Annotated in this window: 59 protein-coding genes (2 of these 59 only partly in view); 24 read left to right on the plus strand and 35 right to left on the minus strand. The window is 57.9% G+C overall.

Going from position 1 to position 57,154, the window contains the following annotated elements:
- The 8 genes from cysI to F6A13_RS00310 form a co-directional block, all read right to left on the minus strand.
- Positions 1 to 375, minus strand: the 5' portion of a protein-coding gene (gene cysI, locus F6A13_RS00275; RefSeq protein WP_113526438.1) for an assimilatory sulfite reductase (NADPH) hemoprotein subunit. Its footprint begins 1,317 nt before the window's first position; 375 of the gene's 1,692 nt are visible here — the first part of the coding sequence; its start codon is at positions 373 to 375; its stop codon lies off the left edge, out of view.
- Positions 365 to 2,131, minus strand: coding sequence for a sulfite reductase flavoprotein subunit alpha (locus F6A13_RS00280; RefSeq protein ID WP_151527945.1), 1,767 nt, complete (start codon positions 2,129 to 2,131; stop codon positions 365 to 367). The genes cysI and F6A13_RS00280 overlap by 11 nt, the downstream gene beginning before the upstream one ends.
- 351 nt (positions 2,132 to 2,482) lie before the next feature.
- On the minus strand, positions 2,483 to 2,797 hold the full coding sequence (locus tag F6A13_RS00285) for a DUF2818 family protein (protein ID WP_113526440.1): 315 nt from the start codon (positions 2,795 to 2,797) through the stop codon (positions 2,483 to 2,485).
- A gap of 293 nt (positions 2,798 to 3,090) precedes the next feature.
- Entirely contained in the window at positions 3,091 to 3,354 is a 264-nt protein-coding gene (locus F6A13_RS00290; RefSeq protein WP_225981880.1) for a hypothetical protein, read from the minus strand.
- A 141-nt stretch (positions 3,355 to 3,495) separates the two neighbouring features.
- On the minus strand, positions 3,496 to 3,942 hold the full coding sequence (locus F6A13_RS00295) for a hypothetical protein (RefSeq protein WP_151527946.1): 447 nt from the start codon (positions 3,940 to 3,942) through the stop codon (positions 3,496 to 3,498).
- A 12-nt stretch (positions 3,943 to 3,954) separates the two neighbouring features.
- Positions 3,955 to 5,094: an NAD(P)/FAD-dependent oxidoreductase gene (locus tag F6A13_RS00300; protein WP_151527947.1), complete on the minus strand. Its 1,140-nt coding sequence runs from the start codon at positions 5,092 to 5,094 to the stop codon at positions 3,955 to 3,957.
- 42 nt (positions 5,095 to 5,136) lie between these two features.
- Positions 5,137 to 5,367, minus strand: a complete 231-nt coding sequence (locus F6A13_RS00305; protein WP_113526101.1) for a sulfurtransferase TusA family protein — start codon at positions 5,365 to 5,367, stop codon at positions 5,137 to 5,139.
- Positions 5,368 to 5,380: 13 nt separating this feature from the next.
- Positions 5,381 to 5,767 carry a DsrE/DsrF/DrsH-like family protein gene (locus F6A13_RS00310; protein ID WP_126604328.1) on the minus strand — a complete coding sequence of 129 codons (387 nt, stop codon included), beginning with the start codon at positions 5,765 to 5,767 and terminating at the stop codon, positions 5,381 to 5,383.
- 543 nt (positions 5,768 to 6,310) lie between these two features.
- Here F6A13_RS00310 and F6A13_RS00315 point away from each other — a divergent pair.
- Positions 6,311 to 6,826 (plus strand): phosphate-starvation-inducible PsiE family protein, encoded by a 516-nt coding sequence (locus F6A13_RS00315; protein WP_225981881.1) that lies wholly within the window; start codon positions 6,311 to 6,313, stop codon positions 6,824 to 6,826.
- 461 nt (positions 6,827 to 7,287) lie between these two features.
- Here F6A13_RS00315 and F6A13_RS00320 read toward each other — a convergent pair whose 3' ends face one another.
- The 8 genes from F6A13_RS00320 to F6A13_RS00355 all read right to left on the minus strand — a co-directional run bounded on the left by F6A13_RS00320 (position 7,288) and on the right by F6A13_RS00355 (position 15,666).
- The gene (locus F6A13_RS00320; protein ID WP_225981882.1) at positions 7,288 to 7,641 is read right to left on the minus strand and encodes a hypothetical protein; all 354 of its coding nucleotides are present in this window, start codon (positions 7,639 to 7,641) and stop codon (positions 7,288 to 7,290) included.
- A gap of 191 nt (positions 7,642 to 7,832) precedes the next feature.
- The gene (ccsB, locus tag F6A13_RS00325; protein WP_151527948.1) at positions 7,833 to 9,020 is read right to left on the minus strand and encodes a c-type cytochrome biogenesis protein CcsB; all 1,188 of its coding nucleotides are present in this window, start codon (positions 9,018 to 9,020) and stop codon (positions 7,833 to 7,835) included.
- The gene (locus F6A13_RS00330) at positions 9,013 to 10,857 is read right to left on the minus strand and encodes a cytochrome c biogenesis protein ResB (RefSeq protein ID WP_126604682.1); all 1,845 of its coding nucleotides are present in this window, start codon (positions 10,855 to 10,857) and stop codon (positions 9,013 to 9,015) included. Before F6A13_RS00330 ends, ccsB begins: the two co-directional genes overlap by 8 nt.
- Before the next feature lie 562 nt (positions 10,858 to 11,419).
- On the minus strand, positions 11,420 to 12,148 hold the full coding sequence (locus F6A13_RS00335; protein WP_126604681.1) for a cytochrome c1: 729 nt from the start codon (positions 12,146 to 12,148) through the stop codon (positions 11,420 to 11,422).
- Positions 12,145 to 13,353, minus strand: a complete 1,209-nt coding sequence (locus F6A13_RS00340) for a cytochrome b (RefSeq protein WP_126604680.1) — start codon at positions 13,351 to 13,353, stop codon at positions 12,145 to 12,147. Before F6A13_RS00340 ends, F6A13_RS00335 begins: the two co-directional genes overlap by 4 nt.
- A 27-nt stretch (positions 13,354 to 13,380) precedes the next feature.
- Positions 13,381 to 14,001, minus strand: coding sequence for a ubiquinol-cytochrome c reductase iron-sulfur subunit (gene petA, locus F6A13_RS00345; RefSeq protein ID WP_113526107.1), 621 nt, complete (start codon positions 13,999 to 14,001; stop codon positions 13,381 to 13,383).
- A 101-nt stretch (positions 14,002 to 14,102) separates the two neighbouring features.
- Positions 14,103 to 14,891, minus strand: a complete 789-nt coding sequence (locus F6A13_RS00350) for a YciK family oxidoreductase (RefSeq protein ID WP_151527949.1) — start codon at positions 14,889 to 14,891, stop codon at positions 14,103 to 14,105.
- The gene (locus F6A13_RS00355; protein ID WP_151527950.1) at positions 14,884 to 15,666 is read right to left on the minus strand and encodes a c-type cytochrome; all 783 of its coding nucleotides are present in this window, start codon (positions 15,664 to 15,666) and stop codon (positions 14,884 to 14,886) included. Before F6A13_RS00355 ends, F6A13_RS00350 begins: the two co-directional genes overlap by 8 nt.
- A 608-nt stretch (positions 15,667 to 16,274) precedes the next feature.
- On the opposite strand from F6A13_RS00355, the gene F6A13_RS00360 reads away from it, so the two are divergent.
- From F6A13_RS00360 to F6A13_RS00375, 4 genes are all read left to right on the plus strand, one after another.
- Positions 16,275 to 17,627, plus strand: a complete 1,353-nt coding sequence (locus F6A13_RS00360; RefSeq protein WP_225982032.1) for an ATP-binding protein — start codon at positions 16,275 to 16,277, stop codon at positions 17,625 to 17,627.
- Positions 17,628 to 17,668: 41 nt separating this feature from the next.
- On the plus strand, positions 17,669 to 19,036 hold the full coding sequence (locus F6A13_RS00365) for a sigma-54-dependent transcriptional regulator (RefSeq protein WP_113526370.1): 1,368 nt from the start codon (positions 17,669 to 17,671) through the stop codon (positions 19,034 to 19,036).
- Between the two features lie 412 nt (positions 19,037 to 19,448).
- Positions 19,449 to 21,038, plus strand: a complete 1,590-nt coding sequence (locus F6A13_RS00370) for a PQQ-binding-like beta-propeller repeat protein (protein ID WP_225981883.1) — start codon at positions 19,449 to 19,451, stop codon at positions 21,036 to 21,038.
- 117 nt (positions 21,039 to 21,155) lie between these two features.
- A complete protein-coding gene (locus F6A13_RS00375) occupies positions 21,156 to 22,514 on the plus strand; it encodes a porin (RefSeq protein WP_151527951.1) in 1,359 nt (452 codons plus the stop codon).
- A gap of 48 nt (positions 22,515 to 22,562) precedes the next feature.
- Here the strand turns inward: F6A13_RS00375 and mnmE are convergent, their stop codons facing one another.
- The 10 genes from mnmE to F6A13_RS00425 form a co-directional block, all read right to left on the minus strand.
- Positions 22,563 to 23,918, minus strand: coding sequence for a tRNA uridine-5-carboxymethylaminomethyl(34) synthesis GTPase MnmE (gene mnmE, locus F6A13_RS00380; protein WP_151527952.1), 1,356 nt, complete (start codon positions 23,916 to 23,918; stop codon positions 22,563 to 22,565).
- A 37-nt stretch (positions 23,919 to 23,955) separates the two neighbouring features.
- The gene (gene yidC, locus F6A13_RS00385; RefSeq protein WP_151527953.1) at positions 23,956 to 25,542 is read right to left on the minus strand and encodes a membrane protein insertase YidC; all 1,587 of its coding nucleotides are present in this window, start codon (positions 25,540 to 25,542) and stop codon (positions 23,956 to 23,958) included.
- A 16-nt stretch (positions 25,543 to 25,558) separates the two neighbouring features.
- Positions 25,559 to 25,774, minus strand: a complete 216-nt coding sequence (gene yidD, locus F6A13_RS00390; RefSeq protein WP_113526114.1) for a membrane protein insertion efficiency factor YidD — start codon at positions 25,772 to 25,774, stop codon at positions 25,559 to 25,561.
- Positions 25,771 to 26,157, minus strand: coding sequence for a ribonuclease P protein component (gene rnpA / locus F6A13_RS00395; protein ID WP_225981884.1), 387 nt, complete (start codon positions 26,155 to 26,157; stop codon positions 25,771 to 25,773). Before rnpA ends, yidD begins: the two co-directional genes overlap by 4 nt.
- Positions 26,126 to 26,260 carry a 50S ribosomal protein L34 gene (gene rpmH, locus F6A13_RS00400; protein ID WP_009560916.1) on the minus strand — a complete coding sequence of 45 codons (135 nt, stop codon included), beginning with the start codon at positions 26,258 to 26,260 and terminating at the stop codon, positions 26,126 to 26,128. Before rpmH ends, rnpA begins: the two co-directional genes overlap by 32 nt.
- A 70-nt stretch (positions 26,261 to 26,330) precedes the next feature.
- Entirely contained in the window at positions 26,331 to 27,998 is a 1,668-nt protein-coding gene (ettA, locus tag F6A13_RS00405; RefSeq protein ID WP_113526116.1) for an energy-dependent translational throttle protein EttA, read from the minus strand.
- 97 nt (positions 27,999 to 28,095) lie between these two features.
- Entirely contained in the window at positions 28,096 to 28,998 is a 903-nt protein-coding gene (locus F6A13_RS00410) for a LysR family transcriptional regulator (RefSeq protein WP_113526117.1), read from the minus strand.
- A 61-nt stretch (positions 28,999 to 29,059) separates the two neighbouring features.
- Complete coding sequence (locus F6A13_RS00415) at positions 29,060 to 30,172, minus strand: HlyD family efflux transporter periplasmic adaptor subunit (RefSeq protein ID WP_151527955.1); 1,113 nt, start codon at positions 30,170 to 30,172, stop codon at positions 29,060 to 29,062.
- Positions 30,147 to 31,592: an efflux transporter outer membrane subunit gene (locus F6A13_RS00420; RefSeq protein ID WP_225981885.1), complete on the minus strand. Its 1,446-nt coding sequence runs from the start codon at positions 31,590 to 31,592 to the stop codon at positions 30,147 to 30,149. Before F6A13_RS00420 ends, F6A13_RS00415 begins: the two co-directional genes overlap by 26 nt.
- Complete coding sequence (locus tag F6A13_RS00425) at positions 31,582 to 33,204, minus strand: MFS transporter (RefSeq protein ID WP_151527957.1); 1,623 nt, start codon at positions 33,202 to 33,204, stop codon at positions 31,582 to 31,584. The genes F6A13_RS00420 and F6A13_RS00425 overlap by 11 nt, the downstream gene beginning before the upstream one ends.
- Before the next feature lie 464 nt (positions 33,205 to 33,668).
- On the opposite strand from F6A13_RS00425, the gene F6A13_RS00430 reads away from it, so the two are divergent.
- The 6 genes from F6A13_RS00430 (at position 33,669) to F6A13_RS00455 (ending at position 39,093) form a co-directional block, all read left to right on the plus strand.
- Positions 33,669 to 34,862: a TDT family transporter gene (locus F6A13_RS00430; protein WP_151527958.1), complete on the plus strand. Its 1,194-nt coding sequence runs from the start codon at positions 33,669 to 33,671 to the stop codon at positions 34,860 to 34,862.
- A 39-nt stretch (positions 34,863 to 34,901) separates the two neighbouring features.
- On the plus strand, positions 34,902 to 35,714 hold the full coding sequence (locus F6A13_RS00435) for a transcriptional initiation protein Tat (protein ID WP_113526122.1): 813 nt from the start codon (positions 34,902 to 34,904) through the stop codon (positions 35,712 to 35,714).
- A gap of 24 nt (positions 35,715 to 35,738) precedes the next feature.
- Positions 35,739 to 36,752 (plus strand): substrate-binding domain-containing protein, encoded by a 1,014-nt coding sequence (locus F6A13_RS00440; RefSeq protein ID WP_151527959.1) that lies wholly within the window; start codon positions 35,739 to 35,741, stop codon positions 36,750 to 36,752.
- Between the two features lie 52 nt (positions 36,753 to 36,804).
- Positions 36,805 to 37,887, plus strand: a complete 1,083-nt coding sequence (locus tag F6A13_RS00445) for a TQO small subunit DoxD (RefSeq protein ID WP_126604670.1) — start codon at positions 36,805 to 36,807, stop codon at positions 37,885 to 37,887.
- A 99-nt stretch (positions 37,888 to 37,986) separates the two neighbouring features.
- On the plus strand, positions 37,987 to 38,634 hold the full coding sequence (locus F6A13_RS00450; protein WP_113526125.1) for a rhodanese-like domain-containing protein: 648 nt from the start codon (positions 37,987 to 37,989) through the stop codon (positions 38,632 to 38,634).
- Positions 38,635 to 38,694: 60 nt separating this feature from the next.
- Positions 38,695 to 39,093, plus strand: a complete 399-nt coding sequence (locus F6A13_RS00455) for a rhodanese-like domain-containing protein (protein ID WP_113526126.1) — start codon at positions 38,695 to 38,697, stop codon at positions 39,091 to 39,093.
- Between the two features lie 30 nt (positions 39,094 to 39,123).
- On the opposite strand, the gene F6A13_RS00460 is transcribed toward F6A13_RS00455, so the two are convergent.
- The 8 genes from F6A13_RS00460 to F6A13_RS00495 form a co-directional block, all read right to left on the minus strand.
- Entirely contained in the window at positions 39,124 to 39,642 is a 519-nt protein-coding gene (locus F6A13_RS00460) for a TlpA disulfide reductase family protein (RefSeq protein ID WP_151527960.1), read from the minus strand.
- A gap of 73 nt (positions 39,643 to 39,715) precedes the next feature.
- A complete protein-coding gene (locus F6A13_RS00465; protein ID WP_151527961.1) occupies positions 39,716 to 40,798 on the minus strand; it encodes a TQO small subunit DoxD in 1,083 nt (360 codons plus the stop codon).
- A 52-nt stretch (positions 40,799 to 40,850) separates the two neighbouring features.
- Positions 40,851 to 41,864, minus strand: coding sequence for a substrate-binding domain-containing protein (locus tag F6A13_RS00470; RefSeq protein ID WP_151527962.1), 1,014 nt, complete (start codon positions 41,862 to 41,864; stop codon positions 40,851 to 40,853).
- Between the two features lie 21 nt (positions 41,865 to 41,885).
- Positions 41,886 to 42,698, minus strand: coding sequence for a transcriptional initiation protein Tat (locus tag F6A13_RS00475; RefSeq protein ID WP_151527963.1), 813 nt, complete (start codon positions 42,696 to 42,698; stop codon positions 41,886 to 41,888).
- 34 nt (positions 42,699 to 42,732) lie between these two features.
- Complete coding sequence (locus F6A13_RS00480; RefSeq protein WP_151527964.1) at positions 42,733 to 43,203, minus strand: hypothetical protein; 471 nt, start codon at positions 43,201 to 43,203, stop codon at positions 42,733 to 42,735.
- 44 nt (positions 43,204 to 43,247) lie between these two features.
- Positions 43,248 to 44,027 carry a hypothetical protein gene (locus F6A13_RS00485; protein ID WP_225981886.1) on the minus strand — a complete coding sequence of 260 codons (780 nt, stop codon included), beginning with the start codon at positions 44,025 to 44,027 and terminating at the stop codon, positions 43,248 to 43,250.
- Between the two features lie 3 nt (positions 44,028 to 44,030).
- Positions 44,031 to 45,089 (minus strand): YeeE/YedE thiosulfate transporter family protein, encoded by a 1,059-nt coding sequence (locus tag F6A13_RS00490; RefSeq protein WP_151527965.1) that lies wholly within the window; start codon positions 45,087 to 45,089, stop codon positions 44,031 to 44,033.
- A 193-nt stretch (positions 45,090 to 45,282) separates the two neighbouring features.
- Positions 45,283 to 45,939, minus strand: a complete 657-nt coding sequence (locus tag F6A13_RS00495) for a MarC family protein (protein WP_151527966.1) — start codon at positions 45,937 to 45,939, stop codon at positions 45,283 to 45,285.
- A 111-nt stretch (positions 45,940 to 46,050) separates the two neighbouring features.
- Between F6A13_RS00495 and F6A13_RS00500 the strand changes: the two genes are divergently transcribed.
- From F6A13_RS00500 to tolB, 13 genes are all read left to right on the plus strand, one after another.
- A complete protein-coding gene (locus tag F6A13_RS00500) occupies positions 46,051 to 46,311 on the plus strand; it encodes an FmdB family zinc ribbon protein (protein ID WP_113526133.1) in 261 nt (86 codons plus the stop codon).
- An 83-nt stretch (positions 46,312 to 46,394) separates the two neighbouring features.
- Positions 46,395 to 48,185: an aspartate--tRNA ligase gene (gene aspS / locus F6A13_RS00505; RefSeq protein WP_151527967.1), complete on the plus strand. Its 1,791-nt coding sequence runs from the start codon at positions 46,395 to 46,397 to the stop codon at positions 48,183 to 48,185.
- Between the two features lie 86 nt (positions 48,186 to 48,271).
- Positions 48,272 to 49,369: a quinolinate synthase NadA gene (gene nadA, locus F6A13_RS00510; RefSeq protein ID WP_151527968.1), complete on the plus strand. Its 1,098-nt coding sequence runs from the start codon at positions 48,272 to 48,274 to the stop codon at positions 49,367 to 49,369.
- Positions 49,370 to 49,377: 8 nt separating this feature from the next.
- Positions 49,378 to 49,989, plus strand: coding sequence for a lysophospholipid acyltransferase family protein (locus F6A13_RS00515; RefSeq protein ID WP_151527969.1), 612 nt, complete (start codon positions 49,378 to 49,380; stop codon positions 49,987 to 49,989).
- A 79-nt stretch (positions 49,990 to 50,068) separates the two neighbouring features.
- Positions 50,069 to 50,821: a YebC/PmpR family DNA-binding transcriptional regulator gene (locus F6A13_RS00520; protein WP_151527970.1), complete on the plus strand. Its 753-nt coding sequence runs from the start codon at positions 50,069 to 50,071 to the stop codon at positions 50,819 to 50,821.
- An 82-nt stretch (positions 50,822 to 50,903) separates the two neighbouring features.
- Positions 50,904 to 51,404 (plus strand): crossover junction endodeoxyribonuclease RuvC, encoded by a 501-nt coding sequence (gene ruvC, locus F6A13_RS00525; protein WP_151528407.1) that lies wholly within the window; start codon positions 50,904 to 50,906, stop codon positions 51,402 to 51,404.
- 28 nt (positions 51,405 to 51,432) lie between these two features.
- A complete protein-coding gene (gene ruvA, locus F6A13_RS00530; RefSeq protein ID WP_113526139.1) occupies positions 51,433 to 52,014 on the plus strand; it encodes a Holliday junction branch migration protein RuvA in 582 nt (193 codons plus the stop codon).
- A gap of 39 nt (positions 52,015 to 52,053) precedes the next feature.
- Positions 52,054 to 53,079, plus strand: coding sequence for a Holliday junction branch migration DNA helicase RuvB (ruvB, locus tag F6A13_RS00535; protein WP_192796475.1), 1,026 nt, complete (start codon positions 52,054 to 52,056; stop codon positions 53,077 to 53,079).
- Positions 53,069 to 53,491 (plus strand): tol-pal system-associated acyl-CoA thioesterase, encoded by a 423-nt coding sequence (ybgC, locus tag F6A13_RS00540; RefSeq protein ID WP_151527971.1) that lies wholly within the window; start codon positions 53,069 to 53,071, stop codon positions 53,489 to 53,491. The genes ruvB and ybgC overlap by 11 nt, the downstream gene beginning before the upstream one ends.
- Before the next feature lie 6 nt (positions 53,492 to 53,497).
- Entirely contained in the window at positions 53,498 to 54,199 is a 702-nt protein-coding gene (gene tolQ / locus F6A13_RS00545) for a protein TolQ (protein ID WP_151527972.1), read from the plus strand.
- Entirely contained in the window at positions 54,196 to 54,606 is a 411-nt protein-coding gene (gene tolR, locus F6A13_RS00550) for a protein TolR (protein WP_113526143.1), read from the plus strand. Before tolQ ends, tolR begins: the two co-directional genes overlap by 4 nt.
- A complete protein-coding gene (tolA, locus tag F6A13_RS00555) occupies positions 54,603 to 55,574 on the plus strand; it encodes a cell envelope integrity protein TolA (protein ID WP_151527973.1) in 972 nt (323 codons plus the stop codon). The genes tolR and tolA overlap by 4 nt, the downstream gene beginning before the upstream one ends.
- The gene (gene tolB / locus F6A13_RS00560) at positions 55,567 to 56,835 is read left to right on the plus strand and encodes a Tol-Pal system beta propeller repeat protein TolB (RefSeq protein WP_151527974.1); all 1,269 of its coding nucleotides are present in this window, start codon (positions 55,567 to 55,569) and stop codon (positions 56,833 to 56,835) included. The genes tolA and tolB overlap by 8 nt, the downstream gene beginning before the upstream one ends.
- Before the next feature lie 41 nt (positions 56,836 to 56,876).
- On the opposite strand, the gene queC is transcribed toward tolB, so the two are convergent.
- Positions 56,877 to 57,154, minus strand: partial view of a 7-cyano-7-deazaguanine synthase QueC gene (gene queC / locus F6A13_RS00565; RefSeq protein WP_151527975.1) — the 3' end only. Its footprint extends 412 nt past the window's final position; the window shows 278 of its 690 coding nt (coding positions 413–690); the start codon falls outside the window, past its right edge; it ends in the stop codon at positions 56,877 to 56,879.

Raw genomic sequence — 57,154 nt, forward strand, 5'->3', positions numbered from 1 at the left:
CACCGGCCTGAGATGCGGCTTGAGCAGTCCGTGAAATTGTATGCTCTGTCTGCTGGTGATACGCAGGCTGGCGTTGCCGTAGGTGCGGGCGATGTCGCCCAACGCCAGCCATTGTGCTCCGCTTAACACGCCGCCCGGCAGGCGCAGCCGGGCCATGAATTGATACAAGGGCTCCAGTTTCTGCTGGTGGCGTTCCGCCCGCAGGTCGCGATAGTCCTGCTGGTAAATGCCGTGGAACTTGATGACCTGAACGTCGTCTTCCGCCAGTGCACCGGTGACAGGATTGCGCAGACTCTCCCGCAACGTACCGCGCAGTCCCTGGCTCTCCGCCTTGATCCGTTCCACATCGGAAAGTGCTTTGTCATTAATAGACATCTCGGTGATATCTCCCCGTCTGTTTCAATTCCAGAATATATTCCTCGGCCTGAACCTGCGTGCGCCCGGCCGACTGAACGATATCCACCAGAGATTGATGTACCGCCCTGCCCATCGCTTCGGCCCCGCAGACATACACGGCGGCACCTTCTTCCAGCCATGCGAACACGTCACCGGCACGCTCCCGCAAACGGTCCTGGACATATATCTTGCGTTCCTGGTCACGGGAGAAAGCGACGTCGAGCCGGGTGAGGCGCCCATCCCTGAGCCAGCGCAGCCACTCCCGCTGGTATAGAAAATCGGTGCTGAAGTGACGGTCCCCAAAGAAAAGCCAGTTATTTCCGGCAGCGCCCAATGCCTCCCGTTCCTGCAGGAAGGAACGAAAGGGGGCCACCCCGGTCCCTGCTCCAATCATGATCATCGCCTGTCCGGAATCTTCGGGTAGTCGGAATTCGGCATTGGATTCGATAAATAGAGGTACAGGGCGGCCGATGGCGACACGATCCGCCAAAAATGTCGAGGCAACCCCCAGACGCTCCCGCCCGTGGCTGCTGTAGCGGACGGCGGCGACCGTCAGGTGGACTTCGCCCGGGGCGGCGAGGAGGCTGGAGGCGATGGAATACCGCCGCGGCGGCAAGGGCCGTAGGCAGTCGGCGAAGGATTGCGCACTAAGTCCCTTGACGGGGTATTGCCCGACGATGTCGACGACCTCCCGGCCGTCTATCCAGGTGTCGAGACTGTTGACATCCCGCCCGGCAATCGCACTTTGCAAGGCCTTCGCGTCACTCAGGCGCGCGTAACGCTCCAGAAAGGGCCATGTGATTCTGGTGATTTCATAGTGCGCGGCGAGAGCCTCCGCCAATGGCACTTCACCCCGTCTGGTCCGTACGGAGGCCTTGTGGTCCAGCTCAAGTCGATCGAGCAGCTCTTCTACGAGTTGGGGCGGATTGCTTGGAATAACAGAAACGATATCGCCTGGTGTGTAGTGAAGGCCAGATCCGTCGATATCCAGTTCGAGATGCCAGACTTCCCTGTCCGACCCGCGGCCAGAGAGATTCACCTTGCTCAGCAGGACAGCGGGGAAAGTGGCATGGCTCGAGTATCCCTGTTTCAGAATAGGGGCCGGAAGCGGTACTGCCGGAGAGGACTTGCCGGTGGTGAGGGCCCCCAGAACCTGCTCCATCCAAGACGTGGCATCCTCTTCGTAATCGACGTCACAATCGACCCGGGGGAGAAGGCGCTCGGCGCCGGCGGAAGCGAGGGCCATATCGAACGCCTTTCCGGCCTGGCAAAACCTGGGATAGCTGGCATCGCCCAATGCCAATATGGCAAAGCGGCTGCCGTGCAGATCCGGAGCCGGACCATCGGTCAGTGAAGCCAAAAGCGCGCGGGCACTGTCAGGTGGCTCACCATCCCCGTGTGTACTGACAATAAGCACGATGACGCGATCCCGGCGCAATTGCGCACGACCATACGTCAACATATCCTGAATGCTGCTTTGCACACCCATCGCCTGGGCTCTGGCCGCCAACAGTTCCGCCAACCGCTTGGCGTTACCGGTCTCCGTGCCAAACAATATAGTGATCTTTTCTCCGGTACCCCCTTGTATTTTTGAGGCAGGCGCACTTTCCCCAAAACCCGTCAAATAGCCGCTGGACCACAGCAATTGTTCGCGAGTCATGCCCTCCGCGAAACGTCGCAGGTCCTCCTGCTTTCGCGGGTCCAGCAGAAAGTCTGATTGTCGGATCAATTCCATTGCAGCACCATGATATTGTTTGTCGCCATGATTCATCGCACCGGCTCGGTGAACATCAGGGACAAAGCCTAATCGACGGCGTACAAAAGCTGAAAGACCGATATATTATATCGTTATGCTTATTGGTTTGGATGATCGACATCCGACGAACGGGCAAAGGCATCGTTGCGTCTGCGCTGCAGATGCGACAATGTACCCGCGCCCCAACAGCCCAGGCACTGCCGACAACCCTCTATACCTCACTATCCGGAATGCACAAACGGACGCAGTGGGTGAACCTCGAACGAAAGAATTTTCCCTGCGTGGGGATTTTCCGCAAAAACAGTGCTTCAGACACCAGCAGGAAACGATTCAGGATCTGCGCAATATTGGCAGGAGATTGAAGCGCCAGATAAACCCCGGAATGGCAAAAACAGCAAACATACATAAAGTAACTACATAAAACTCCCAACCCTGCGTATGGAGATGACCGTTCAGACCGTCCTCTATCCCCATGCCAATAACTCCGACAACAAGATACATTACCAGCCATTCGAACAGATACTGCCGTAATCCCTTATCGCCAGCCACCTTGCGAAAGAAGAACAGGCGATTGCTCAACCACGGCAGATTGGCGGCCACAAAAGCCAATGCAATGTACATCAACACCCAGTCCTGCACGGTCATCAGATCACTCTCCGTATAGCATGGAAACAAATGGCATCGGCAGCCTCGAAGTCATACCAGATGGCGGTATGGCCGATCCGGGACGCGAATGACCAAGTCGGCACGATGATCATATCCGATCGCCCCGCGCCAGGATCGTTGAAGATACACCACTTCGACCATATGCGGTCAACAAAATATCCTGCCATCGTCACCCCGGTCGGTCTTCAGGGTACGTCCGCACTGCTCCCTCAACAAGGGGGGGGGCGTCCGAAAAGGGCACCCCGCAGGCATCCTGCAAGGGTTATGAAGGGTTAATTACCCTTGCTGGGTTGCAGAATAGAAAGGGCATGGGAGTTTATCAGCGCGGGTTCAGTGGTGGTAAAAGGCTCCATGTTGCTACCGATCAGTTGAACGTCATACCAACCATCACCTTTGTAGGACAACACCTTGAATTTAAGCATGGCCATGGATACCGCAGCAGTATACGTTGTTCCAATCGTCAGCGGCTTTTCTCGCTGACTTACAGCACATCCGGATAACCACAGCATTGCGACCATCCACGTCGCAATGATCAAGTGATGCCTGCACATATCGCACCTCAGCTTGTAACCCCTGAAAACGAGACCACCCCATCGCCTCTGCCCAACGCCGGAAGGAAAATCCGGCCACCATCGGGCATGGTGTCCAGCGCTGCCAGCGCGGAAAACATCCGAGCCTCAGTGTTTGAGTCGGCAGGATCGGAAGTGTTTGCCGAGGAGCATGAGGAACTGGATGGTTTGTTGGGTTTCCGGTTGTTTTATCAGTTCCCAGAGTCCGGTGAGGCCGCCTTTGGGAAGAGGGGCATGGGCCGCTTCTTCCGTAGCCCCGGCCAGACAGCGGAGGAAATCGGTCAGGATATGCTCCTGATCCATCTTTTCCGCCACCGTCACCATCCGCTCCATGACGCCGGTGCGGGTGGCCCGGTCGAGCAGACACATGGCATTGCTGGCCATGCCCGCCAACCGCGTCACGATTTCATCGCTCATGGAATCCTGCGCGGCACCGACCAGCCGCGCCAGATGCACGATACGCTCCAGATCCCCGTTCTCCACCAGATGCGCCAGGGCTTCCCGGGCCTCGGCCAACTCCTCCTCGTGGGAGGTTTCCGCCATAACAGCCGTCATAGATCACCTCCCTTAGAGTAAGCCGCGGGCACTGGCCCAATAGAGCTGGTTGTAGGCCATCTTGAAGGCATGGACCGCACCGGTCGGGGCCTTGGGCTGCGGAGGATGCTGGTAATCAAACATGGCATACGTGGCGCGATCCTTGCCCGCCTCTATGAAACAGAAGACCTTGCCATCGTAACTGCGCACCGATCGCCCGATCTTGATCACCGCCGCGACATTCTCGGCGGCGACCTCAGCCTCGAAATGCGTGGTGGAGCCGGCCTTGCTGATCGGCAGGTTGGTGGTGTCCCCCAGGACGATGACATTCTTGCCGTATTCCCCCTCCATGTGCAAAGACGTGCGGTTGGTAGGAATCCAGCCATTCTGCCCGAGGCCATTCTGCTCAATGACTTCCTGACCCTTGTGCGGCGGCACCGCCACCAGCAGGTCATACTTGACGGCACCCCCCTCCTCACTGAGGACCTGGGCATTTTTGCCATCGACTTCCTTCATGTTGAACAGCGTCTCGTACTGGATGCCCATCCGGTCGAATTCCGGTGCCGCCCACTTCGCCACATTCTCCAGGCTGTGCACCCGACCGATGGGATACGTGTAGTAGAACTCGGTCTTGTCCAGCAGGCCACGATCCTGAATGAAATCGTGCATGGCGAAGGTGATTTCCAGCGGAATCATCGGACACTTGTGCGGCAGACCGACGGTGACGACGATGCGCCCCCCCTTGAAGTCCGAGAGTTGCCGGAAGAACTCCACCGCATTCTCCGCGGTGTAACAGTTGATGGAGTTCTCCTGGAGGCCGGGGATGTTTTCTGGCATGGGACGGGAGCCGGTGGAAATGACGATAACATCATACTCATGGACCTTGCCGCTCTTGCATTGGACGTGATTGTCGGCGAGATGAAATTCCTCCACGGGATCGACATGAAACTCGATACCGGGTTCCAGCAGGCTCTGCTGTTCGCGGACCAGTTCATCCGGGGTCGTCCGACCCATGGCCACATAAAGCCAACCGGGCTGATAGACGTGTTCGTGGCTGGCCGAGAGCATGGTAATGCGGGCCTTGCCGGTTTTCATTTCATGGTGGATACGGCGGGCCAGATGATTGGCGAAAATGGTGCCCCCCATACCCCCACCGACGACGAGAATTCTCATGATGTCACTCCTTGTAGGTCTGTGTACTGGTTGGACGTCGTGCTACTTGGCCTTGCGCACCCGGATGTGCCAGGTACCCGCATCATCCTGTCGGGTATCGAGCATTTCGTGACCGACCTTTTGGATCCACTCCGGTACATCCGCAGCGGAACCGGCATCGGTGGACAACAATTCCAGGGTGTCGCCGACACTCATCATCTTCATGCTGGAAATCAGTTCCATCAGCGGCCCGGGGCAAAAACTGCCGCGGGCATCTACGACTCTTTCACTCATCTACCACTCCTTTTTAAAAGGTCAGGATCTGCGCGCCTTCGGCGTCGCTGAGGAACTTGGTCAGACCCAAAGGTCCGGCGACGATGTCTTCCATCGCCTCCGCCTGGATCCCCATCACGTCCATGGCCATGGAGCAGGCCCAGATTTTGGCATCGCCCAATTCCACGGCCTGCTCAAAAATCTGGTAGAATGGCGGCACATTGCGCCCCGCCATCGAATGCCCCATCTCGCCTTCCGCCGGAGCCTCCTTGCCGTGTCCTTTCACAAAATAGGGAAAGGCATTCATGGACAGAAAAACATGCACCTCCGACCCCGAAACCGCCGCAACCGACGCCGCCATCGCCGCAAACTGCAACCGCTCTCTCACCCCACTTAAACAAATGATATATAATCCCGACATGAAAACCTCACTTTGCCAAATATATGGCGGGTCCTCGGCAAGAGATTGCCAATGTGGATTACTCAGATAAGATGATTATAGCGTATCGTTTGATGGTTACACCAATCGATAATCGCAATATTATTTTATAGAAAGATAATCATGTTGTAGTGTGTTGCCAATATCTCCGGGCCGCACGACACCGCCACGAGACAACCTATATAATAATTTATGCGACTAAATATAATGCAATATATCATATATAAACCAAAACTGAGGCATAATAATTAACTAACGAATATCACCTATGGAACACCAGCCATCCAGGTTGTCATAACCTTTTGCTTCTCCTGTTCATTAAATATATTTACGTCGTACGATGGGCTGTTCTTACAGAAACGTGGCGCGGCTGAATGTCAGCGCAATGGCAATAGTTGGTCTTCAGGCACGGTAATGACACCAATCTTGCTGGCTGATAACAATAGGTGCATACTTGAAACGGTATCGACACAACATGGTTTTTGGCAGCGCTTGGACCAACCTACCACGACTACGGACTAACCCATGCCAGAACAGCAGGAAAGGAATCGGATCGTGCCACCAGCGATAGGAACCGGGGCTCGGGGTAGAACCCTGAGTTTTTACGGCAAGCTTCTGGACCTCATTGTCATAGCGCTGATCTTTGTTATGCTGCTCACCCTGCTGGGCGCATTGGTTGGATTGGCTTATGATTTTGCAGTTGCAGTGAGCACTCTGCACGAGGCCGCTGCTGTCCAAGGCCTCACACATATCCATGGTCTCGTTGAGGACCTCGGGCAGGGGCTCGTCATTGATGTTCTCTCAACCTTCGTCCTAATTGAACTTTTCCGCACCTTCACAGATTATTTAGAGTTTCATCGCATTCGGCTGCGGGTACTGGCCGAAGTAGGCATCGTTTTTGTTTTGCGGGAGATATTTATCGGCCTTTACGCCCATCGCATGGATTCAACGGAGCTTCTGGCCATCGCAGCACTGTTAGCCGTCCTGGTGGCCGCACGTGTCGCCGCTGTCCAATTTCCTCCCCGTCGCAACGAAACATAGCTTTTGTAACGCCTGGTTGTGGTCCGCAGAAAAGACGGTAGATAAAGTTTGGAACGCTTATTGGATGCCCAATAAACACAAGTGACGAGCGCTACAGCACATAACGTTATGATAAACACTTCAATGCCCGGGCTGGCATGGAGGATGCGAGCTGCGTTACCATGAAGGGGGTAGCCTGACGGCCCATTGATAAACATCATTTTTTATAAAAGGACTATGAATTATGTCTTTAGCATCGCCAAAATATTCCACGCTCATTCGAGTATTGCTGATGGGCTGCATCATGTGTGTTTCATCGGCATGCGCCAGGAAAGATGCTCACACCAGCGCCGCACGAAAAACCACCTCAGACATCAGTTGCATTGGGTCACCCTCTTTTTGCGGGCACAAGACCATTAAAGTATACCCGACCACCTGATAACAATTAGATCAACCAGATATACTGTTTCACAATCCCAACCTCAGAGATAAGCAACATAGGTATTCGGTGCGGCTCGCTCAGTAATATATTGACTGCTGACTACGTCATCTATCTCCGGGATAAGCTCATCATTATTTAAACTGCACCACTCCATGGATCGTTCGCAAATACTAATTTTGACGCCGGCTGATTTTGCAGATCGCATAGAGTCATATAGTAGACGCATATATTCTTCATCGAAGCCACTTTTTACCGCTTGTATTGTTGCAATAACCCCAGATTCTCCGGTCAAAATAACTTCTACGTCGTACTCAGCCGTAGCTGCTTTGGCCCGGTTAAAAACAGCCACTATGGCTTCGCTCTTTTCCATATCCAGGGTTGTAACAACAATCATCAGATACCTCATACACATGCCTGCAATACAGATAATGACCGACATCTATCCATGTTTTGTCTACACCGAGGAATAAAGAGAGTGCCACCATGGCGGTCCAATTCCATTTCCATGCTTTCCGTCCTTCATTATCTGCCGGCGCCCAACAACTTTTCTCGCCCCGCACGAAAAATCCTTAACGCTAAAGGCAATCAGAGCTTTCCATAAGAATGCAATCCGGATAGAAAGAGGTTAACGCCCAGAAAGCAGAATGTCACAACCCACAGACTCATGAAGGACCACCATGCCATCTGCTTGCCTCGCCATCCTTTACTTGTACGGGCATGAAGGTATCCGGCATAATTCAACCAAACTATAAGTGCCCACGTCTCCTTGGGATCCCACGACCAGAACCCGCCCCACGCTTTGGCGGCCCATACGGCACCGAGGATAGTGGCGATCGTAAACAACAGAAATCCCAAGGCAATTGCCTTGGACATCATGTTATCCATAACCTCCCCGCTGGGAAGAGCCCGCGCGAGAATTCCGCCGCCACCGTTTCTACGCGAGCGGTCGCCGAGAATATAGGCGAGACCAACCAGACTGGCGATAGTAAAGTTGGCATATGCCACAAACATCATCGGTACATGCAATTTCATCCAGAAGCTTTGTAGCGCAGGAATTATCGGTGCTATACGGTCCATATGCTGGACAAAGGTCAGCCAGATAAGGAACCCTGCGGCCGCTGCAACCAGGGGCATGACAAAAGCCCCCAGTGCTCTGGATTTGAAGCGGGACTCATAATAAAGGTAAAAGAGGGCAGTGGCTGCGCAAAATACCACCATCACCTCCCAAAGATTGGTCACCGGAACATGTCCCCAATCAGGATGCCCGATATAGGTTTCGCGCCAACGGACACCAAGGCCGATGAAGCCCATAAGAACACCGGCCCATGTCAGCCCCGTTGCCAAGCGCCCCACTTTTTCCGAGAGGGTAACCAGGTAGATAATATAAGCACTGGTGGCGGCCAAAAGAAAACCGATCATCCACATAACACCGGCATAGCCCTGTAATACGTAACATAAAATGACATCGTTAGCAGGTGTTTGGCCGATGCTATACAACCAAACACCCAGAAGAGCGGCGCTGACCACCGTCAGGAATGCCACCTGGAAGGCGCGCCAGTGAATACCGACGGCAACCAACGTGACATACCAGGTAGCAAGAACCACATATTGCCAAAACCAAAACTGGCTATTAAAAACGTCCACCAAAACACCAGCAGCAACCGTGAGCCCCGCGAACCACAGCAGGTCCAGCTTGCTGATGCGATTAACCCAATGTCCCTCGGCTTCCATTTTCGTAAGCGCGAGCGACTCATCTGCTTGTGAGCTAGCCATCATTATTCTCCTTCCTGTCATCCTGACTCTGCAGGGCACTCTTGAGACGGGTAACAAATCCTTCAAACTCCTTGGTAAACTCATACGGATTTCGGCTGCTCGCGCCACCGATTATCACCTCTGTGCCATCCGTCAACGTGCGCAACGCAACCGACATCCGGCGCTGCGGCAGATAGAATAGTATAAATATGCCAAGAACCAGTACAGCACAACCCCAATAAATAACCACAGTGGCAGGCCACTTCGTAACCTCTAGCCCAGCCGCCCAGCGGTGATCAAATCCGGTAAGAGTAACCACGAAGGGTACTGGGTATGCTTTAAGCTGCAATATTGCGCTAATCGCGGACTGGAAATATAATCCCTCGGCCTCCGTCGTCATAGATGGCGCATATTTGTTAACCACCACCTTAAATGTATGTAGAATGTAGCGCTTGGTGCTTTCACCGTTACTCACGCTTGCCTGCTTTTGTAGTGCGGACAAGTATTTCATAAATAACCCAATGGAACCATTTGGTCCCGTTGGGATAAAAAGATATTGGTATGGAGTACCGAACGCTGTCCTAACGCCTTGCACAAAATAGGATTGTCCATCTCTCGTGATCGGCTGCATATAGGTCTTAAACTCGGCACTAGACGCAGATTTACTTTGCGCAATATATGTAAAACTCGGCCCGAGGTTGATGTGTTTATGTGCTGCGCCCGGCCGAGATTCTATGGCGTCTGCAGGGACAACATTATCCAAGGAGAATCCTTTTAATTTTAACTTATAGCTCGTACCGGATAAATTTATTGACTGCCCGACGCGCGCTTGCTCATCAACCGCATCTGCCCCCGGATCATTAAACATATAGCGTTTCATTTTCAGAAGGGATCCCCCGTCGACAAAGCTCGCCTGAAATACCTGAACGCCATGATAGGTAAGTGGGTGATTAACTCGGACATTAGCCTCTTTCAGTACCTTACCTTCCTTATTGTAAAGGACGATATTGGATATGAAATCCTTAGGCATGCCCGTAGAGTAGTAAGCGACATGAAACCGCTTCAACATGATCCGGAACGGAAGTGGTTGGACCAGATAACCATTCCCTACCAACTCATAGACGACTTGCGTTGACTGGCCTTCCGGAACGGTAACCGTGCCACGGTATGCAGGATTATTATCCGAGAGCCAAGCCTTTTTGTTGACTTCCGACAGCGGAATATGAAAGTTATTCTCCGGTCGTACTGCGCCCGTCAGCATATCCAGCTTCACCGGAATATCGGCGTTATAAAGCGCGGCCGCACAAAATACTATGATCGCCGCATGTGTTAGTATATACCCAAGTCGATTATAACGCCCTTTTCGAGCAGTAACTACCACCCCGTCTTTGCTTTCGTGCAGCTTCGGCCGATATCCACGCCCCCGCATGACAGCTACTACCATATTACTCGCGGACTGAACGGTTAACGGCGAGAACAGTTCCGTATTATTCACCATCCCTCGCGGATCGTACCCCGATCCAACCACCAAATCCGGCTCGCGCATTTCCCTCAGCATGCGCGGTGTATTACGAATCAAACATGTGCTAGTAGACAGCACGAGAAAACCGACTATCGCCAGGTACCAATTAGTGCGGTAAACATTGTACAAACCGACGTCACGAAAGACAGCGAACCAGAATGAGCCAAACTTTAAAACGTAATCTTCATATGGCTGTTGTTGGTTGAGAACTGTACCAATAACAGAGGCGATGGCGAGCAACACCAGCAGACTAACCGCTAATCGCATGGATCCCAAAAAGTTTATTGCTAAGCGCACTCTCGAATAACTTGCATCTCCAGAAATCTGCTTAGCCAAATCTGATCCCTCTGATAACTACATGATTAGTGGCAGGCTATTAATACACCTGTAAACAGTTCTATAATAAGATAGCAATGCATATTTATGCCCGGAACTGACTCATTGCATCTTACTCACCCGCAATGGCAAATAAAGTGAAGACCCCATATCCATGGGGCAAACCATGCACTATCGCGCTATCCTAAGCATAAACCATATAATTAGCTTGATACCATATGCGCACGGGGCAATCAAGCCCTACATCGCGATCTCCCCGGGGCGCCCACCCCCACCCCGTGGACCCATAAAATGGGACACTGCTAGGTGCTGGATAGTTCCACTTTGGTGAGAACGTTGCACCCTCAACATCGGCATCAGGGCTCATTATTATATCAATATGTTACCACATATTAATAAATGATGTCTCTGTTACAGCGTATCGTTGTTGGCGACGGAGCATAACGACCCCACACCGGGGCACACCAAACCGGTACACGCACATCGAAAAACCCGCCAGACCCGTAAACGTGCTGGTCAGGCGGGCCGTTTTCATGCCCGGCACACAACTGGCTTGGAACCGTTAACCGGTTGTATGGGCATTACTACGTTTTTTCTTCAGATCAATCCAATATGCCGTCTTGAGAAAATAGGCAAGGATGGTAAATAGTACCATGATACCAATGATATATGGGCCGATCGCCATTCGTGTAAAATACGAGGGATCCGAGGCGTATCGAAGGAACGCCACAACATCTGCGACATTTTTGTGATATTCGGCAGGAGAAAGTTTTCCGGGAAAAATTACTTGCCCCTTTGGCCCAACCGTACCGCCCCATGGAGCCAATACATTTGGCATGGCAACCATTGGGAACACATAATTGTTCCAACCTGATGGCCGCGCAGGATCCCAATAGAATGACAACAGGTACGTATAAATAAATTTTGAGCCGAGATACCGGTCCATATGACTCAAGTTTGGAGGAGGCTTTCCTAACCATTTGGCTGCCATGTCAGGGGGCATTGGGGAGACTATTTCTCCCTTCCAGGCCGCGCCGTTCGGAAGCATGATATCCTTCTCCACCTCTTTTTTCGTCATGCCAAGATCTGCACGGAGGTACTCGTAACGCAATGAACTAACTGAATGGCACGCCATACAGTGATCTGCGAAATAACGCGCTCCAGAGATTACAGTGGTCCGGTTGAACGTGTAATGCGGCGTCATCCAGTGCACCGTATTTTCCGCCCCCCATGCCATCCCGGGAATCAACATGGCCACCAACAACAACCATAGATATCTGTACGTGCTCATCCTGTAACCCTCTCCGGTACGGGCCGTGTAGGTTCTATCATGCTAACGAACGGCAGCAAGAGGTAAAACCCGAGGTATAAAGCTGTCGCCACCCGCTCGATCAAAAAATATTTAGGCAATGGCGGTTCCTGACCAATCCATGCCAAAATAATGAAGGACACCCCCGCAATAATAAGCATCATCCTGTACACTGGACGGTATCTGCTGGACCGAACTGGGTTACGATCGAGCCAAGGCAGCAGCAACGGCAGCAAGACGGATGTAATCATTATTGCGATGCCATAATATTTGTTAGGTACCGCACGGAGCATTGCGTAATAAGGCGATAGGTACCAAGGTGGGGTTACATCTGGTAAGCTGACCATCGGGTTTGCGGCAAGGAACGTTGTACGTTCCATGAATACCCCATGCATGGTTGGCGCATAAAATATAATAGTAACGAATATGGTCAGCCAAACCCCAACACCAAACAGATCTTTCACGGTATAATATGGGTGAAATGGTACACCATCCAACGGGTGTCCATCCGGGCCCTTATGTTTTTTGATGTCAATACCGTCGGGGTTGTTCGAACCTACCCGATGCAATGCTACGATATGGAGCGCGATGGCGGCGAGAATAATAAGGAAGAACAGAACCACGTGCAGCGCTAGAAAACGTTGCAGTGTCGCAGACCCGATCCCGGGACCGCCACGCGTTAGGGTAGTAAGCGATGGCCCCACCACCGGCAGTGCGTGCATAATAGAGGTAATAACCTCGCCCGCCCAATAAGATAAATTTCCAAATGGCAATACATATCCGACAAAGGCTTCTGCCATCATTAACAAATAAATAACATACCCGATAACCCAAACAAGCTCCCTAGGGGCGCGATGGGATCCATACAGTAGCCCGCGAAACATATGGGTATAGAGCAATATAAAGATTAAAGATACGCCATCAACATGCATATAGCGTATCAACCAGCCCCATTTTGTGTCGTACATGATGCCTTGTACTGAAGCAAAGGCATCTTGAGATGTAGGAACATAATGCGCCATCAGAAAAAACCCGCTAATCAACTGAAGCACGATCATCAACAACAGCAATGATCCTGCATAGTATAGAATATTGAAGTTTCTTGGCGCAAAATATTCTGTCATATGCTCCCTTATGGTTTCATCTACCGGGAGCCTCTTGTTAACCCATGCCGAAAATCTACTCATCGGATCCACTCCTCAATTATCAATCTGTCAACACAAGTGAGCTTTGGGATACATATGGGTTATCGTTGCACTCATCTTCTCTGTGGAGAGCTCATACTCCGGCACCGCCATATTATGCGGAGCTGGGGAACCCTGTATTACCCGTGCAGACAGATCGTACATTGAACCATGGCACGGGCAGTGAAATCCGCCAAGCCACCATGGCGCAACACTTCCTTTTTTCGGTCTATAATGTGGAATACAGCATAGATGATTACAGATACGTATCCCGACATACCACTCAGGAACTCTGGAACGATACATATTTGTACAGTAGGGGGGCTGCTGCGGCACTTTGCATAGCGGATCTTTTAAAATTCCTTTTGCCATCGTTTCTTTTAATGTAGCCAACATTTCCGGGGTCCGATTTATTATTATTACTGGTTTTTTCTGCCACGGCACCGTCACCTGCATACCTGGTTCAATGGGCGTCAGATCTACGGTGGTTGACGATGCCGCTTCGGCCGCAGCCGTCGGCTCCAATGAATCAACGAGGGGCACAGCTACCATCCCGGCTACCACCGCGCCAACTGCCGATGTAGCCGCCGCCAAAAATCGCCGGCGTGTAATATTTTTGTGGCCATGTTCCGAATCTGTAACTATTGTCATTTCTATAACCTCGCTCGTGCTTTGATACAAACCGCGTAACTACCAGAGTTTGTTTTATTCCGTAGGGCTGTTTGCGGCACCATCCAACGTCTGTCAGGTTATTACTCAAGAACCGCAACAACCTGGCGATCATCGTGTTCCGTATCCAGCCAATCTCTGGCATTCATTATTTGCCCACGTGTATTTTTGCTATCAGGCCCTAACAAATATTCATAAAGGGGCATTATCGCTATCGGTGGCGGAACGGACATTATTGATGCTCCCGGATGTGTCCTCACCCGCATTCCCGTACGGCACGGCCCAGGATTTATCACGTTCACGCGAACGTTGGTGTTTTGCAATTCAATTGCAAGCGTAAGTCCAAAATGTTGTACTGCCGCTTTACTTACAGCATACGCTCCCCAATAACCTTTTGCCTCAAGGGCGCAGTCATCAGTAATAAAAACAATGGATGCATCCTCGGATGCAAGCAGCAGTGGCAAACAGGCTTGTGTCAATAAGTATGGCGCGGTCATATTCACTTTCATCGCGCTTTCCCACAACTCCTCGTCGTAATACTGGATCGGTGTCAATATATCGAGTTCCGCAGCATTATGCAGGACCCCATCCAGGCGACCTAAATTGTCCTTCAGGCGCTGCGCAAAATCCTGGTAATCGCGTCCCTTGGCAGTCAGCAAATCCATTGGATGTATAACCGGCTCCTTATAACCTGAATCCACAATTTCGTCGTATACACCCTCTAGCTTCCGCTGAGTTCGGCCCAATAACACTACTTCAGCACCCAAACGGGCAAATTCTACGGCAGCACAGCGACCAATCCCTTCTCCGGCTCCTGTAACAATGATTACACGCCCGTTCAGCAAGCCATCAACTGGTACATAATTATTCATCAGCACCTCCAGGCAAACTGCGTACATAGGTTGCCAACTCCGTAATCTGCGGCGCCGTTAGCCGCGAGGCGACGTATCGCATGATGGCATGCGGATCATTGGTTCTGAGGCCTTTTTTGAAATAATGCAGTTGCAATTCTACGTAGGCTCGCCGTTGACCTGCCAAGCGAGGAAAGTAAGGCGGGTCACCTAGACCGGTTGGACCGTGGCATGCCATACATGCAGGCACATGAAGGTTAGATATTCCACCTTCATATATCTTCTTTCCTTCTGCCGCTAGTTTAGCGTTTGCCATTTTTGCTTTCGGTGGAGTCTGAGTAGAGAAGTAATTTGCTACCTGTTGCACCTGTGCCGGCGTTAGCGACGCGGCCATGCCCCACATGATAGCCTTTGCCATGGGATCCGCACGGGTATGACTTCTAAAGTTATTGAGTTGTTTGACCAAATAAGGAGACCACTGACCAGCCAAGTCTGGAAACATTGATCCACTGGGAGATATTCCAGTCATTCCGTGACACGCCATACAGGTAGTGCTTACCGGTTGCGGAACGCCGGTCGCGTTGGTACCCGTCGTATTCTGTGCATTCGCCACGGACTGCGTTGGAACCGTAACGGCCGTGGTCGAAGACGCGGTGGCAGCAACAACCTCGCTATTCGGTGCACTTGCCGCTCCATAAGCAATTGTGTCGAAAAGCATCGCGCCCATACCGGTAAATACGACAGATACCATGGCCACCATCTTGCCGGCTGTTTTTGTGTAGCTAAGTTGGACCATCTATCTCCACCCCCGCGTTAGCATATACTTATCATCTAATTAATCTATAACCCCATAATGGCCCTATATGACTATAAAAACGGATTATGGTCAACCCCCTCCTTGATTATTGAAGATACTGCCCAAACTGCGCATCAAAGCCTGCGTTGAAGGCGGGTAAAAAAGGCCCTGCAGGGATGGCGATCAGGGTCATCATCCCACACGGCCACGCCGCCCGGGCGGGCGTCGATTGAAGCTATTTATCCAAAATTACGTATTCCGGCCGCATTCGGCCACTGACTTCCACTGCGATCCGGCCACCGATTCCATGTTCTGGATCGCCTGATCCACAACGCCTACAGGCTAACTAACGACGGAGAATTCATGCGGAAGAAGCGGCGGTTGACCCCGTCGCCCCAGTCGGCGTAACGTCCTTTTACCACGGTCATTACACTCCGCCCGCCCCGGCCGAATGGCATGGAATACGCATGGTATGCGCTGGATTTTGGGTGCTACTGACATGACTGAAACATGAGGATTCACTATTGACAGCACACCTCAGTCACTCCTTTGCCATTCATTTATGGCGCCATCTGAGCGTGCGTTCCAAAAGTATCATCTTTGTGCTCATGCTCATCGCCGGCATCTATGGAATGATCGTGCTGTTTCTCTACACCGCGGTCGAACAAAGTATGGAAAAACAGATTCATAGTAGGGTCATCCATCTCAGCCGAGGACTTGCCCGCGATGCCGCTGATCCCCTGTTATCAGGAAACAGCAGCACGCTGCTTAAACTGGTTGAACAGGTCGAGAACAACCCGCTTATCCGCCGCGCAATCATAACCGATCCGCAGGGTCTGACAGTCGCAAGCACACAGTCAACGGCGATCGGTCGGCAAGACCTGGTGCCGATAAACCCGGGGCACGAGGAGTTTACGGCTCCTATCCGTGCTGGATCGCATATCCTCGGCTATGTCAGCCTGCGGGCCAATAATGACGTGATCCAAAGCGTAGTGGATACCCGAATGGACCTTGCGATCAGGCGTCTTTCCTTTCTTGGCATGATAACGGCTTTCATGGGTCTCATCGGTGCCTCTCTCATTAGCAACACGTTTACTCGCCCCATTCGGCGTCTCTCGCAGCAGATGGCGGATGTGGAGTCGCGGCTCCATGTGGACGGTTTCCCGCAATATTCTCCCATTCCGGCGGATGGCGACGAGATAACCCGCCTGGAGGAAGGTTTCAAGAGGCTGGAACAGCGGTTGCAGCAATATCTGTTGGAACTCGAACAGTTACACCGGAGACAACAGGCGATGCAATGCATGGCGACGATTGGAGAGATGTCAGCCCAGGTGGCGCACGAGATCCGCAACGCGCTTTCCTCCTTACGCGGTGCGGCGCGATACCTGGTCCGCTACGAGCAGCCGGTGAACCGGCAAGAATTTATCAATATCATAGAAGAGGAGGTTCAGCGACTGTATGATATGACCCAGGGATTTCTCGATTTCGGGCGTCCTTATCATATAGAGCTCACAGAAGTGCCCGCGCTGGACTTGCTCTTACGCAGCAGCAAAAGGCACGCGACGGATCTGGAGACCAAACAAATTACTCTTACTATAAATTGCCCGCCGTCTCTGCAGGTCGTCGCCGATCCGCAGTTGTTTGAACAGGCTATCAGCAACTTGTTGCTCAACGCCGTCGAAGCCCTGCCGAACCACGGTGGCTGCATTACGTTATACGGTCGGCGCGAAGAAAACGGGCAGTTTGTGGCCGGGGTCGTGGACAATGGCCCAGGGGTGCCGCCGGAGCGGGCCAATGACATTTTCAAGCCTTACGTGACAGGGAAGGCGAAGGGCGGCGGCCTTGGTCTGGCGGTGGTCACGAAAATCATGATGGTCCACGACGGGCAAGTGGAATTGCGCCATCGGGAAGTCGGAGCCGAGTTCGCGCTTTGTTTACCTCCGCAGGGTCCCGGCCGATGATCCACCCATCATCCTTTAAGGGTATCGAAAAGATTATTGGCATGCGATCCCAGAAAATTCTCATCGTCGAGGACGAAAAAAATCTGCGTAGCGTACTCGCCGCCATCCTGGAGGCTGAGGGCTTCTCGACTACACAAACAGAAAGCGCGGAGGACGCCCTGGCCGTCATGGCCAGGGAACTCCCTGTCCTGGTCCTCACAGACCAGCGCCTGCCAGGGATGAGCGGTACCGAATTGCTGGCACGCATCAAGGAGCGCTGGCCCAGAGTACCTGTGCTGATTGCCACGGCCTACGGTGAAATCGAACAGGCTGTGCAGGCGATCAAGGCGGGGGCGGAGCATTACCTGACCAAACCGGTGGATGAAGGGGAGCTCGTCGCCATCATTCGCCAGGCATTGAGTTGCCGGGGTCACACCATACCCCCACGCAGCCAGGACTTGCCGCGCCACGGCATTATCGGGGAGAGTCCAGGCACACGCGAGATTCTGGAGATGATCCATCTCGTCGCGCCCGCCCCTTCCAATGTGCTGATTACCGGAGAGTCAGGAACCGGCAAAGAGCTGGTTGCCAGGGGGTTGCATGTGGCGTCCCCCCGTGCCCATGCGCCTTTTCTTGCTTTCAACTGTGGTGCCGTTCCCCTGGATCTGGTGGAAAGCGAAATTTTCGGTCACGAGAAAGGCGCCTTCACCGGTGCGGTGCGGTCTCAGGCAGGGAAATTGGAAATGGCGGGCTCTGGAACCCTCTTTCTGGACGAAGTGGGTGACATGCCCCTGGCTATGCAGGTCAAGTTGTTACGCACCTTGCAGGAGCGGGAATATACCCGCCTCGGCGGGAATCAACCTCTGCGCCTCGCGGCCCGTATCATCGCTGCAACCCATGTGGACCTCGCCAAGGCGGTGGAGGCAGGCAGTTTTCGGGAAGACCTGTATTATCGGTTGAATGTCATCCCGTTGCACATCCCGCCGCTGCGGGAACGGCGGGAGGATATCGCGCCCCTCGTCCATCATTTTTTGCGGCGTGTGTGCACAGAGCTGGGGCGGCCTGAAGTAGACATCGCGGCTGCAGCGTTAGCTGCCATGGAGGCCTATTCGTGGCCCGGCAACATTCGCCAGCTCGAGAATATCGTCGAGCGTTTGGTGGTGCTGAATCGGGGGGGCACCATACTGGCCGCCGGTCTCCCGAACGAGATGCGCACCACGGAAACAGAGAGAATAGGCTCCTTTGGGGGGACTTATGATCTCCACGCCGTAGAGCGCGAGGCAGTCGTGTCGGCCCTGAACAAAGCGCAGTCCAACAAGAGTCAGGCCGCGCGGTTGCTTGGCATCAGCCGTAAGCAACTGCGGACCCGCATGAAAAATCTTGGGCTGGTCGCCGACCGTGAAGATGTGCCGGGCGGCGAGAAGCTATAATTTCGAGAGAGGCGCTAGCCTGGTCCGTTACTTGGCCAGGTCAAATGGGGCCGAAATACGCGCTCGTTGGCCCTTTCTGGCCAACTTCACGGTCGACCTGTGCCGTTTGGCCCTTCCCCACGCCTTCCGGATAACTCACGCTGCAAGAATAACAAGATAATACAGCATCCTGCGATCGTTATGCGATTGGCACAATACATGCAGTATGTAGGCCGCGGCCGCATGCTTGGGATGGCAATGGACTATTTATCGGGAAAAATACTCTGTAGGTTGCCAAGTGCATGGAACATCTCATGCTGCCGCGTGATTCCAATTTTCATTTATTCATTGAATATCATAAGCGGACTGTATCCAGAAATATAACGCTGATTGTGTCATAGAAGCGAGCATTCTGAATCTGTGAATATCGTTTATGGGAATGACTAAAGTGGAAACACATGTTGAAAAAGCGAAGCGGATGACCGAGTACGTTGTATCTCACCAAATGGATTGGAGACCTGATATGCCAAGTATTGTACGTAACCATGGTCCACATAACAAAATTCTTTTATCGTCATTGTTGCTGGCCCTCTTTGGCTGGGTGCCATTGGCGCCCGCCTCTGTTGCTGTTCCAATGGATTCAACCGGGCCTTATCGAACGGTATCTCACCCGGAAAACGCACCATCTGGCGTGGATGCCGGTGTCGGCCCATCCGAATGGACACACGCATACGCGAATCCCGCCCACAATGCTGCATTTCCGGTCCCTGACGATGCGCCGGAATGGATAAAGAACGGCGTATCCTGGTTGTTCCCGGAGGCCCGCGCATGGCCTCTGGCAAACCCGCCGTTCGGGAGTAAGACCTATGGCGCGGCGGAAGCATCCGTAACACAAACCCAGTTCTATGGAAACGCACTGGGGCCATCGGTGGTTGATGGCGTGGTCTATGCGGAAAGCGATGATATGTTTGCATATGCGGTTAACGCAAAAACCGGGAAACTCATCTGGCGCGCGAGTCCTGTCGGTAATAATTTGATGGGCAACCCATTGGTTATTGGAAATACGGTATACCTATCCGCCGGCAGCGTAGCCTTCAACTTCGCCAATGTCCTGCGCTATGCCCACAATCCATCGGCTTCAGCGCGAGGCCTAAATGTGAGTTTCAACGGCATTTATGCCCTTAACCGCAACAACGGCAAGCTACTTTGGTACTTCGCGACACCTGGCGAAACCATGGCGACACCAGCCTATGACAACAACACCCTGTTTATTGCTGATGGCGCAGGAAATGCGTTTGGGATTAATGCCACTACCGGAAAGCAGGTATGGAAAACTCATGTGGGGGGCATGGACAACATGTCCAGCGTGACCGCGTATCGGCATAATATTTATTTTGCTATGGCGATCAAGCCATATCTTTATTGTCTGAATGAATCCAACGGGCATATCGTATGGAAAGGGACGATACCGGGCGCCAGTAATACGGGTATTGGCGACGTATCTCCGGCGGCGGCCGATGGTGTTGTCGTACTCGATGCGACAACGAAACCGCAAGCCAATAAAAAGGCCATGTTCAGCAACGTCATTCGCGCATTTGATGCCAAGACCGGCGCGGTTCTATGGACCAGAAACATGGGAAGCGGAGGAAAAATACCCGCGTTTAAAGGGGGCGTTCCCATGATCCACAACAATATCGTATATGTAGGCAATCCCGTTGCATCCACCTATCAGGCGTATGAACTTAAAACGGGCAAGCTACTCTGGACATGGCATGTCCCCACCAAAGTTGCGGCAGGCGCGGGGCGTTCGGCTCCAACCTATTACAACGGATTGCTGTACATCACTACTGGGCAATACCTATTTGTTGTGAATCCTGTCACCGGAAAGGAACTTCACCAACATCATATCGGTGGCCAGTTCGGGATCGAAAGCCCGGTAATAGTGGGAGGTACCGTCTACCTGACCAACTCCTGGGACTGGATCATGGCGATTCCGCTAAAAACGATAAGTCATAGCAGTTAGTATTTATGGTGTGCTTTCGGCCCGCCCGAGAACACGTAACCAGCCGGCCATCTGCCTCGTTATGTTTCTGGACAATGAAACCAGCATGCCCCGGGGCGATGGCTGAAGGAGATAGATATGGGGAAGAGGAAGAAACATAAAAAATATGCAATATATGCTCTTGCGGTTGTCGGTCTGGCTGCGGGTTCAATAGACGTTGCCGCTGCTGCAAATTGGTTCAAGCTGGAAGGTATTTCTCCAGCACACGCCCCACTGTTAAACTTTAGTGGATTCTTTATTCCGCTTTACAAATACATGAATGGAACCATGGCAGAAAATGGGCAGATTCCGAGGTTTAACCTGGTAGCACCGCAAGACACATCCAGCAAGTCGTTTAATATTCTCTTTGCGCACATCATGCTGCGAGGAAACATCAATAAGCATATTTCATACATGTTGGCCGGCGAGTTCGGAAACAATCAGTTCACTCACGTTGCCGGTAACTACACACCACAGCTCATGGACGCTCATGCTACATTTAGTTACGTTCCCGGCGCACGCTTTGAAGTGGGTATCATTCGCGCACCCGGTCCGGAAGAAGATATGCAGGGATACCCAAACTTTGCATTTGGATTTAATTATAGTACGGTCGTACAACAACTAATGTTGCAGCCATTTTATTCAACAAATACCGATTATCGGTCAGGGCCATACGAAAGTTATTCTGTTCCCGGTAAAAATATAATGGGAAACAACGCGTTCCGATATCCCGGTGCGGAAGTAATGGACTGGTTTCGTGCGGGGAATATGGAGTACGCCTATGGCGTGATGGTCGGCAACTTTGGACCTCTGGTGGCGACAAACACCTCCAGCGGAGCGCTCGTCGCAGCGCGCCTGCAGGCGTCCTATATTTTAAGAGGGTTTGGGCCAATTCATGGACCATTTCGCAGTGACGTGACGGGATTCCTCTGGTATCAGCATGCGAACCCCATTTTTAATGGACAATCCTACTCCATGACACGCGATGGACTTGGCCTGACGTATACGCAGGGATATATGCAACGTTGGGGAAGATGGCTCAAGTTTGAATATATCCGTGGTTCCGGAATGATTGATGCCCCTGCGGTGTTTAATGCATACGCAGGTGCGGCGCCGACGCTTACGGACGCCCAGGTTTATCCTGGAAGTCAAAATAGGGCTAAAGGGTATTATGTTTCTGGAGGATTTTTTGTAACCAGGCGGTTAGAGTTTGATCTGCGCTATGACTTCTATGATCGATTACCCAATGTTGCAACGCAGGAGAGAATATTCAAAACCTGGGCGATCGGTGGCCAATACCATATTACCAAGTCCACCAGGGTAATGGTTGATTATTTCGTGAGAAGCGTAAACATACCTGATTTGTCCGGTATTCCGCCAGCACAAAGAGCATTACCCCAAAGTGTTGCGAATGCCGCTGACAACGAATTTGCGGTTACCGCGTTTATTGCATTCTGAGTAGCCGGGCGCCTTGCCAGCGCATTTCACCTCTACGCGAACTCGACGTTATTTACCGATGCAAAAGCGCGAAAAAATCTCGCCGAGAATGTCTTCCACATCCATGTGGCCGGTGATGCCGGCCAGCGCTGCCGCGGCTTCACGCAGGGACTGGGCGACCAGTTCCGGGGCATCTCCCAGGCGGTGCATGTCACGTGCGGTGCCGAGCCGGCGCAAACAGCTTTCCAGGGCTTCGACATGGCGGCGGCGGGCGCTGAAGGGGCAACTATCGCCCTGCACACCCAATGCTTCGATCAGGCTGCGGTGTAACGCATCGAGACCTGCGCCGGTTTGCGCGGAGAGTGCTATGGCTTCCTCACCCGTCGGGGTGGCAGGTACTGCGGAAACCAGATCCATTTTGTTCCAGATGATGCGGCGCGGTCCGTCCGGCAGGGCGCGCAGGATAACTTCGTCCTCTGTTTGCCATCCCGTGCTCGCATCGACCACCAGCAGGATCAGTTGTGCACTGTGTAATATGTTGCGCGCGCGGGCGACGCCCTCCGCCTCCACGGCATCCGCCGCCTCGCGCAGTCCCGCGGTGTCGACGAGTTCCACCGGTAGTCCGCCGAGGACGATCTCTTCCCGAAGCAGGTCGCGGGTGGTGCCGGGGATGGCGGTGACAATCGCCGACTCGCGCTGGGCGAGGGCGTTCATCAGGCTGGACTTGCCGACGTTGGGGCGTCCGGCGAGCACCACGCGACCGCCGCGGGCGAGTCGGGCGCCTTGCTGCGCCTGCTTGAGCAGATGGGCGACCTGGGCATCCAGCCGTACCAGACTGTCGCCGATCGTCTGGTCATGGGCATCGCCAAGGTCTTCTTCACTGAAATCCAGTCCGGCTTCGGCGAGGGCGAGGAGGCGCAGAAGCTGGCCGTGAATATCATCGACGGCTTGTGAAAAGGTGCCCTCCAGGCTCGCCGCCGCGGCTCGTGCCTGAGCATCGCTGCGGGCGTGGATGAGGTCGGCCACCGCTTCGGCCTGGGCAAGATCAAGCTGGCCGTTGAGAAAGGCCCGTTCACTGAACTCCCCGGCACGCGCCGCCCGTGCGCCAAGAGCGATAGCCTCGGTGAGCAGGCTGGCGAGGGCCAGCGGGCTGCCATGGCCCTGCAATTCCACGACGGTTTCGCCGGTGTAGCTGTTAGGGGCTGGAAAATAGAGGGCAATGCCGTGATCGATCAGGCTGCCGTCGCGGGCGTAAAAGCGGCGAAAATGAGCATGGCGGGGCGTCAGCGGTTTGACTGTCGGTCCGCCGCAGAGCTCCATCGCGATGGACAGCGCCTGTGGTCCGGAGCAGCGCAAAATGCCGACACCGCCTTCTCCCGGCGGAGTGGCAATCGCGACAATCGTGTCTCCCTGCTGATAATCCATGCCCTTAACTCAGCACGGACAAATCCTCACCCACACCCTAGTCCTTGGCCGCCATGATGTGGCGGGTGATCAGATACTGCTGGCCGATGGAAACCACGTTGTTGGTCAGCCAGTAGAGCACCAGGCCTGCGGGGAAGAAGGAGAAGAACACGGCGAAGACCACCGGCAGCGCGGACATGATGCGCTTCTGCATGGGGTCTACCGGCGCGGGATTGAGGCGCTGCTGGAAGAACATGGACACGCCCATGAGCAGGGGCAGGATGAAATAAGGGTCGGGTATGGCCAGATCATGAATCCAGAGGATGAAGGGTGCCTGCCGCAGGGAGACGCTCTCCACCAGTACCCAGTACAGGGCGATAAAGAAAGGCATCTGTAGTATGATGGGCAGACAACCTGCCATGGGGTTGACCTTCTCGCTGCGATACAACTCCATCATGGCTACGCCCAGCTTCTGGCGATCGTCGCCGATTTCCTGCTTCAGTTTCTCCAGCTTGGGCTGGAGCTTCCGCATGTTGGCCATGGAACGGTAGCTGATGGCCGAGGGGTAGAAGAAGATGGACTTGACCACTATGACGAGCAGGATGATCGCCAGTCCCCAGTTGCCGACCAGCCCGTGGAACCAGGTCAGGACTACATGCATGGGCTCGGCGATGATGGCGAACCAGCCGTAGTCCACGGTCTGTTCCAGACCGCGTCCCATGGCGGCCAGCGTTTGTTGCCGCTTCGGCCCGAGGAAGAGCTGTTGGGTGACGGTGGTGCTCTGTCCCGGCGCCAGGGTAGGTAGTGGGGTGCTCACCCCGGCCACATAGTTGGTACCCGAAGGACGCGCATAAACCTGAACTTGCGCATGAGCAGAGGGCAGGATGGCGGTGAGAAAGTAATGGTCCATCATCCCCGCCCATCCGGGGCCGGATTTCAGTACCGGATGATCGTGGATGTCGCTGAAACTCACCTCGCTGAAGTTGCCTTGGTGCATGAGCACCGCGCCGGTGAAAATCGACATGAACATGTGCGTTTCGGTGCGGTCGTTACGCAGGATCTGATCGAAATAGCTGCCGTTCCAGGGCGCGGACCCGCTATTGGTGATGGTGATGTGTTCTTCTGCCACATAGCTATCGGGCTGGAATGTCCAGGTTTTTTGTACGGTCAGGGGGCCGGCCTTGCCGGTGAGGACGATGGGCTGGCCTGCGGCCGTCTGACCGGCGGGAGCGGCAAACCGGGCGGTCAGGGTTTGCCCGTCGCTGCTGACGAAGCCGCTTTGTTGTATGGTGAGCCTGGCCGCTGCCCCGTCGAGGAGAGGATAAGGGGCAGGATTGTCCACCGCCCGTGGATAGTGGCGCAGGCCCAGGTTCTGAATATCTCCGCCGTTCAGACTGATCCGACCGGTGAGCACCTGCGTCTGGAAAGATACCGCGGCCCCGGTCGCCGGTGGGAGACCGCTGGCGCTAGCAGGAACCACATCCACTGGCGTCGGCGAGGTGGCCGAGGCGCCGGGCGCCGTTACACTCCGGCTGACAGCGGGTCCGACCGCAGGTTTCGGCGTATTCTGCTCCTGCCAGGCCTGAAACAGCAGGAAGACGACTACGGCAAGTGCAACGGCGAGGATGGTCTTCTGATTATCCATGGGGCCCCAGGGCGTTTTAAGGAACGGGATCAACACCACCGGGGTGCCAGGGATGGCAGCGGCTGATGCGTTTTATGCCTAGCCAGGAACCTTTGGCGATGCCGTAGCGTTCGATGGCCTGACAGGTATATTCGGAGCAGGTCGGAAAAAAGCGGCAGTTGTGTCCGAGCATGGGGCTGATGACGTACTGGTAGCCGCGCACCACGACCACTGCCGCGCGCCGCGGACTCATGTCCTCTCCAGGGTTTGCTGAAGGTAGGCAGCCATGGCGCGCATGCCGAGTTGCCGCGCACCCGGCCGCGCCACGACCAGCACATCGCGCCCCCGTGTGCGCGCCGGCTGCTGCCGGAAGGCTTCGCGCAGGCGCCGCTTGATGCGGTTGCGGACCACGGCATTGCCCACCTTGCGACTCACCGCCAGGCCCAGTCTTGGATGTGGCAGCTCGTTACCCAGGGCGTAAATCACCAATTCCGGAAAAACCTTCTTGCGCCCCTGCTTGAGGGTACGCTGGATGGCCACCTTCTGGCGGAGACGATCCTCGCGGGTAAAACGATGAGGATGCGCCAGCGCCGGGTTCATCGGCTTACGGACAAAGACGCTGACGGCCCTTGGCACGACGGCGCTTGAGCACGAGGCGGCCGGATTTGGTGGCCATGCGGGCACGGAACCCGTGGGTCCGCTTACGGTGAACGACGCTGGGCTGAAAAGTACGCTTCATGAGACACTTCCTGCGGGTAATTCTTAAGGGCTGAGAAGATAAGGAGATGCTGCGTGAAAGTCAAGGCGCCTCAGCGCACGATGGGCTTGTAACGCAGGCGGTGGGGCCGGGCACCCTCTTCACCCAGGCGACGCTTTTTGTCGGCCTCATACTCGTGGTAGTTGCCCGCAAAAAACTCGACATGGGCATCGCCTTCGAAAGCGATGATGTGAGTGGCGATGCGGTCGAGGAACCAGCGGTCATGGGAGATGACCATAATACTGCCGGCGAACTCCAGCAGGGCATCTTCCAGCGCGCGCAGGGTTTCCACGTCGAGGTCGTTGGAAGGTTCATCGAGGAGGAGGACGTTGCCGCCGGCGATGAGGGTCTTGGCCAGATGCAGGCGGCCGCGCTCACCGCCCGACAATTGTCCCACCAGCTTTTGTTGGTCGGCACCCTTGAAGTTGAAGCGGCCGCAATAAGCACGGGATTGGATTTCAAACTTGCCGACGGTGAGGATGTCCAACCCACCGGAGATTTCTTCCCAGACGTTGTTTTTGGCGGCAAGCGCATCGCGGGACTGATCCACATAGGCGAGTTTGACCGTGGAGCCCAGGACGACTGCCCCGCTATCCGGGCTTTCCTGGCCCACGATCATGCGGAAAAAAGTCGATTTACCGGCACCGTTGGGGCCGATGACACCGACGATGGCACCCGGCGGCACCTGAAAGCTGAGATGCTCAAAAAGCAATTTGTCGCCAAAGCCCTTGGTCACGTCACGAAATTCAATCACTTCGTTGCCGAGGCGTTCCGCCACCGGAATGAAAATCTCCTGGGTTTCATTGCGGGTCTGGTATTCGTAGGAGCTCAGTTCTTCAAAGCGGGCCATGCGGGCCTTACTTTTGCTCTGGCGGCCTTTGGCGTTTTGTCGCACCCATTCCAGCTCGTGCTGCATCGCCTTGAGGCGCGAAGCCTCGGTTCTGGCCTCTTGCTCCAGGCGTTTTTCTTTCTGCTCCAGCCAGGCGGAATAGTTGCCCTTGTAAGGGAAGCCGTGACCACGATCCAGCTCCAGAATCCACTCGGCGGCATTGTCGAGAAAATAACGATCATGGGTGACGGCGACCACGGTGCCGGGGAAACGCTGTAGATACTGCTCCAGCCAGTCTACCGATTCGGCGTCCAGGTGGTTGGTGGGCTCGTCCAGGAGGAGCATGTCCGGGCGGCTGATGAGCAGGCGACAGAGGGCGACGCGGCGCTTTTCACCGCCGGACAAAGGGCCGACCAGGGCGTCCCAGGGCGCGAGACGCAGGGCGTCGGCGGCGACCTCCATCTGTTGCGCGGCCTGATGCCCATCACTGGCGGCGACAATGGCCTCCAGGCGCGCCTGCTCGGCGGCGAGGGCGTCAAAGTCCGCATCGGGCTCGGCGTAGGCGGCATAAACCGCCTCCAGTTCCTGTTGCGCGCCGAGGATGTCGCTGAGACCCTCCTCTACCACCTGGCGCACCGTCTTGTTCGGATCGACCTGCGGTTCCTGCGACAGATAACCAATCTTGAGACCGGGCATGGGCAGCGCCTCGCCTTCGAACTCCTTGTCGATACCCGCCATGATCTTGATCAGGGTGGACTTGCCGGCACCATTCATGCCGAGCACGCCGATTTTGGCGCCGGGGAAGAAGGACAGAGAGATGTCCTTGAGCAGGGCGCGCTTGGGCGGCACGGTCTTGCTGAGGTGATTCATCGAAAAAACGTATTGCGCCATGCCGTGTTCCATCCAAAAAGTGGGTTCAGACCGCCGGAGGGCGGAGTTGGCCTAGTGTAGCGCAAATCAGGGTTCGATGTGGACTATGCGGCTGGCCTCAGGGTTCGGCCTGCAACGCATATTGCTGCTGCGCCATGGTTACAAACGCCAGCGCTGCCGGATTTCCGTCCTCCTGTCGTCCGCGCCAGGCGAGACTTACCTCACTGTCCCCCAAGGCATCCGCCAGTGGTCGGAAGACGATGCCCGGACGTTGAATTTCGGCAAAGGCCGAGAACAGGAAACCCAGTCCGAGGCCCGCTAGGACCGCACTGAACACGGCATTGGAATCGGCGAGTTCCATCAGGATATGTGGCTTCAGGGCATGGATGTGGCAGTGGGCAAGGATGCGGTCATAGGACGCTGGCGCCACCTCGCGGCGCAGGAGAATCAACGACTCCTGGTGCAGACGATGGAGCGCTATGGCGCCCTCTGCGGCAAAGGGATGATCTTCCGGGAGCACCAGCATCAGCGCCTCCCGTTGCAGCAGATGCTGGCGGATATCCGGCAGGATGCCGATATCGCGGATGAAGCCGATATCGATCTGATCATCGCGCAGCGCCTGCAACTGCGCATCGCTGCTCATCTCCCGCAACTCCAGGTGCACCTGCGGAAAGTGCTGACGAAAACCGCGCAGCAGCCCAGGCAGGAGGGCGATGGCGGTGGAAGCAAGAAAGCCGATCCGCAAAGTGCCGGCCTGACCGTTTTGCAGATCGCCGAGCAGGGCCTCCGTGCGCCGCGCCTGCGCCAGCAATTGTCGGGCTTCGGGCAGGAGCACCCGACCGGCGGCCGTGAGGGAGACTTCCCGCTGGTTACGCAAAAAAAGCGGCAGACCGATCTCGTCTTCCAGAGCGCGGATGCTGCGGCTCAGGGAGGGCTGGGCGAGATGCAGGCGAATCGCCGCCCGATGAAAGTTCAGGGCCTCGGCGAGCACGACAAAATGGCGCAGATGACGCAGGTCCACTCCGGTATCACTCCTGAATTCGGGACTGGGAGTGTAGCCCAGCGCCGGCGCGCGCGGCCAGTCAGGGAGCCGGGCGTGAAGCAGCTGCGGAACGCAGGAACCAGTCCGGTACCGGCCGCCGTATCCACGGGCCATGCAGTGCGATCCGTGCCGTCATGGTCAGACCGGGACGCAGCGGGTGCCGGGCCAGGTCCCCAGGATCGACGGCGATGCGCACCGGTACCCGCTGGGTGAACTTGATCCAGTTGCCGCTGGCGTTCTCCGGCGGCAACACCGCGAAGACGGCGCCGGAGCCCCCTCCCAGTCCCACCACCCAGCCGTGATAGGTGACGGCGTTACCATAAAGATCAGAATGCAGTGTCACCGCCGCACCGGGGCGTACGCCCGCCAGGCGGGTTTCCTTGATGTTGGCGGTGACCCACATCTGCTGCAATGGCACCACGGTAAACAGGCGCTGGCCCGCGCTCACCCACTGTCCGGGCTGCACCGCCTGCTGCGCGACGATGCCGGTGACCGGGGCGCGGATGATGCGTCGTGTCCAGTTCAGGTGGGCCAGGGCCAGGGCCTGCGTCGCCGCACGCACGGCGGGGTTTCCCGCCGGGCCGGCGGACCCGAGCTGCGCGGCGAGGGCTGCGCTATGCGCCGATTCGGCGCCGATTTCGGCTTGCAGGCGCCGCACCGCGTCGGCCGCCGCGATGGCGGCCATATCCTTGCTCGCACCGGCGCTGGCCGACGCCCGTAGGCGCCAGGCCTTCTGCTGCGCACTGTTCAGGTTGGCCCGCAAGGCCGCTTCCTTGCTGCGACTGGCCTGAATTTCGTGGACCAGCGCCAGCGCATTTTGCCGGGCCTGCGCCAGTTGCGCTTCCGCCTGTTGCAGCTTGCGACCAGCCCGGTCACCGCGGAGCATCACCAGGGTGGAGCCTGCTTCCACGCGCATGGTGTCGTAGGCGGGGATCGCGGCGACGGTTCCGCTCGTGCGCGCATCCACCGCGTAAAGGTTGCCCTCGACGTAGGCATCGTCTACCTCCAGCCGCTCTTGTCCGATCAGCAACCACCAGAGGCCGTAGACCAGCAGACCGAGCAGGACGACGCCTGCGAGTATCCAGAGGTTGCGCCGCCTCTGGTCTGCCCCGACCTTGCCGGCGTTGTCAGGGGTGCTGTCTGGACTGATCATAGCCGCCTCCCAATGCGGTTTCCAACTGGGTCCAGGCCTGTAGTGCCGCATAATGGGCAAGGCGCTGGGTCATTTGCTGATGGATGAGGGTGATCTGCCGCTGCAGCACCGCCGCGCGGTCGCTGAGGCCCAACCCCTGGGCAGTGGCGGTGAGTTTTTCCTGCTCCCGGGTGGCGCCGGTACCGGCCGCCTCGGCTTGCCACACCTGTCGGCTGTGCTGGTATCCCGACAGCGCCGTCAGCACCTGCTGGACCGATTGCAGGATGCTTTCCTGGTAAACGGCCACCGCCTTGGCCTGTTGCGCCTCGGCACCATGGAAGCGGCCAGTCAGGGCGCCGCTGGTGAAAATCGGTAACCGCAAGGCCGGTCCAAAGCTGTAGGCAAAACTCGCCGGGTTCAGGAGCGTGGCGAGGTGGGCGCTGTTCATGTCCAGCAAGGCCGCGAAGGAAATATCTGGATAAAAAGCGGCGCGGGCGGCTTTGGTCTGCTGGACGCTGGCCAGCGCCAGCGCGCGTGCCGCCTGTACGTCGGGACGGTGGGCAAGGAGGTCCAGACTCAGGTGTGGGGGCAGGGTGGGGATTACTGCGGACGCGGGCGCCACCGGCCGTGGCGGGAGAGCATCCGGTGCAATCGCCGCAAGCTCTGCCACGGCGAAGCGTGCGGCAGCCGCCCGTTGCTGCCAGCGGGCCAGGCGGGCGGTATTTTGCTGGAGCTGCAAAGACAGATCGGCAATGGACAGGTCGGTCCCGAGACCGAGATGCCGCCGGGTTCGCAACAACGCCAGCCGCTGTTGGTAGAGGTGCTGCAAACGCCGGGTGCTGGCGAGTTGCTGTTCGGCTTCCGCCCAGCGCAGATAGGCATTGACGACGGCGGCGGTGAGCAGGCGGCGAGTGTCCGCCAGCCGCGCTTCGGCGGCGCGTTGTTCACCCAGCGCCGCCTTGAGACGCTCCGCATATTTGCCCCAGAAATCGAGCGCTTGCGTAAAACCGAGTCCGACATCGCCGCTGTCATAGAGTTTGTTGCCCAGACCAAGCGCCCCCAGCGGGCTGTTGCCGCTGAACTGCAAAGGCGTGACGGCCGCCTGTCCGGAAAGCTGCGGACCGAGGGCCGCCGCCCGCCAGGTGCTGACCGATGCCGCCCACTGGACCGTATCGACGGCCTCTGCCAGACGCGGATTGGCCGGGCTCAGGGCCCGGGTCATGAGTTGATCGAGCCCGGCGCTGGCCAGCCCCGTCCACCAGTCCTGTTGCGGCCACGCGCCGGTGGGCAATGCCTGGGCGCCGTCCAGCCGCTGCACGCTCTTCGCCCAGGCGGGTGCTTTGACATCCGCGGGGTCCGGGGCACGGATGGTCGGCGCGCAGCCGCCGAGGGCCACGACGCCGAGGGCCGCGCATGCGGCGATCCAGCGCTTACGGTGCATGTTCCACATCCTCCTGCCGACCCGGTTCCGCGTCAAAACCGGCGCTTTCCATGATCTGCTGCTCGATGGTAACCCGTCGGATCTGCCCGGCCCGGCGGCGATATGGCCCTTTGGTGAGCCATACCAGGGCAAGCACCACCAACGCCATCCAGCCCCAGAGCCAGAGCATGGATTGCATGGATAGTGCGGCACTCTGGTTGGTCAGGTGCTGGATGGACAGGGCCTGCGCGGCCGGGCCCCTTACGGGCCAGTGCTCCAGCATGCTTTGCAAGGGCGCGGTGGGGGACTGCCAGACCAGGTGTGCCCTGAAGGTATCGCCATGACGTATCCACAGCGCCGAGAAAGCGCTGGACAGATAAGCGCCGCCGAGAATCCGCACAAAGTTCTGCAAGGTGGCCGCAGCGGGCAGGCGACGCTGGGGCAGCCGTGAAAACATGATCAAGCTCAGGGGCACCAGATAAAACCCGATGGCGATGCCTTCGATCCAATGGCTGAGGAGCAGGCTGCGCAGGTTGCTGTGCAGGTTGAGCCGAGTGGTGAATCCATAAATGGCGACGAATCCAAAGCAGATGGTTGCCAGCCAGCGCGGATTCACCCGGTGCGAGATGGGTCCCATCACCGCGATCAGTGGCACGCCGCCGAGGGCCATGGGCAGCAGCACCACGCCCGCCCAGAAAGCCGAATAGTTGGCATGACTGATAAGGGCCGAGACAAAAAGACTGTTCCCGCCCAGCAGCAGTCCCCACCCGAAAACCAGTGCCGGCAGCGCCAGCACGTAATTCCGTCGCCGCAGGAGGCGGAGATCCAGGCAGGGGTGCGGTTGATCCCTTTCCCAGAGGAAAAAGGCCACGAGGAGCACGGCGCCCAGCGCGGTCAGCCAGCGGATGGCGGGGGCATCCCACCAGTTCCAGTCTTCGCCCCGGTTGAGCACGATCTGGAAGGTGGCGCTCCATGCGGCGAGCAGCACCAGCCCGATCCAGTCGAAAGGTTGGCGCAGGTGTTCCCTGGGATCGTCGCGTAACAGGGCGGAGACCATGCCCAGCGCCAGTAAACCCACGGGAAAGGTCAGCACCGCCGCCGCCCGCCAGTCCCAGGTATAGGCGATCCAGCCCGCCAGCGATGGTCCGGCAAGCAGGGGCAGCACCAGATTGACGATGCTGAGATCGGCCGCCGTCTTTTGCCAGCGCAACGGCGCATAGCGGATCAGCAGTCGTCGGGTCAGGGGCGTCAGAAAACCCGCCGCTATGCCCTGCACAAACCTGCCGCCCAGGAACAAGCCGAAATGGTCGCTGAAGACATCGGGCAGGGTGGCCACCATCAGCAGGATGAGGGAGATCTGAAACATCCGCAGTTCACCGAAACGCTGGTAGAGCCAGGTCGCGGGTACCACCGCGAGCGCCCAGGCCAGCAGGTAAAAAGTCAGCGACCAGATCGCGTGGTCGAGGCTGGTGCTGTAGGCGCCAGCGATGTACGGCAGCATCGGGATGGACCAGGCGAGGCTCCACGAGGCCAACAGCAGGCCACTGCTCAGGCCCAGCAACAGCAGCACGCTATCTACCCTGGTAAATGTGGGGTCAGCGGCGGCGTCAGGAGAAACAGGGCGAACGGCCAAGCAGATACCCGGAGCGGCGAAGACACGATGTGCATCTTAGAGGACTGCCGTGTCTGGGGCAAAATGCGTTTTCAGGGCGGGAGAGATGTCTTTTGCGTATCACCAGGAAGGCGCGAGGCGGCTGGTGCGGCATTTCTATCGATGAGGACAGTGGAGGATAACATGAAGCCAAATGGCGGCAGCCCAGTCAATAGATATACATTATGCATCTATAAGGGTGATAAATGAACAAGTTTAATTATGGTCCTGTTGTTTTCCTGATGTGAATAAGTGATGTAATTACAGTAGGTAACGCGAGATTTGGAGTTTTCGCGCTGGTCATATCGATAATGCGTCATAGATCAAAGACCAACTTTGTCATTAAATATAAAAATTACTTATAGAATTGGCAAAAATCGTAATTTTCAATTGACTGCGAAGTGTTTTATGTTTCGAGACCGCTACAACAGACGGGTAATCAATGCATGGCTAGGTTTTTATCAGCAGTTCCTAATGGTGATTTGCGCGAGGTGGTGCGCCACTTTACACCAAATTGGTTTGCCGCGAACATGGGCACAGGTATCCTGGCCCTGATGCTCGCCGATTTCCCATACCATTTCCCCGGCCAGCTCGTGGCAGCGCGAGGGCTCTGGTCGATCAACGTCGTTTTTTTCTGCCTTTTCACGGTATTGTTTCTGGGGCGCGCCATTTTCTACCCGGCCGCCTTTCAGCGGCTCTTTGAACATCCCGTGCAGTCCATGTTCATCGGGGCCATTCCCATGGGGTTTGCCACGATCGTCAACGGCATCTTCCTGCTATGGCCGCTATCGCCCGAAACCATTCTCGTTGCCCACTATCTCTGGTGGGTAGACGTGGTCCTCTCGCTTTTTTCCGTGCTGGCAGTCCCTTATTATATGTTTACGGCCCAGCACCATGCCATGGAACGCATGACCGCGGCATGGCTGCTGCCGGTGGTTCCGCCGGAGGTGGCGGCGGCAAGCGGCGGTATGCTGGCCGGGCATCTGAGCACTGGCGCGGCCGGCTGGGTGATTTATACCAGTTACGTGCTTTGGGCCATTTCCGTGCCCCTGGCCTTTGCCATACTGACGATCCTTTTCCTCCGTCTGACCCTACACAAAATGCCGCACATCGACATGGCCGTATCCGCCTGGCTGCCTCTCGGCCCTCTGGGTACCGGTTCTCTGGCAATGCTGGTGCTGGGCCCCTCTGATCAGTATGCCTTTGCTCACAGCTCCATGGCGGCGGTGGGGGCGTTGGGTGAGCCCATTGGGATCATCACGGGCCTCGTATTGTGGGGTTTCGGGTTGTGGTGGATGGCGATTGCCATATTTTTCACCTTGCGTTATCTGAATGAGGGCCTACCCTTCAACATGGGCTGGTGGGGTTTCACCTTCCCTCTGGGCGTCTTTACGGCGTCCACCTATGCCCTGGCGAGGGAAACGGGGTTCGTAGTGTTCGATCATATCGGTGCCGCCTTTACCATTCTCCTGGCCTTTTTCTGGGTGGTGGTGACCTGGCGGACCTTTGGCGGCATGTGGGTCGGGCGCCTGTTCCGCGACCCCTCCCTTTCGGAAGAAACCGCCATGTTGATCGACAGCAAAGAAGACGTGCAGCGACTGATTACAAAAGAGGATGTGATCAAGGATCTTAGGAGTTGAGTGGTGTTCTTGTTGGATCAACTTGGAAGGAGAATAGACATGAGCAACGAATCAAATCTGTTGAGCCGCAGAGAAGCAATGAAGCGTACGGTGCTGGGCGCGGGCGCCGTCGCCGTGGGTGCCCTGGGGGCCAATGCCTCAGCCATGGCCGCCGGCATGAGCGGAAACCCCGCCAACCTGTTGCCCACCGGTGCCGGCACGCTGCAGGAATTGAGTGACCGGCTGGCCAAAGCGCCACGGCGGCGCGATTTCAAAACCGTTCCCATGATGTTGACTAGCCCGGACCAATGGGACAGCGAAGCATTGGATGAGATACTGCACTATGCTGGCGGTCCCAAGCAGGTATGGGACAATACCGCGCTGACCAGCCCGTGGCTGAACCTGATGCGCAACAGCATGAATGTGCAGATCTGGTCGTTCAAGCATCCGGATTTCCTCGCCGTGTCGGCCACCCATGGTTCCGCGCATTTTGCCCTATACGACAATTACATCTGGAACAAGTATCTCGCCACCCTCACCAAAGGCAAATGGAAGGCGAATGCCTGGTTGAAACAGCCCCCGGCATCGGCGACCAATCCGGCCGATTTTGAGGACCCCGAAGGCGTTTTCTCCCCCCACGACAACAGCATCATCGTGCTGCAGCGTCGTGGTGCCGTATTCCTGGCCTGCCACAACGAGGTGTGGGAGCTCACCATGGGTTTACATTCCAAGGGCATCAACCCGGATCATCTGAGCCATCCGGAAATGGCTGCGGAGTTCACCAACCACTTGATTCCCGGCGTAGTGCTCACCCCGGGTATCGTCGGTACCTTACCGGAGTTGCAGTTGGCGGGATATCAGTACGCCAAATAACCATGCACAAATGAGGGTAATGAGATGAAAAAAAGTAAAACGCTGCAAATCGCTACCGTAGCCGCGGTCGCATCCCTGCTGTCCTGCGGAGCAGTCGTCGCCCAGGCCGCGGATATGGGATGGAACGGAAAAGCCGAGGCCCCCCGTTATCAGGAGCAGATGTTTCCGCCCTGGCAACATGGTGAAAACAACCCCACGATGGATAAGGGCTTCAATTTCACGGTTCCCGAAATCGATGATCTGGCGGATTTCCACGGCTCCATAGACAATCCGCAACTCACCATTTTTGTGGGCGGCAATTACTACTTCGCCATGGCTCCGCTGGTAAAAGCCTTTGAAAAGGAATACCCGGCTCTCCGGGGGAAGATCTACTACGAGACGTTGCCGCCCGGCATCCTGATCAAGCAGATGAAGCAGGGTGGCACCATCACCATCGGCAACATGACGTGGACCGTCAAGCCCGATGTCTATGCTGCGGGGCTGGAGAAAGTGAACGCCTTCATCAAGGAAGGCTTGCTGCAGGGTCCTGCGGTGCCTTATGTCACCAATGATCTGACCATCATGATCCCGAAAGGCAACCCCGCCCACATTACCGGACTCCAGGATCTGGGCAAGCCCGGTGTGCGTTTATCCATGCCCAATCCCGCCTGGGAAGGCGTCGCCAGACAGATCAAAATGTCTCTGACGAAGGCTGGCGGCCCTGCGCTGGAGAAAATGGTGTACGACACCAAAGTCAAGAATGGGGAAACGATCCTCACCCATATCCATCATCGTCAGACGCCGCTCTTCCTGATGCAGGGTCTCGCTGATGCCGGGGTGACGTGGAAATCGGAAGCGATTTTCCAGGAACAGGCGGGGCACCCCATTGCCAACGTCGCGATCCCCGCGAAGGACAATACCACGGCGATCTACGCTTCCGCGGTAGTCAAGGGCGCGGCACATCCCAAGTGGGCTAAGGACTGGGTGAATTTTTTGAAGACACCCACCGCCTTGCAGATCTTTGAGCACTACGGTTTCAAGCCGTACACGGGCAAATAAGTAAAAAGGGAGGGAATTCTCTCCCTTTTTCAGGCAGAACAGGAGAAACTTCATGGCAACGACCATGTCAAATACCACCCCGCAGGACACGCCGGATCGCAGTTGGCGTTTCGCCGCCATCGCACTTCTTGCCGTACGCTTCGTCCAGGGATGGATCTACTGGGGCGGCGGGACCCGGCGTTTTATCTACGGCCCGCAAAAGCTGGACGTACATGGCCACTGGATGGCCTATAAATTCCAGACGGCAATGCCCGGAGCCATACTAGGTACGGATCATCTGGTCGCTTTTTTATTGCATCATTTCACCCTGCTCTATGCTGGGGTGATCATTTTCAGCGCCGTTGAAATGATCGCAGGTTTTATGCTGATTGTCGGCTTGTATACCCGCCTCGCAGCGGTGGCCACCCTCGGCTTGTCCTTCGTGCTGATGCTGTTGTTCGGTTGGCAGGGCGCCACCTGCATCGATGAATGGACCATGGCTGCGTCCAACTTTGCCATGGGCATCACGCTGTTTCTTGCGGGAAGCGGCGCGTATTCCGTGGACAACTGGCTCCTGTCGCGGAAACCGACGCTGGCCCAAAATGGTCTGTTCCGCTGGCTGGGGGGTGCCCTGCCTTTGCCTTTGAGCGATGGCGCCTTCAAGAAGCTCGCGTTCACATTGTTCTGGATTGCCGTGGCCTTTATCGTCGCGACTTATAGTTATTACCGCGGTTCGGTGTTCACACCTTTTCACGGTGGCCCAGTGAGTCCGGCGAAGCATCACTGGAAGCTGGACGGAGCCACACTGCAGAAGGACGGCGGTGTGACATTCCACGCCTATGTGGATTCCGGAGTGGCCGCAGAGCCGTCCAATGTGCTCGAGGCAGCGCTGATCGATACCAGCACCGGGAAGCCGCTGGAGAAATGGGCCAGTTCGACCCTCTCCACGTTGCCCAAAAGCGCCTTTTCCAACGATTTTGCCTACCAGCAGATTCACACCGGGAAGTTCGGCATTACCGGACCGGTCGGTGCGCAGGCCACCGTACGCCTGCCGTCAACGATGCCGAGCGGTGTAACCATCGGTCAGGGCGCTTACGTTCTCGAGCTGACCTCCGTAAACGGCCATGTATGGAAAGCGCCAGTGCAGCATCCATAAGCACTATCTAGTCAGGTCAGGCAGTTGCCAGCCTCAAATTGTGGCATGGGCGTAGGTTCATCCATGCCATTTTCCAGAAATTCAACAGGAGAATTAAAAATGTTCAAGCGCCTAGCAAACGCCGCAATTCCATTTGCCTTCGTCGGCATGTTATTCGGGCTGTCGGTATCTGTGGCCTCCGCCGACGACAGTGGTAACCAAGCCGCACAACAAGTGTTGAATGCACGCATGGAGAAATTCTTTGCAGATCAGAAACCCTTTCCCTACGGCACCTATCAGTATACGGACCGCAGCTTGTTATTGGCGATCAGCAAGGATCCCAGCAAATATGCATTGATCGATATCCGGACGCCAACCTATCACGATTTTTTCTGCGGAGTGCATTCCAACAAGCATGTCTGCACCGGACGCGGCTGGCAACGTATTTACGGCTATGCACAGGGCCATGTGCCAGGTGCTCGGAATATCCCGTATCTGAATCTTCCTGCGGCCATCAAGAGCAACACCATTCCCAAAAACAAGACCGTTATCCTCATGTGCCCGACCGGCCAGCTATCCAACCAGACGGCCGGAGTATTGCGCATGCTCGGTTACGACGCCTACGCCTTGCGTGGCGGGGTCAACGGCTGGAAAAAGGCAGGATATCCCATTGTCATCGGTAAAGAGCCGGGCACCATGGCGCAGGCGTGTCATCCCTGGCAGACGTGCTGGCGGCAATTCCAGTATGACAACCCGCAGGCGCATTGACGGGTTTGGAAGCAGGCTTCCGGGGGCCGTGTGTGCCCCCGCCGGTGTGAGTCAGGTCTTATGTCCCATGTAATCAAAGAAGCAACCTGTCAGCAGGCGCTTGCGGCGCTGAGCGATCGCGATTCCGTCGTCATTGACGTGCGATGCCAGGAGGAATATGCGATATACGGGCAAATCGCGGGGGCGCACCTCATCCCGTGGAAGCTGCTTCGTGATGATGCATTGGTGGATAATCAGCATTTTCACCGCGAACTGAAAAACGCCGTGAGCAACTGCAAGGGCATAGGCGATTTCAAGCTATACTTCATCTGCGGTAGCGGAAACCGTTCCTGTGATGCGGCGGAATGTGCCCTGGACATGCTGGGAGACGAAGGTTACGAGGTTTATAACGTCGTCGGCGGTATAGATGAGTGGGTCTGCAGCGGCCTGCCGACATCACCGGCTGCCCTCTCGGCGTAGGCTGGCAACACCCGTATTTTGTCCTTTCCCTCACTTCTGCTGTAATGCCCGCAGAATCTCGTCCATCGGCTCCTGCCCGGACACGACGCCCTGGTATTTGTCGATCACCCGCCCTTCCCTGTCGATGATGACCTCTGTGGGTGTAACCATGATTCCGCCCACTGCGCGGGTAAGGGTGCCACTTTGATCCACAGATAAAGGATACGTCACGTGGGCCATAGCGGCGGCGGCGAGGCTTCTGGACCTGGACGATCCCGGCGTGGCGATGCCTACCACCACCAGACCCTGCGCGCGGTAGGTCTGGTAAAGTCGTTCCAGATCGGGCAGTTCCTGGATACAGGGCGGGCAGTCGGGAGACCAGAAATTCAATACCACGACCTTGCCGCGCAGCGCCGTTACATCCAGGGTTTTGCCATTCACCAGCGGAATGGATGTGGTTGCCACATCGGACTTATGAAGCATGGGCTGGATAAGGCTGATCCACAGCAGGAATGCGCCGATCATCGCGATGATGGCCACTTTGGCCATAGGCCAAACCGTTTTTGACATGATGGTATGTTATCCCCGTAAAAATAGCCCCCATTTTACGCGGCACGGGGGCTGTCCGGATAGCCGGGAGACGTCAGCGTTGCAGGGGTACGGTCCAGACGCTGCCATTTACCGAATTCAGCTGGAGCGTATAGGTACCCACCGGCAGCTTCAGATCGCTCGCCGCCGGGGGCAGGGTAATGGTAGCCTTGGAACCCACCGGGCCGGTGATCCCGTATTTACCGATATGAATTTTTTGATAATCATAGTCGTTTTTCAAGGCCGTTCTGGGTAAGGCGGCAAGCTTGGCGCTATCCCATTCCTCGACCACACTGCCATTCCGGGTGTCGACAAGCGTCGCATGCAGCACGTTGGATGGTGCTTCGGGGGTGCCGGCGTCCACATAGGCATGGAAGGTCACTGTGCCGTCCCCTTGCAGGCGGCCGTCAGAGAGGGACCAATGATGTTTGGAGGGGCTCACGGGACCGCCATGGAAAGGGGTGACCACCGAGCCGCGATAGTAGCTGTAGGTGCCGACGATGAAAGCGACGGCGATCCAGAACAGCACCAGCGCGAATTTCTTATAGGCCTGATCGCTCAGGGGCAACGGCAAACTGCCGCCCATCCAGCGAAACCACCCTTTTTCGGCCAGGCCGGGCTTTTTCGCGAGGAGCCAATTGTCCAGGGAATAAGCGCCTCCGCCCACCAGCAGGAGCGTCACGCCCATGGCAAAATTCGATGCGGCCATGGTCCATTCGTCGATGCAGGTAGCCCCCTGCCAACCGAACAGGAGCATCAGCACGAAGGACAAACCGATGGTGGTCAGGGCGGCGATGCGCGTCAGCAGACCCGTGATGAGCATGAAGCCCGCAAATAGTTCCACCAGGCTGAAGACGATGACCCCGACATAGAGCAGAACGAAATGCTGCAGCAGGAAGGAGACGAGATGCTCCGTGCCCAGCAAGGCACCGGGCATGGCTGTCTGAAACTTATAGGCCATCCAGTGCCCGCCACCCCACGCGTCCAGCTTTTGCGGGCCGTAGATAAACCGTCTGGTGCCGCCGCCCCAGTAAATCCAACCCTGCACAAAACGCACGGCGAGCAACCCAATCGCTGCCAGGCGCCATCCTCTATCCACTAAAAATGTACTGCCGTTTACGCTCGTTGCACTACCCATGATCTTTCTCCTGATGATCCGGGGGGCCATGCCCCCCTAATGCGCGCGTGGATCACTTCCCCTGGGTATATGGCTGAAAGCCATACTCTTCGAAGATGTGCAGGGCCGTTGGCGACTTGAGGAAGTTTACCCACGCCTCTGCCCATTTGGGGTGAGGCGCATCCTTGACCGCAGCAGCCGCATAGATGGCCTTGGTATTGAATTGGGCCGGAATCGCGACGGTGCCGATGGGATTGCCGATCTTTTCCTGGAAGATGGCTTCGGATTTCCAGGTTACCCCGGCAACGGCCCTTCCCTGCATCAGGAACATGGGACTCTGGCGGTGGTGAATTTCCGTCAGAATGGTTTCGCCGTTCTTTACCTTGGTGTCATACACCGCGGTGGCCAGTGCAGGTCCACCCGCCTTCGTGAGGCTCATCTTGATTTGCCGGGCGATGCCCTCCCATGCGGGATTGGGCATGACCAGCCGCATTCCGGGTTTGCCCAGATCCTGGAGTCCGCTGATGTGGGCCGGGTTGCCTTTGGGAACCATGATGGTGAGGTCGTTGGTGACATAAGGCACCGCCGGCCCCTTCAGCAGACCGTGCTGAACGTAATAGTCCACTTTCTGCAACCCGGCGGCGTATACGTCGGGCTTGACCGTCCAGGTCATGTTCCCCACCGTGATGGTATTGCCGTGCTCCATCTGCCGGATCAGCAAGCCCGGCGGAATGGTCTCGTAATAGATTCTGCCCTTGATCTCCGGGTGCTCCTTCTCAAACGCGGCCACCAGCGGTGCCATGGCAAAAAAGTAGTTGCCCCCCACGAAGATGCTCAGTTTCGGGTTGTCGATGCTACCGTGAAAATCCGGCAGGTTGTCGACTTCCGGGATGGTAAAATCCAGGCCTTTAGAGGTCGCTGAGTTGTTGGCGCCATTTTGCCAGGGAGGGAATACCTGGCTCTTCGAGCCATGGAACTCGCCCGGGGCACCCCAGCCGTTGTCCGCCGCCACGGCGCAGGTACCAAAAACCATCAGGGAGGCGGCTGCCAGCAGTGGGGCCAGCCGTAGTGTGCTGCTTCTCGTCATCCTATCGCTCCTCTTGATCCACTATTTTGCGTATTGAAAGCCGGCCAACTGCAGTTCCGGCAAGGTGCCTACCACCCCCGGCGTCAGGATGACACCGGGAATGAGATGGTTGGTAAACTCGGCCGCCATCTGTTCATGGCTGAGGCCGTCGGGATTGATGCCCTTCTTGATCACGCCCTCGGTGATTTCCCAGATGCCATTGTGACAGCCCAGGAAAACGGCACCGCGACGCTGCAATACCGTGACACTGTTGTCCCCCGGAGCGAACACTCCTTCGGGATTCTCAAAGTTGGCGGGGTCGGCCGCCGCCGCTGGCGGTTCTTTGATCCATTCGTTGTCTTTCCATTTTCCGCCGGTCATCTGCGCCAGATATTTGTTCCAGATGAAATCATCGTACAGCGCCCAGTGGGCGCTGCCATGGGTGGCCGAGACACAAAGGAAATCCGGATGCCTGAACGCCCAGACCTGCACATTCATGCTGTTGCGCATCAAGTTCAGCCACGGGCTGGAAACATCGGTATTATCCCAGACCTGTTTCGGGCCACCGGCGTAATGGATGATCTCCCGCAGCGCCGCATCATCCCATTCGTCGGGTTTGGTGAGGATCATGGGAACCGTTTTGAAGTCGCGCCGCCGCGGCGTTTTGGCCAGTCGTTCGCCGAGTTCCTTCAGACTCCTGGCACCAGTCGGCAACAAATTGCCGGGATTCCCGCTCAGGCCGGCCGCTACGGCGCTCGTCTGGGCACCCACGGCACCCACAGCCAGGGCTCCGGCACCCCACAATGCATGTTTCATGGCGTCGCGACGGCTCAGCAGATTTTGCTCGTTACTCATGGTTCTCTCCTTTTGGTGTGCCAAACTATACGGTTTACTGTTTTTGCGCGGCATGAAGGGCGTCCAGAACGGATTCGTCGGCTTTCTGGCCAACCGCTCGCGCCGGGGTGTTATCCGTCAGCAATGCACTACGCTGGAGATAGTAGGCGGTGGTTTTGCCGTTTATCTGGACCAGCGACAGGGTGAGCGGACAGAGACTCGTGGCGGCGGGGTCGGTGCGCAGGTAGCCGACAATGGAGCTGGACTGGCATACGACCAACAGCCGCTCGGCCTGGATGTCCGGAGGAATCCGGGCGGCAAGCTGCGGGTTGCCCTTGTGAATGCGGGGGAGCACGTTCAGATTGTCCACTACCTTGAAGTGACGCGCCGTCAGTTGCTGGCTGATTTTGACGGCGGCAATGTCCGCAGGCATGGCAAAAGATGTGCTGATGATGACTGGCGCGGCGCTGGCCGTACCCATGGCCAGACCGGTAAGGGCAGAGAGAAGGAACCGTTTTTTCCACATGTAATAGAGTCTCCGGAATAGGTAAAACAGCGGTTTGGGAAAGGTCACTGGAATCTGTGCATCACCCCGATATAGGCGCGAGAGTCATCTACCTCCTGTGGCGAAAGGGCTTTGGTGTGGCTGACATAGTCTACGCCGGACAAGATATCCCAGCCCCGCCCGATGCCGTAATGGCCATGCACACCCAGTGTTAGATACGATCCGTTCCGCCAGGAGTACCGGTACCTGGAAACGGGCGCGAGTTCCAGGGCGCTCTTGGCGGCAAGGGCCCCGGTGCCGTAACGCGGAAAGGTCAGGTGCAGAGGCCGCCTGGACATATAGGGGTTGCGGCTCACACCGGCTATGGGATGGGGCCTGCCGGGATGGTGACGCAGGAGGGCGATGGCTTTGTGCCCCGGTCTCAGACGGATGCGGAGGGCGCGTTTGCCCCGCCGGTGAGCGGGTTTCCGGTGCGCTGATTTTCTGGCGAGGAATCGTTGCCTCTGTGGCGCGCGGGTCCAATCGGCCAGCGGATTTCCAGGGCATCCCGGAAAAATGCATAACCCGCCGGATAGCGGCAACGCCTGGGCGGCGCCGACGGTGGGCGGTACCGCCGCAGACGTTCTTGCATTCCCCGCGACGCTGGGCGCGGGTCCGCCCGGTCGCTGCGTGCTGTCGGCCTTCATGGCCGCGTCAGCACCGGCCGGTCCTATGGAGGTAAACATCGCGACGCCGCAGAGTGCGAATAACCGAAGGGGCAAATCATCACCCCCCGTCCGCCGGCGTTTCCGTTCTTCGGAAACCCGTTTCTTGCCGCGCAGGAAGAAGATGGTTCGCCGTATCATCGCTCAATGGGCTTCCATCTCGTTGACCCCGACGATCCGGGATGAGGGCGGGATAGGCACTGCCCGGCGTATCCGATAAAAATAATGACCGGTTGTCAGGAATGCCGCGAATACGACCACGGCGAACACCAGGCTGCTGACCGCCAGTTGCATTCCCCCGGAAATCACATGGCCAGAGGTGCATCCGCCCGCCATGCGCGCCCCGAAGAGGAGTAGGAAGCCGCCGACGAACGCCCAGAAAAAACGTTTGGCCGGCTTGGGACCATGGTACCGCACCCACAACTCGGGCACGCTGGAGATGCGAAAGCTGCGGTGCAGCAGGGCAAACACCAGCCCGGCCAGAAACGCCCCGGTGAGAAACCATAATTCCCATGCGCCTGGCGCCGCTATGGCGGCCTGGTAGGATTCCGCGCCCAGGTCGGTAAGGGTCATGGCCGCATAAGGAAAGGCCGTGGATGCGCCCATGGGGTGACCGGCGACAAAGGGCAGGGTGAGTACGCAGTTGAGCAACGCCAGGCCCACGGCGGCGTGCAGCCAGCGCCAGTCATGATGCTGCAATTTCTGTAAATACAAGGCGATTCCCATGAACAGGATCGCCACGGCACTGATGACGCTCCAGAACAGGGTGTCATCGGGCAACAGGCTGCGGACAGACAGGGCGCCCAGGTTCGGGCCGAGAAGGGGATTTATGGAGGGGTAGACCACCGCAAAAACCAGGGCGCCGCACAAACCGCCGATGATGCCGACCAGGGCATCGAGATTGCCCTGGCCCAGGGATATGGCGACGGTGCCGGGACAGTAGCCGAGTACGGCCATGCCCACGCCGAAGAGCAGTCCGCCCACGACCACGCCGACGAGGATCAGGGGCTTGACATGGTAGTCCGCCCATCCCAGGAGGATCTCGGACTGCAGCAAAAGCATCCCCAGGCCGATAGTGAAGGCCATGGTTTTGGCGACGGCGAGATTTTGCAGCACCGCCATGCCCGCTATGGTATTAAATCGGTTCAGGCGCGCATATTGCAGAATCGCCCCGAACATGAAACCCCAAACGATGGTCTCCATACGCTCCTCCATCTTGTAACAGGCATAGGGGGAAACCCCGCCTTGCCACTATTCTTTATATCAATCAAAATAGCCTATTGTTCGGCCCTGGCAAATATAATTAATCTATGGGCTGATCAGCGGCTATAGGGCGCTGGACGATGTACGGCGACGGGCAGGCATTCCGGAGATCAACAGACGTCCCGGTCGCCGCTTAGGACATGCGGACGTGTACCAGACCGGGAAACAAGGCGGCCAGACCGTTGGCGATGAAGGTCACGGCAATGGCGGCGAGCACCAGCCCGAAGATACGGGTAGAAATGTTGATGCCCGTCACCCCCAGCCGGCGCGACAGGGGCTCCGCCAGGCGCAGTGCCGCATAGGCCACTCCGGCGATTACCAGGATGTCGATGATCAGCAGGCCGCTGGCCAGCCACGACGCATTTTTGTGATGGGCGATGATCACGGTGACCATGGTGCCGGGACCCGCCAGCAGCGGGATGGCGAGAGGGACTACGGCGACGGCCTCTTTCTGCATGCCCTCGGCGGCTTCCTCCGGGGTGTGGCGATAGCGGCTGGACTTGGCCTGTAGCATATTGAAGGCCAGCAGCATGAGCACCATGCCGCCCGCCACCTGAAAGGCGGCGATGCTGATCCCGAAGAATTGCAGGATATATTCTCCCAGGAACGCCGACGTGAGCAGCACCACGGCGACGGCGCGCGATGCCAGCTTCGCCGTGGCGAGTTGTTGTTGTGCGTCTTCGTCGCTGGTCAGGGCAATGAAAATCGGGATGGCGCCGACGGGATTGAGGATCGCGAGCAGGGCGATGAGCGTTTGCAATGCACTGTGCAGTTCAGCGGCCACGGGCATCTGCATCGCTCCCGTGCCGCCTGTGCTGGCACAAGGCCCTTGAAAATTGCGGCGTGAGGTCGTATTTAATAGGCATCTTTTAAAGCAACAACCCGATACGGAGTCGATACAATGCCAACTTACGAGTATGTATGCAAGGATTGCGGGCACCACTTGAGTGTCGAGCAGCGCATGAGTGATCCCCGCCTGACCGATTGCCCCCATTGCGGAAAGCCGGGGCTGGAGCGGCAACTGAGCGCCGGCGGCTTCGCCCTGAAGGGCTCCGGCTGGTACCAGACCGATTTCAAGGGTGGCGGCAATAAAGCCGGCGAGAGCAAGCCGGAAGCCGCCGCTGTGCCTACCTGCCCTGCCGGGGGTTGCGCCTGTCATTGACGCGGCGCGCGCGGCAAGGCTAGATTGTGCGCGGGCCTCCCGGTCGGGTGGCCCTTTTCTTGTTGACTCATACGGGACGCAGCATGCGGACACACTATTGTAACGGTATTCACGAAGGCCTGATCGGCCAGACGGTCATCCTCTGCGGTTGGGCGCAACGGCGGCGTGACCACGGCGGCGTCATTTTCATAGACCTGCGGGACCGCGAAGGTCTAGTGCAGATCGTCGCCGATCCGGACCAGGTCGACGCCTTCGCCGCCGCCAACGAGTGCCGCAACGAGTTTGTGCTGCAGGTCGAGGGTGTTCTCCGTGCCCGGCCCGCGGGTACCGAGAATCCCCACATGCCCAGTGGCAAGGTCGAGCTGGCCGCAGCGCGCATCCGTATTCTCAACCGATCCGAGCCGGTCCCCTTCCCCCTGGATGAGGAAGACATCGCCGAGAACCTCCGGCTCAAATACCGCTATCTCGACCTGCGCCGGCCGGAAATGCTCCATCGTCTGCGCCTGCGCCATCAGGTCACCCGCTTCGTGCGCGGCTATCTGGACAATGCCGGCTTTATCGACGTGGAAACCCCCGTCCTTACCCGCTCCACCCCCGAAGGCGCCCGTGACTATCTGGTGCCGTCGCGCACCCAGCCGGGACACTTTTTCGCGCTGCCCCAGAGCCCGCAGCTCTTCAAGCAGCTTCTGATGGTGGCGGGACTGGACCGCTATTACCAGATCACCAAGTGTTTCCGCGACGAAGACTTGCGGGCCGATCGTCAGCCGGAATTCACCCAGATCGATATCGAGGCATCGTTTGTCGATGAAGAGGCCGTCATGGGGACTGCCGAGCCCATGATCCGCGGGCTGTTTGCCGAGGTATTGGGCGTGCAGTTGCCCGATCCCTTCCCACGGATGACCTACCGGGACGCCATGCATCGCTTTGGCGTCGATCGCCCCGATCTGCGCAATCCGCTGGAACTGACAGAGCTCACCGATCTCATGCACGCGGTGGACTTCAAAGTGTTTCGCGAAGCCGCCGAACGTCCGCATGGGCGGGTGGCCTGCCTGCGGGTGCCCGGTGGCGCCCAGCTCAGCCGGGCGCAGATCGATGCCTACACCCAGTTCACCGCCATCTACGGGGCCAGGGGCCTGGCCTGGATCAAGGTGAATGCCCTGGATCAGGGTAACGAAGGACTGCAATCCCCCATCGTCAAGTTCCTGCCGGAAGCCGTCCTGAGCGAAATCCTCCGGCGCAGCGGCGCAGCGGCGGGCGATATCCTCTTTTTCGGCGCGGATACCGCCAAAATCGTCAACGAAGCCCTCGGCAATCTGCGTAACCGTGTGGCCGCTGATCTGGGTTTGCTGGAGGGCGAATGGTGCCCGGTCTGGATCACCGACTTCCCCATGTTCGACTATGACGACAAGGAGAATCGCTGGACTTCCACCCATCATCCCTTTACCGCGCCGCAGACGGAACACCTGGAAACCCTTGGTCAGGATCCCGGCAATGCCCTGGCGCGGGCCTACGATCTGGTGCTCAATGGCAACGAGATCGGCGGCGGCAGTATCCGCATCCATCAGGAGGCGGTACAGGAAAAGGTCTTCGCCGCCCTCGGTATCGGGGCGGAAGAAGCCCGGGACAAATTCGGCTTCCTGCTCGACGCCCTGCGTTACGGGGCGCCGCCCCATGGCGGTCTGGCTTTCGGGCTGGATCGACTGGTGATGCTCCTGTGCGGTGCCGAGACCATCCGTGACGTGATCGCCTTTCCCAAGACGCAAAAGGCCGGTTGCCTGCTCACCGAAGCCCCCGGTACGGTGGCCGACAAGCAGCTTCAGGAACTCGGCATCCGCCTGCGTCCCGGTGTCGGGGTTGGCGTTCCCAATCCCTGAAAGGGTGGGCGCTTGACGGCTGGCGGACGGCTTCGTAACGTGAACGGGTATTTTTGCACGCGCAATGGCGCCTGAGAGGGTCGGTTATGGGTGTGGAAACGGTGAGGATTCAGGGGCTGCGGAGCAGTGACGCGGCGGAGCTGGATGCGCGAATCCGGCGGGCCAAGGCGGCGCTGGGCAAGCGTGCGGTCATTCTCGGCCACCACTATCAGCGCGAAGAAGTCTATCGCCACGCCGACTTTCATGGCGACTCCCTGCAGCTCTCCCGTGCTGCCGCCGAGCAGGAGGCCGAGTTTATCGTCTTCTGCGGCGTTCATTTCATGGCCGAAGTGGCCGATATTCTCAGCCGCCCGGAACAAGCGAGCATTCTGCCGGACCTCAACGCTGGCTGCTCCATGGCCGATATGGCCGATATGCCCCAGGTGCAGCGTGCCTGGGAGGAACTGGCGACGGTGATCGATGTGGAGCGGGAGGTCACTCCTGTCACCTACGTGAACTCTTCGGCCGCGCTCAAGGCCTTCTGTGGCGTCCACGGCGGCACGGTCTGCACCTCCTCCAATGCCCGCAAGGTGCTCGACTGGGCCTTCGGGCAACGTCCCAAGGCCCTGTTTTTTCCGGATCAGCATCTGGGACGCTGGACCGGGTACCAACTGGGTATTCCCCTGCGCGACATGCCGGTTTGGGACCCCAGCCTGCCGCTGGGCGGCCTCACGCCGGAAGAAATCCGCCGTGCCAGAATCCTGCTCTGGAAGGGGCATTGCTCGGTCCACCAGATGTTTCAGCCGGCCCACATCGAACGCTGGCGCCGGGAGCATCCCCAGGGGCAGGTGATCGCCCATCCGGAGGCATCTTTTGAAGTCTGCCAGATGTCCGATGCCGTCGGTTCGACGGATTTCATCCTGCGCACGGTCAAGGCCGCGCCACCCGGCAGTGCGTGGCTGGTGGGCACGGAAATCAATCTGGTCACCCGCCTGGCGAGCGAGGTGCGTGCCGAAGACAAGACCGTGGAGTTCATGTCGCCCATGGTCTGCATGTGCTCCACCATGTTCCGCATCGACCCGGAACACCTGGCGTGCTCGCTGGAGAGTCTCCTCGCGGGCCAGGTGGTCAACCGCATCCAGGTGGACCCGGAGACCGCTGCGCAAGCCCGGCTGGCGCTGGAACGCATGCTGGCGGTTTCCTGACGAACCCTATGGGGCAACCGTCTGCGGCGGCCGATCTGGCGACGGAATGGTCCTTTACCCAGCGTGGCCTACATGCCCTGCTTTACGGCTACACCCGCTTTTATCAGGGGGGCCGCTGGGAGCGCAGCAGCGTTCCCGAGACCGGGCCGGCCATCCTCGCCTGCAATCATGTTTCCGTGCTCGATCCTTTATTCCTGGTGGCCAGCAATCAGCGGATCATTTCCTTTCTGGTCGCGCAGGAATATTACGACAACGCCTGGATGCGCCGCCTGCTGGAGCAGACCTACAGCATCCCCGTACGCCGCGACCGTCGAGATGTCCGTGCCCTCCTGCAGGCGCGACGGATGCTGGAAGACGGACGGGTGCTGGGCATATTTCCCGAGGGCGGGATCAACCGCGAGGAAACCCAAAATGGCATTGCCTGGCTGGTGCGGGAAAGCGCCGCGCCGGTGGTGCCCGCCCATATCAGTGGCGCGCGACAAGGCCGCTCGGACTTCAGTACCTGGGTACGCCGCCAGCGGCCTTTGCTGCGTTATGGGGTACCTCTGCATTTTCATCCGGATGCCCACGCCGACGAGGTACTCGGCGCCACCATGAGCGCCATCGCCACCCTCGCATGACGGCATCCCCGCCTTTGCGGTACCATGGGCGATATTTTCATTTTGCAGGATAGTCCAGTGATAGAACAGGGAGTAGGTCATGTCAGGGCATAGTAAGTGGTCCACCATCAAGTTCAAGAAGGCGCTGAAGGACGCCAAGCGCGGCAAGATTTTCACCCGCCTCATCCGCGAAATCACGGTGGCGGCGCGGGCGGGCGGCGGTGATCCGGCCAGCAACTCCCGCTTGCGTCTTGCCCTGGACAAGGCCTACGGGGCCAACATGACCAAAGACACCATCGAGCGGGCGATCAAGCGCGGCACCGGCGAACTGGAAGGCGTGGACTATGAAGAAGTCACCTATGAGGGCTATGGTCCCGGCGGTGTCGCGATCCTGATCGAGACCATGACCGACAACAAGGTGCGTACCGTCGCCGAAGTGCGCCACATATTTTCCAAGCGCGGCGGCAATATGGGTACCGCGGGCTCGGTGGCCTATCAGTTCAAAAAGCTTGGTCTGATTGTTTTTCCGGCGGATGCCGATGAGGACCGGATTCTCGAAGCGGCCCTGGAAGCGGGTGCGGAAGATGTGGTCAACGAAGGCGAGCGGATCGCCGTTTACACGGCCCCATCGGATCTTCACAGCGTGCTTCTGGCCCTGGAAGCGGCGGGGCTCAAGCCGGAAGAAAGTGAAATGACGATGGTCCCGGAGAATACGATCGAGGTCAGCGGTGAGGAGGCGGAGAAACTGCTGCGGCTCATCGATTTCCTTGAAGAAAACGACGACGTGCAGAACGTCTATGCCAACTACGACATCAGTGACGAAGAAATGGCCCGCCTGGAAGCGACATCCTGAACCTGCGGCGGAATTCCCGGCGAGCGCGGCGTCCGTGGCGCTGAACGGAGGGGCAACGCCTGCCTTCCGGCCCCAGGCTGCGGTGCGGATCATCGGTATCGACCCGGGTTCTTTGCGCACCGGCTACGGCATTATCGAGTCCGACGCGGCCGGCGAACTCCGGCATGTGGCCCACGGCTGCCTGAATGTGTCCGGACAACCGTTTCTGGAGCGTATCGGCGCCATCTATCGTGAACTGAAACAGATCATCGGCACGTATCACCCCCAGGAAGCGGCCATCGAACAGGTGTTCATGGCGCGCAATGCGGATTCCGCCCTCAAGCTGGGGCAGGCGCGCGGCGCCGCCCTTGTCGCCTTGCTGGAAGCTGGGTTACCCGTAGAGGAATACACGGCGCTGCAGATCAAAAAAGCCGCCGTCGGCGGTGGCCACGCAGCCAAGGAACAGGTGCAGAGCATGGTCCGCTGGCTCCTCAAACTCAGCGAAAACCCGCAGGCGGACGCGGCGGATGCGCTGGCCTGTGCCATTTGTCATGCCCACCATGGCCGCACCCGGCAGCGCTGGCAGCCTGCGGTCAGCCGCTGAACCCGTTAACGACCCGAGGCCCTCCGTCATGATCACCTCCCTTACCGGCACCATCCTGCAGCGGCGTCCACCCTGGCTCTGGCTTGATGTGCAGGGAGTCGGCTATGAGCTGGAGATGCCCCTGTCGGGTTTTTACCAGATGCCCGCCGAAGGCGCGGCGCTGACCGTCCACACCCACCTCACGATCCGCGAAGACGCGCATCTGCTCTATGGTTTCATGACCGTGGCGGAACGCGACATATTTCGGCTCCTGATCCGGGTGAACGGCATCGGCGGCAAGGTGGCGCTGGCCTGTCTGTCCGGTTTGCCCGCCGAGCGGCTCAGCCAGGCCGTGGCCGAGGGCAACACGGCGCAGCTCACCGCTATCCCCGGTATCGGCCCGAAGACTGCCGAACGGCTGGTGGTGGAACTGCGCGACAAGATGGGCGGCATCGCGCCGGGGCCGGTGGGGCGGAGCGGTGCCGGTGATCCCCGTCAGGAAGCCATTGCAGCGCTGCTGACTTTAGGTTATAAGCCTGCGCAGGCGAGCCAGGCGATAGCCGGTCTGGCGGACGGACTGAGTCTGGAAGACCTCATCCGTCAATCGCTGCAGAATTTGTCACGTCACTGATTTTTTGGAACCCGCCGCTGCACGGACGGTCAGAGCAGGATGATGGATAGAGGCCCTCTCAACTCCCAGGAAGACCACAATGATGCAGTAGACCATGCCCTGCGGCCGCGCCGGCTGGCGGAGTACCTCGGGCAGGCCAAGCTGCGGGAGTCTCTGGGCCTGTATATCGATGCCGCCAGGGGGCGCAGTGAGGCGCTGGATCATGTGCTGCTCTTCGGGCCGCCCGGACTCGGCAAAACCACCCTGGCGCATATCATCGCCCAGGAGATGGGCGCGGGCCTCAAGGTCACCTCCGGCCCGGTACTCGACAAGCCCGGCGACCTGGCCGCCATCCTCACCAACCTGCAACCCCACGACGTACTTTTCGTCGACGAGATTCACCGTCTCAGCCCGGTGGTGGAAGAAATCCTCTACCCCGCGCTGGAGGACTATGAGCTGGACATCCTCATCGGCGAAGGGCCGGCGGCACGCTCCATCAAAATCAGCCTGCCACCCTTCACCCTGATCGGCGCCACCACCCGCGCCGGCCTGTTGACCTCGCCGCTGCGCGACCGCTTCGGCATCAGTTTTCACCTGGAATTCTACAGCGACGCCGAGCTGACTCAGATCGTCACTCGCTCCGCCCGGATTCTCGGCACCACCCAGGCCCTGGAAGGCGCGCAGGAGATCGCCCGGCGCGCGCGCGGCACGCCGCGCATCGCCAACCGCCTGCTGCGTCGGGTGCGGGACTACGCCCAGGTACGGGGTAACGGCGAAATTGACATGGCGACGGCACAGGCGGCCCTGACCCTCATGGAGGTGGACCAGCATGGCTTTGATGGCCAGGACCGCAAGTTGCTCCAGGCCGTCATCTCCCGTTTCGCCGGCGGACCGGTGGGGGTGGAGAGTCTGGCGGCCGCCATCGGCGAGGAGCGCGGCACCATCGAAGATGTGCTGGAGCCCTTCCTGATCCAGCGCGGTTATCTGATCCGCACGCCGCGCGGGCGCTGCGCCACCGAGCTCAGCTATCTGGCCCTGGGTCTGACGGCCCCCAAGGAGCCCAAGGGACTTTTCGATGCTGGCTAACGACCCCGTCAGCCGCTTCCAGATCCGCGTTTATTATGAAGATACGGATCATGGCGGGGTGGTGTATCATGCCAACTATTTACGTTTCATGGAGCGCGCACGTACCGAGATGCTGCGCGAACGGGGTTATGAACTGGATGTGCTGGAGCAGGATGCCGGGATCATTTTCGTGGTGCGCCGCGCCCGGCTGGATTTCCGTGCACCGGCCCGCTTCAACGACCTGCTCCTCGTGGAAACCCGGATCGTGAGCAAGAGCCCCGTGCGCATGGGCTTTCAGCAAACCGTTTCGGTGGGGGACAGAACGCTCTGTAGCGGAGAGGTGGAAGTGGTCTGCCTGGATGCCGCCGGTTTTCGTCCCCACGTCATCCCTGCAGCCTTGTTGCAGGCCATCCCGCTTTCTGTTCAGCCGTGAGAATTTATGGATCCGCATAGCATCGCCAACACCGCGCAGTCCCTCTCCCTGGGCCATCTGGTCATGAACGCCAGTTGGGTCGTGCAGGGCATCCTCGCCATACTGATGATCGCGTCCGTCATCTCGTGGACCATCATCTTCCAGAAATGGGCCGTCTTTGCCGCCGCCCAGCGTGCCCTGGAGCGATTCGAGAAGCGCTTCTGGAGCGGTGGCGAGATGAGTCAGATTTACCAGCACGTTTCCGGTAACGCCAATCTGGAAACCGGGGCCGGCAGCATCTTCTGCGCCGGTTATGAAGAATTCCAGCGTCAGCGCAACAAGATTCGTCCCAGCGATGCCCTCGATGCAGCGCGGCGCGCCATGCGGGTGGCGCAGATGCGCGAGGTCGGACGCCTGGAAAACAATCTTGCCTTTCTTGCCTCCGTATCTTCCGTAAGCCCTTTTATCGGTCTTTTCGGCACCGTCTGGGGCATCATGACCGCCTTCATGAACATCGGCATGGCGGGACAGGCCACCCTGGCGACGGTGGCGCCTCCCGTCGCCGAAGCCCTCATCGCCACCGCGGCGGGTTTGTTCGCCGCCATTCCGGCGACCGCAGCCTATAACCGCTATATCCACCAACTGGACAAGCTCGACGCGCAGTACGAAGTCTTCATGGACGAGTTCACCAACATCCTGCACCGGCAGGTGCCCGAGACGAAACCATGAAGCGACGGCGTCTCATGGCGGAGATGAACGTCGTCCCCTACATCGACGTGTCTCTCGTGCTGCTGGTGATTTTCATGCTTTCGGCGCCATTGCTGACCCAGGGCGTCAACGTCAATCTGCCCAAGGGCGTGACCAAGCCGGTATCAGACAAAATCCCGCCGGTGCTGATTTCGGTGACGCGGCAGGGCGCCATCCTGGTGCAGTACAAGGGGCACCACAGCGCGGTCGCCCTGGACGACCTCGCGACGGCGGTGGGGCATATCGCCGCCGCCAGCCACGATCAGGTGCAGGTGCTGGTGGGCGGTGACGCCCATGTGGATTACGGCAAGGTCATGGCGGTCATGGCGCGTTTGCAGGAGGCGGGCATTTCCCACGTCGGTCTGCTGACCCGTCCGGAGGGACATTGAAAAAACGCAAGTCAGCCTGGCCGCTGGTGCTGGCCATTGTGCTCAACGGCGCGATACTGTTGGCTCTGTTCTGGAGCTATCACATCAATGTGCCCGAGGCCGGGGGTACCCCCATGCAGGCGCAACTGAGCAGCGGCATGCAGGCGGCGCCGGCACCTCAGCCCGTGCCCAAACCCGCGCCGGTACCGCAGCCGGCTCCCGCCCCGGTACCAAAGCCCGCCCCGGTACCAAAACCGGTGCCGGTGCCGAAACCCAAGCCGGCCGCTCCGCCGCAGCCCAGCGCCGCGCAGATTGCCGCGGAAAAAGCGGCACAACAAAAGGCCGCAGAGCAGAAGGCCGCGCAGATCACCGCAGAAAAACATGCCGCCGAAAAGCAGGCTGAGAAATTGGCCGCGCAGCGGGCGGCCGAAAAAGCCGCCGCGGAAAAGGCGGCTGCACAAAAAGCCGCTACGCAGAAAGCCGCCGCCGAAAAGGCCGCCGCCGAGAAACAGGCGGCGCAAAAAGCGGCCGCTGCACAGCGCGCGGCGGAGCTGAAGCGGCAGCTCGCCCGGCAGCAGGCCAAGGCCGCGGAAGCCGCGCGGGCCAAGGCGCTGCAGCAGCAGATGGAGGCCGGGGCCAAGCTGCGGGCCGAAGCCAATATGGCAGCGGCCCGCGCCCAGCAGGCGGCGGAGAATCAGCGTATGCTCGGGATGTTGATCAACACGATCAAAACGCAGGTATCAGAGAAGTGGAGCACTAATTTTTCTCCCGCCTTGTCCTGCGTATTACAAATCCATCTCGGACCTCAGGGGCAACTCTTAGGTACCCCGGTCGTAGTGCGTTCCAGCGGTAATCCTGGCTTTGACCGGTCTGTAATCGCAGCAGTGGAAGCGGCAGCGCCATTCGTACCACCCATTGGGCTGGCTTACAGTACCTTTAACCAGCCAATAAACCTTAAAATGAATGCGGAGGATCTCAATCATGGCTAAACGCATCTGGACCCTGGCCATTTTTCTGCTGGCATGGGCCTTCGTTCTTCCCGCCCAGGCGGCGCTCACGGTGGAAATCACCAAGAATGTGGCCTCGGCACTGCCTATCGCCATTCCTTCCTTTGGTCCCGGCATCGCCGGACAGCCATCCGTTGCCGAGGTGGTCCGTAATGACCTGCGCCACAGTGGGTTGTTCCGGGTCATCGACCCCGCGGGCTATCCCGCCGACCCCCGCGCTCCCGGCGGCGTGAAGGCCGCAGACTGGACGGCGGTAGGGGCCACCGGCCTGGCCGTGGGTTCCGTAGAGCCGCAGAACGGCGGCTACGTGGTCAACGTCTACGTCTACAATGTCAGCACGGGGCAAGAACTCACCGCCCACCGTTTCACCTGTTCGGCCGCCGAGTTGCACATGACCGCGCATCACGTCGCGGATGTCATCTACCAGGCGTTCACCGGCAAACCCGGCCCTTTCGCCAGTCGGATCGCCTATGTCCGGCAAACGGGTCAAACCTACGAACTGCTGGTGGCGGAATCCGACGGCTGGAATCCGCATCCCATCGTGCGCGGCCTCATGCCGGTATTCTCCCCCGTCTGGTCGCCGGATAACCGGCGTCTGGCCTATGTCACCTACGCCAACGCCCGCGCCGTGATCTATGTCCAGAATCTGGCTACCGGACAGCGCCAGACCATCGCCCCCGGTGGCGAGATCGTCAGCGCTCCAGCCTTCTCGCCCAACGGGACGGAACTGGCCTACGCCCGCTCCTCCGGTGGTCACACCGAGCTTTACGTGGCGAACCTGCAGACCGGGCAGCGTCGGCAATTGACCCATGATGACGCCATCAACACCTCTCCCACCTGGTCGCCGGACGGCAGTCAGATCATATTCGTCTCCGATCGCGCCGGTGGCCCGCAAATCTACGCGATGAGCGCGAGCGGCGGCGCGGCGCATCGTCTGAGCTACGACGGCAGCTACAATGCCAGCCCGGTCTATTCGCCCGCAGGCAACGCGATTGCCTTCATTCACCGCACCGACGGCGTCTATGCCCTCGCGGTGATGAAGCCGGATGGCAGCGGCGTACGCGTGCTGGATGCCCAGGGTAATTGCGACCATCCGAGCTTCGCCGGCAATGGCCAGATGATCCTCTACGGCACCCAGCGCGGTGGGCGCAAGGTGCTGGCCGAGGTCAGCCTGGACGGCAAAACCATGGCCATACTGCACAGCAACGCGGGAGGGGACAGCCAACCGGCCTGGTCCCATTAAACGGAGCCGGTGATGGAGCGCGGTTCCGGCTGGAGCCGCGCTCAGGAACTCTGATAAGGCGTGGGGTCTGCGATACCGGCCTGACGGAACCCTTCCCGGCGCAGGCGGCAACTGTCACAGCGGCCACAGGACCGGCCTTCGGCATCCAACTGATAGCAGGAGCGGGTCATTCCATAATCCACACCCAAACGGCTGCCGAGACGAATGATCTCACTCTTATTGAGAAACTGCAGCGGCGCATGGATACGCGGCTCGCGGGCTTCATCGCCGAGGCGGGTGGCCACCTGCGCCAGGGCCTCAAAAGCGTGCACAAATTCTG

The sequence above is a fragment of the Acidithiobacillus sp. 'AMD consortium' genome (assembly GCF_008926505.1).
Classification (GTDB): domain Bacteria; phylum Pseudomonadota; class Gammaproteobacteria; order Acidithiobacillales; family Acidithiobacillaceae; genus Acidithiobacillus; species Acidithiobacillus ferridurans.

Coding starts and splice junctions, on each gene's coding strand:
- F6A13_RS00285 (WP_113526440.1), bottom strand. CDS start 2,797: ATGACCGTGCAGGACTGGGTGTTGATGTACATTGCATTGGCTTTTGTG.
- F6A13_RS00320 (WP_225981882.1), bottom strand. CDS start 7,641: ATGATTGTTGTTACAACCCTGGATATGGAAAAGAGCGAAGCCATAGTG.
- rpmH (WP_009560916.1), bottom strand. CDS start 26,260: ATGAAGCGTACTTTTCAGCCCAGCGTCGTTCACCGTAAGCGGACCCAC.
- ettA (WP_113526116.1), bottom strand. CDS start 27,998: ATGGCGCAATACGTTTTTTCGATGAATCACCTCAGCAAGACCGTGCCG.
- tolB (WP_151527974.1), top strand. CDS start 55,567: ATGGCTAAACGCATCTGGACCCTGGCCATTTTTCTGCTGGCATGGGCC.
- F6A13_RS00430 (WP_151527958.1), top strand. CDS start 33,669: ATGGCTAGGTTTTTATCAGCAGTTCCTAATGGTGATTTGCGCGAGGTG.
- F6A13_RS00485 (WP_225981886.1), bottom strand. CDS start 44,027: ATGATACGGCGAACCATCTTCTTCCTGCGCGGCAAGAAACGGGTTTCC.
- F6A13_RS00370 (WP_225981883.1), top strand. CDS start 19,449: ATGGGAATGACTAAAGTGGAAACACATGTTGAAAAAGCGAAGCGGATG.
- F6A13_RS00495 (WP_151527966.1), bottom strand. CDS start 45,939: ATGCCCGTGGCCGCTGAACTGCACAGTGCATTGCAAACGCTCATCGCC.
- F6A13_RS00440 (WP_151527959.1), top strand. CDS start 35,739: ATGAAAAAAAGTAAAACGCTGCAAATCGCTACCGTAGCCGCGGTCGCA.
- F6A13_RS00355 (WP_151527950.1), bottom strand. CDS start 15,666: ATGGTCCAACTTAGCTACACAAAAACAGCCGGCAAGATGGTGGCCATG.
- F6A13_RS00335 (WP_126604681.1), bottom strand. CDS start 12,148: ATGAGCACGTACAGATATCTATGGTTGTTGTTGGTGGCCATGTTGATT.
- F6A13_RS00455 (WP_113526126.1), top strand. CDS start 38,695: ATGTCCCATGTAATCAAAGAAGCAACCTGTCAGCAGGCGCTTGCGGCG.
- F6A13_RS00350 (WP_151527949.1), bottom strand. CDS start 14,891: ATGAATAATTATGTACCAGTTGATGGCTTGCTGAACGGGCGTGTAATC.
- F6A13_RS00480 (WP_151527964.1), bottom strand. CDS start 43,203: ATGTGGAAAAAACGGTTCCTTCTCTCTGCCCTTACCGGTCTGGCCATG.
- F6A13_RS00315 (WP_225981881.1), top strand. CDS start 6,311: ATGCCAGAACAGCAGGAAAGGAATCGGATCGTGCCACCAGCGATAGGA.
- ruvB (WP_192796475.1), top strand. CDS start 52,054: ATGATGGATAGAGGCCCTCTCAACTCCCAGGAAGACCACAATGATGCA.
- F6A13_RS00470 (WP_151527962.1), bottom strand. CDS start 41,864: ATGACGAGAAGCAGCACACTACGGCTGGCCCCACTGCTGGCAGCCGCC.
- F6A13_RS00435 (WP_113526122.1), top strand. CDS start 34,902: ATGAGCAACGAATCAAATCTGTTGAGCCGCAGAGAAGCAATGAAGCGT.
- ccsB (WP_151527948.1), bottom strand. CDS start 9,020: ATGGCTAGCTCACAAGCAGATGAGTCGCTCGCGCTTACGAAAATGGAA.
- petA (WP_113526107.1), bottom strand. CDS start 14,001: ATGACAATAGTTACAGATTCGGAACATGGCCACAAAAATATTACACGC.
- ruvA (WP_113526139.1), top strand. CDS start 51,433: ATGATCACCTCCCTTACCGGCACCATCCTGCAGCGGCGTCCACCCTGG.
- aspS (WP_151527967.1), top strand. CDS start 46,395: ATGCGGACACACTATTGTAACGGTATTCACGAAGGCCTGATCGGCCAG.
- F6A13_RS00305 (WP_113526101.1), bottom strand. CDS start 5,367: ATGAGTGAAAGAGTCGTAGATGCCCGCGGCAGTTTTTGCCCCGGGCCG.
- F6A13_RS00365 (WP_113526370.1), top strand. CDS start 17,669: ATGCGATCCCAGAAAATTCTCATCGTCGAGGACGAAAAAAATCTGCGT.
- F6A13_RS00500 (WP_113526133.1), top strand. CDS start 46,051: ATGCCAACTTACGAGTATGTATGCAAGGATTGCGGGCACCACTTGAGT.
- tolR (WP_113526143.1), top strand. CDS start 54,196: ATGAAGCGACGGCGTCTCATGGCGGAGATGAACGTCGTCCCCTACATC.
- tolQ (WP_151527972.1), top strand. CDS start 53,498: ATGGATCCGCATAGCATCGCCAACACCGCGCAGTCCCTCTCCCTGGGC.
- ybgC (WP_151527971.1), top strand. CDS start 53,069: ATGCTGGCTAACGACCCCGTCAGCCGCTTCCAGATCCGCGTTTATTAT.
- yidD (WP_113526114.1), bottom strand. CDS start 25,774: ATGAGTCCGCGGCGCGCGGCAGTGGTCGTGGTGCGCGGCTACCAGTAC.
- F6A13_RS00475 (WP_151527963.1), bottom strand. CDS start 42,698: ATGAGTAACGAGCAAAATCTGCTGAGCCGTCGCGACGCCATGAAACAT.
- F6A13_RS00445 (WP_126604670.1), top strand. CDS start 36,805: ATGGCAACGACCATGTCAAATACCACCCCGCAGGACACGCCGGATCGC.
- F6A13_RS00310 (WP_126604328.1), bottom strand. CDS start 5,767: ATGTCGGGATTATATATCATTTGTTTAAGTGGGGTGAGAGAGCGGTTG.
- F6A13_RS00340 (WP_126604680.1), bottom strand. CDS start 13,353: ATGAGTAGATTTTCGGCATGGGTTAACAAGAGGCTCCCGGTAGATGAA.
- F6A13_RS00415 (WP_151527955.1), bottom strand. CDS start 30,172: ATGATCAGTCCAGACAGCACCCCTGACAACGCCGGCAAGGTCGGGGCA.
- F6A13_RS00490 (WP_151527965.1), bottom strand. CDS start 45,089: ATGGAGACCATCGTTTGGGGTTTCATGTTCGGGGCGATTCTGCAATAT.
- yidC (WP_151527953.1), bottom strand. CDS start 25,542: ATGGATAATCAGAAGACCATCCTCGCCGTTGCACTTGCCGTAGTCGTC.
- F6A13_RS00465 (WP_151527961.1), bottom strand. CDS start 40,798: ATGGGTAGTGCAACGAGCGTAAACGGCAGTACATTTTTAGTGGATAGA.
- F6A13_RS00360 (WP_225982032.1), top strand. CDS start 16,275: ATGCTCATCGCCGGCATCTATGGAATGATCGTGCTGTTTCTCTACACC.
- F6A13_RS00520 (WP_151527970.1), top strand. CDS start 50,069: ATGTCAGGGCATAGTAAGTGGTCCACCATCAAGTTCAAGAAGGCGCTG.
- mnmE (WP_151527952.1), bottom strand. CDS start 23,918: ATGGATTATCAGCAGGGAGACACGATTGTCGCGATTGCCACTCCGCCG.
- F6A13_RS00295 (WP_151527946.1), bottom strand. CDS start 3,942: ATGACGGCTGTTATGGCGGAAACCTCCCACGAGGAGGAGTTGGCCGAG.
- nadA (WP_151527968.1), top strand. CDS start 48,272: ATGGGTGTGGAAACGGTGAGGATTCAGGGGCTGCGGAGCAGTGACGCG.
- F6A13_RS00300 (WP_151527947.1), bottom strand. CDS start 5,094: ATGAGAATTCTCGTCGTCGGTGGGGGTATGGGGGGCACCATTTTCGCC.
- F6A13_RS00420 (WP_225981885.1), bottom strand. CDS start 31,592: ATGCACCGTAAGCGCTGGATCGCCGCATGCGCGGCCCTCGGCGTCGTG.
- F6A13_RS00375 (WP_151527951.1), top strand. CDS start 21,156: ATGGGGAAGAGGAAGAAACATAAAAAATATGCAATATATGCTCTTGCG.
- F6A13_RS00450 (WP_113526125.1), top strand. CDS start 37,987: ATGTTCAAGCGCCTAGCAAACGCCGCAATTCCATTTGCCTTCGTCGGC.
- F6A13_RS00515 (WP_151527969.1), top strand. CDS start 49,378: ATGGGGCAACCGTCTGCGGCGGCCGATCTGGCGACGGAATGGTCCTTT.
- F6A13_RS00460 (WP_151527960.1), bottom strand. CDS start 39,642: ATGTCAAAAACGGTTTGGCCTATGGCCAAAGTGGCCATCATCGCGATG.
- F6A13_RS00280 (WP_151527945.1), bottom strand. CDS start 2,131: ATGGAATTGATCCGACAATCAGACTTTCTGCTGGACCCGCGAAAGCAG.